Annotated in this window: 49 protein-coding genes and 1 tRNA gene (2 of these 50 only partly in view); 28 read left to right on the top strand and 22 right to left on the bottom strand. The window is 70.2% G+C overall.

Annotated features, from left to right (window positions below):
- Both INP57_RS24030 and INP57_RS24025 read right to left on the bottom strand, forming a co-directional pair.
- Positions 1 to 110, bottom strand: the start of a protein-coding gene (locus INP57_RS24030; protein WP_200072587.1) for a DUF1156 domain-containing protein. The gene continues 2,614 nt to the left of window position 1, outside the view; 110 of the gene's 2,724 nt are visible here — the first part of the coding sequence; its start codon is at positions 108 to 110; the stop codon falls past the left edge of the window.
- Positions 107 to 3,298 carry a helicase-related protein gene (locus INP57_RS24025; protein ID WP_200072586.1) on the bottom strand — a complete coding sequence of 1,064 codons (3,192 nt, stop codon included), beginning with the start codon at positions 3,296 to 3,298 and terminating at the stop codon, positions 107 to 109. The genes INP57_RS24030 and INP57_RS24025 overlap by 4 nt, the downstream gene beginning before the upstream one ends.
- 429 nt (positions 3,299 to 3,727) lie before the next feature.
- Here INP57_RS24025 and INP57_RS24020 point away from each other — a divergent pair, with 429 nt between their 5' ends.
- Both INP57_RS24020 and INP57_RS24015 read left to right on the top strand, forming a co-directional pair.
- Entirely contained in the window at positions 3,728 to 4,132 is a 405-nt protein-coding gene (locus INP57_RS24020) for a recombinase family protein (RefSeq protein ID WP_233628150.1), read from the top strand.
- 309 nt (positions 4,133 to 4,441) lie between these two features.
- Positions 4,442 to 4,963, top strand: coding sequence for a hypothetical protein (locus tag INP57_RS24015; RefSeq protein WP_200072584.1), 522 nt, complete (start codon positions 4,442 to 4,444; stop codon positions 4,961 to 4,963).
- A gap of 83 nt (positions 4,964 to 5,046) precedes the next feature.
- Here the strand turns inward: INP57_RS24015 and INP57_RS24010 are convergent, their stop codons facing one another.
- Entirely contained in the window at positions 5,047 to 5,346 is a 300-nt protein-coding gene (locus INP57_RS24010) for a YrhB domain-containing protein (RefSeq protein ID WP_200072583.1), read from the bottom strand.
- Between the two features lie 30 nt (positions 5,347 to 5,376).
- Positions 5,377 to 6,834, bottom strand: coding sequence for a toxin glutamine deamidase domain-containing protein (locus INP57_RS24005; RefSeq protein ID WP_200072582.1), 1,458 nt, complete (start codon positions 6,832 to 6,834; stop codon positions 5,377 to 5,379).
- Positions 6,835 to 7,340: 506 nt separating this feature from the next.
- Between INP57_RS24005 and INP57_RS24000 the strand changes: the two genes are divergently transcribed.
- The gene (locus INP57_RS24000; protein ID WP_200072581.1) at positions 7,341 to 8,471 is read left to right on the top strand and encodes a recombinase family protein; all 1,131 of its coding nucleotides are present in this window, start codon (positions 7,341 to 7,343) and stop codon (positions 8,469 to 8,471) included.
- 566 nt (positions 8,472 to 9,037) lie between these two features.
- Here INP57_RS24000 and INP57_RS23995 read toward each other — a convergent pair.
- Positions 9,038 to 11,020 (bottom strand): NACHT domain-containing protein, encoded by a 1,983-nt coding sequence (locus INP57_RS23995; protein WP_200072580.1) that lies wholly within the window; start codon positions 11,018 to 11,020, stop codon positions 9,038 to 9,040.
- 473 nt (positions 11,021 to 11,493) lie between these two features.
- On the opposite strand from INP57_RS23995, the gene INP57_RS30570 reads away from it, so the two are divergent.
- Entirely contained in the window at positions 11,494 to 11,847 is a 354-nt protein-coding gene (locus INP57_RS30570) for a very short patch repair endonuclease (protein ID WP_200072579.1), read from the top strand.
- Positions 11,848 to 12,092: 245 nt separating this feature from the next.
- Here the strand turns inward: INP57_RS30570 and INP57_RS23985 are convergent.
- Positions 12,093 to 12,178, bottom strand: a tRNA-Leu gene (locus INP57_RS23985).
- A gap of 120 nt (positions 12,179 to 12,298) precedes the next feature.
- Between INP57_RS23985 and INP57_RS23980 the strand changes: the two genes are divergently transcribed.
- From INP57_RS23980 to INP57_RS23965, 4 genes are all read left to right on the top strand, one after another.
- Positions 12,299 to 13,651, top strand: coding sequence for a M20/M25/M40 family metallo-hydrolase (locus INP57_RS23980; RefSeq protein WP_200072578.1), 1,353 nt, complete (start codon positions 12,299 to 12,301; stop codon positions 13,649 to 13,651).
- Positions 13,652 to 13,700: 49 nt separating this feature from the next.
- Entirely contained in the window at positions 13,701 to 14,711 is a 1,011-nt protein-coding gene (locus tag INP57_RS23975; RefSeq protein WP_200072577.1) for a tyrosine-type recombinase/integrase, read from the top strand.
- 157 nt (positions 14,712 to 14,868) lie between these two features.
- Complete coding sequence (locus INP57_RS23970; protein ID WP_200072576.1) at positions 14,869 to 15,048, top strand: hypothetical protein; 180 nt, start codon at positions 14,869 to 14,871, stop codon at positions 15,046 to 15,048.
- Positions 15,049 to 15,097: 49 nt separating this feature from the next.
- Positions 15,098 to 16,081, top strand: a complete 984-nt coding sequence (locus tag INP57_RS23965; RefSeq protein ID WP_200072575.1) for an MsnO8 family LLM class oxidoreductase — start codon at positions 15,098 to 15,100, stop codon at positions 16,079 to 16,081.
- Between the two features lie 10 nt (positions 16,082 to 16,091).
- Here the strand turns inward: INP57_RS23965 and INP57_RS23960 are convergent, their stop codons facing one another.
- From INP57_RS23960 to INP57_RS23950, 3 genes are all read right to left on the bottom strand, one after another.
- Positions 16,092 to 17,858 (bottom strand): AfsR/SARP family transcriptional regulator, encoded by a 1,767-nt coding sequence (locus INP57_RS23960; RefSeq protein WP_200072574.1) that lies wholly within the window; start codon positions 17,856 to 17,858, stop codon positions 16,092 to 16,094.
- A gap of 262 nt (positions 17,859 to 18,120) precedes the next feature.
- A complete protein-coding gene (locus tag INP57_RS23955; protein WP_307850250.1) occupies positions 18,121 to 19,284 on the bottom strand; it encodes a M20 family metallopeptidase in 1,164 nt (387 codons plus the stop codon).
- A gap of 115 nt (positions 19,285 to 19,399) precedes the next feature.
- The gene (locus INP57_RS23950; protein ID WP_200072573.1) at positions 19,400 to 20,854 is read right to left on the bottom strand and encodes a carotenoid oxygenase family protein; all 1,455 of its coding nucleotides are present in this window, start codon (positions 20,852 to 20,854) and stop codon (positions 19,400 to 19,402) included.
- Between the two features lie 70 nt (positions 20,855 to 20,924).
- Here INP57_RS23950 and INP57_RS23945 point away from each other — a divergent pair, with 70 nt between their 5' ends.
- From INP57_RS23945 to INP57_RS23930, 4 genes are all read left to right on the top strand, one after another.
- Entirely contained in the window at positions 20,925 to 21,602 is a 678-nt protein-coding gene (locus INP57_RS23945; protein ID WP_307850249.1) for a TetR-like C-terminal domain-containing protein, read from the top strand.
- Positions 21,603 to 21,808: 206 nt separating this feature from the next.
- Positions 21,809 to 22,024 (top strand): hypothetical protein, encoded by a 216-nt coding sequence (locus tag INP57_RS23940; protein ID WP_200072572.1) that lies wholly within the window; start codon positions 21,809 to 21,811, stop codon positions 22,022 to 22,024.
- 103 nt (positions 22,025 to 22,127) lie between these two features.
- A complete protein-coding gene (locus INP57_RS23935) occupies positions 22,128 to 22,832 on the top strand; it encodes a mycothiol-dependent nitroreductase Rv2466c family protein (protein WP_200072571.1) in 705 nt (234 codons plus the stop codon).
- Positions 22,833 to 22,898: 66 nt separating this feature from the next.
- Entirely contained in the window at positions 22,899 to 23,072 is a 174-nt protein-coding gene (locus tag INP57_RS23930) for a hypothetical protein (RefSeq protein WP_200072570.1), read from the top strand.
- Positions 23,073 to 23,101: 29 nt separating this feature from the next.
- On the opposite strand, the gene INP57_RS23925 is transcribed toward INP57_RS23930, so the two are convergent.
- The gene (locus INP57_RS23925) at positions 23,102 to 23,983 is read right to left on the bottom strand and encodes an NmrA family NAD(P)-binding protein (RefSeq protein ID WP_200072569.1); all 882 of its coding nucleotides are present in this window, start codon (positions 23,981 to 23,983) and stop codon (positions 23,102 to 23,104) included.
- Positions 23,984 to 24,320: 337 nt separating this feature from the next.
- Between INP57_RS23925 and INP57_RS23920 the strand changes: the two genes are divergently transcribed.
- The 5 genes from INP57_RS23920 to INP57_RS23900 all read left to right on the top strand — a co-directional run bounded on the left by INP57_RS23920 (position 24,321) and on the right by INP57_RS23900 (position 28,861).
- Positions 24,321 to 25,568, top strand: a complete 1,248-nt coding sequence (locus INP57_RS23920; protein ID WP_200072568.1) for an EAL domain-containing protein — start codon at positions 24,321 to 24,323, stop codon at positions 25,566 to 25,568.
- Positions 25,569 to 25,624: 56 nt separating this feature from the next.
- Entirely contained in the window at positions 25,625 to 26,989 is a 1,365-nt protein-coding gene (locus tag INP57_RS23915; RefSeq protein ID WP_200072567.1) for a type I glutamate--ammonia ligase, read from the top strand.
- A 6-nt stretch (positions 26,990 to 26,995) separates the two neighbouring features.
- Positions 26,996 to 28,123, top strand: a complete 1,128-nt coding sequence (locus tag INP57_RS23910) for an amidohydrolase family protein (protein WP_200072566.1) — start codon at positions 26,996 to 26,998, stop codon at positions 28,121 to 28,123.
- A 91-nt stretch (positions 28,124 to 28,214) separates the two neighbouring features.
- On the top strand, positions 28,215 to 28,418 hold the full coding sequence (locus tag INP57_RS23905; RefSeq protein WP_200072565.1) for a hypothetical protein: 204 nt from the start codon (positions 28,215 to 28,217) through the stop codon (positions 28,416 to 28,418).
- A gap of 176 nt (positions 28,419 to 28,594) precedes the next feature.
- A complete protein-coding gene (locus INP57_RS23900; RefSeq protein ID WP_200072564.1) occupies positions 28,595 to 28,861 on the top strand; it encodes a hypothetical protein in 267 nt (88 codons plus the stop codon).
- Positions 28,862 to 28,872: 11 nt separating this feature from the next.
- On the opposite strand, the gene INP57_RS23895 is transcribed toward INP57_RS23900, so the two are convergent.
- Positions 28,873 to 29,625, bottom strand: coding sequence for a LysR family substrate-binding domain-containing protein (locus tag INP57_RS23895; RefSeq protein ID WP_200072563.1), 753 nt, complete (start codon positions 29,623 to 29,625; stop codon positions 28,873 to 28,875).
- A gap of 73 nt (positions 29,626 to 29,698) precedes the next feature.
- Between INP57_RS23895 and INP57_RS23890 the strand changes: the two genes are divergently transcribed.
- Complete coding sequence (locus tag INP57_RS23890) at positions 29,699 to 30,100, top strand: DUF5997 family protein (protein WP_200072562.1); 402 nt, start codon at positions 29,699 to 29,701, stop codon at positions 30,098 to 30,100.
- A 96-nt stretch (positions 30,101 to 30,196) separates the two neighbouring features.
- On the opposite strand, the gene dctA is transcribed toward INP57_RS23890, so the two are convergent.
- Positions 30,197 to 31,651 (bottom strand): C4-dicarboxylate transporter DctA, encoded by a 1,455-nt coding sequence (dctA, locus tag INP57_RS23885; protein ID WP_200072561.1) that lies wholly within the window; start codon positions 31,649 to 31,651, stop codon positions 30,197 to 30,199.
- Positions 31,652 to 31,840: 189 nt separating this feature from the next.
- On the opposite strand from dctA, the gene INP57_RS23880 reads away from it, so the two are divergent.
- From INP57_RS23880 to INP57_RS23870, 3 genes are all read left to right on the top strand, one after another.
- Positions 31,841 to 32,764 (top strand): LysR family transcriptional regulator, encoded by a 924-nt coding sequence (locus INP57_RS23880; protein WP_200072560.1) that lies wholly within the window; start codon positions 31,841 to 31,843, stop codon positions 32,762 to 32,764.
- An 87-nt stretch (positions 32,765 to 32,851) separates the two neighbouring features.
- A complete protein-coding gene (locus INP57_RS23875) occupies positions 32,852 to 33,934 on the top strand; it encodes a tartrate dehydrogenase (protein WP_200072559.1) in 1,083 nt (360 codons plus the stop codon).
- A gap of 198 nt (positions 33,935 to 34,132) precedes the next feature.
- Positions 34,133 to 36,130 carry an OPT family oligopeptide transporter gene (locus INP57_RS23870; protein WP_307850248.1) on the top strand — a complete coding sequence of 666 codons (1,998 nt, stop codon included), beginning with the start codon at positions 34,133 to 34,135 and terminating at the stop codon, positions 36,128 to 36,130.
- Between the two features lie 128 nt (positions 36,131 to 36,258).
- Here INP57_RS23870 and INP57_RS23865 read toward each other — a convergent pair whose 3' ends face one another.
- Positions 36,259 to 36,570 (bottom strand): maleylpyruvate isomerase family mycothiol-dependent enzyme, encoded by a 312-nt coding sequence (locus tag INP57_RS23865; protein ID WP_200072557.1) that lies wholly within the window; start codon positions 36,568 to 36,570, stop codon positions 36,259 to 36,261.
- 157 nt (positions 36,571 to 36,727) lie between these two features.
- On the opposite strand from INP57_RS23865, the gene INP57_RS23860 reads away from it, so the two are divergent.
- Positions 36,728 to 37,201 (top strand): nitroreductase/quinone reductase family protein, encoded by a 474-nt coding sequence (locus INP57_RS23860; RefSeq protein ID WP_200072556.1) that lies wholly within the window; start codon positions 36,728 to 36,730, stop codon positions 37,199 to 37,201.
- Here the strand turns inward: INP57_RS23860 and INP57_RS23855 are convergent.
- The gene (locus INP57_RS23855) at positions 37,188 to 37,907 is read right to left on the bottom strand and encodes an SAM-dependent methyltransferase (RefSeq protein ID WP_200072555.1); all 720 of its coding nucleotides are present in this window, start codon (positions 37,905 to 37,907) and stop codon (positions 37,188 to 37,190) included. The two genes, INP57_RS23860 and INP57_RS23855, sit on opposite strands and share 14 nt — an antisense overlap.
- 124 nt (positions 37,908 to 38,031) lie before the next feature.
- Here INP57_RS23855 and INP57_RS23850 point away from each other — a divergent pair, with 124 nt between their 5' ends.
- Complete coding sequence (locus INP57_RS23850; protein WP_200072554.1) at positions 38,032 to 38,259, top strand: hypothetical protein; 228 nt, start codon at positions 38,032 to 38,034, stop codon at positions 38,257 to 38,259.
- 441 nt (positions 38,260 to 38,700) lie between these two features.
- Positions 38,701 to 39,372: a haloacid dehalogenase type II gene (locus INP57_RS23845; protein WP_200072553.1), complete on the top strand. Its 672-nt coding sequence runs from the start codon at positions 38,701 to 38,703 to the stop codon at positions 39,370 to 39,372.
- A 13-nt stretch (positions 39,373 to 39,385) separates the two neighbouring features.
- Here INP57_RS23845 and INP57_RS23840 read toward each other — a convergent pair whose 3' ends face one another.
- Entirely contained in the window at positions 39,386 to 39,673 is a 288-nt protein-coding gene (locus INP57_RS23840; protein WP_233628148.1) for a hypothetical protein, read from the bottom strand.
- Positions 39,674 to 39,939: 266 nt separating this feature from the next.
- Here INP57_RS23840 and INP57_RS29800 point away from each other — a divergent pair, with 266 nt between their 5' ends.
- On the top strand, positions 39,940 to 41,547 hold the full coding sequence (locus INP57_RS29800) for an LCP family glycopolymer transferase (RefSeq protein WP_307850247.1): 1,608 nt from the start codon (positions 39,940 to 39,942) through the stop codon (positions 41,545 to 41,547).
- Positions 41,548 to 41,653: 106 nt separating this feature from the next.
- Here the strand turns inward: INP57_RS29800 and INP57_RS23830 are convergent, their stop codons facing one another.
- On the bottom strand, positions 41,654 to 44,476 hold the full coding sequence (locus INP57_RS23830) for an aconitate hydratase (protein ID WP_200072552.1): 2,823 nt from the start codon (positions 44,474 to 44,476) through the stop codon (positions 41,654 to 41,656).
- 434 nt (positions 44,477 to 44,910) lie between these two features.
- On the opposite strand from INP57_RS23830, the gene INP57_RS23825 reads away from it, so the two are divergent.
- Complete coding sequence (locus INP57_RS23825; protein WP_200072551.1) at positions 44,911 to 45,852, top strand: MIP/aquaporin family protein; 942 nt, start codon at positions 44,911 to 44,913, stop codon at positions 45,850 to 45,852.
- A 60-nt stretch (positions 45,853 to 45,912) separates the two neighbouring features.
- Positions 45,913 to 46,860 (top strand): EamA family transporter, encoded by a 948-nt coding sequence (locus tag INP57_RS23820; protein WP_200072550.1) that lies wholly within the window; start codon positions 45,913 to 45,915, stop codon positions 46,858 to 46,860.
- Positions 46,861 to 47,418: 558 nt separating this feature from the next.
- Here INP57_RS23820 and INP57_RS23815 read toward each other — a convergent pair.
- Positions 47,419 to 51,912, bottom strand: a complete 4,494-nt coding sequence (locus INP57_RS23815) for a cation-translocating P-type ATPase (protein WP_200072549.1) — start codon at positions 51,910 to 51,912, stop codon at positions 47,419 to 47,421.
- A gap of 232 nt (positions 51,913 to 52,144) precedes the next feature.
- Complete coding sequence (locus tag INP57_RS23810; protein WP_200072548.1) at positions 52,145 to 52,396, bottom strand: hypothetical protein; 252 nt, start codon at positions 52,394 to 52,396, stop codon at positions 52,145 to 52,147.
- Between INP57_RS23810 and INP57_RS23805 the strand changes: the two genes are divergently transcribed.
- Positions 52,377 to 52,724: a hypothetical protein gene (locus tag INP57_RS23805; RefSeq protein WP_200072547.1), complete on the top strand. Its 348-nt coding sequence runs from the start codon at positions 52,377 to 52,379 to the stop codon at positions 52,722 to 52,724. The two genes, INP57_RS23810 and INP57_RS23805, sit on opposite strands and share 20 nt — an antisense overlap.
- 126 nt (positions 52,725 to 52,850) lie before the next feature.
- On the opposite strand, the gene INP57_RS23800 is transcribed toward INP57_RS23805, so the two are convergent.
- The 4 genes from INP57_RS23800 to INP57_RS23785 form a co-directional block, all read right to left on the bottom strand.
- Positions 52,851 to 53,546: a sirohydrochlorin chelatase gene (locus tag INP57_RS23800; protein WP_200072546.1), complete on the bottom strand. Its 696-nt coding sequence runs from the start codon at positions 53,544 to 53,546 to the stop codon at positions 52,851 to 52,853.
- 77 nt (positions 53,547 to 53,623) lie between these two features.
- Positions 53,624 to 53,947: a nitrite reductase small subunit NirD gene (gene nirD, locus INP57_RS23795; RefSeq protein WP_200072545.1), complete on the bottom strand. Its 324-nt coding sequence runs from the start codon at positions 53,945 to 53,947 to the stop codon at positions 53,624 to 53,626.
- Complete coding sequence (nirB, locus tag INP57_RS23790; protein ID WP_200072544.1) at positions 53,944 to 56,469, bottom strand: nitrite reductase large subunit NirB; 2,526 nt, start codon at positions 56,467 to 56,469, stop codon at positions 53,944 to 53,946. The genes nirD and nirB overlap by 4 nt, the downstream gene beginning before the upstream one ends.
- Positions 56,466 to 57,671, bottom strand: partial view of an FAD-dependent oxidoreductase gene (locus INP57_RS23785; RefSeq protein WP_200072543.1) — the 3' portion only. The gene runs 201 nt beyond the window's last position; 1,206 of the gene's 1,407 nt are visible here — the last part of the coding sequence; its start codon lies beyond the right edge, outside the window; its stop codon occupies positions 56,466 to 56,468. The genes nirB and INP57_RS23785 overlap by 4 nt, the downstream gene beginning before the upstream one ends.

Genomic DNA, 57,671 nt, shown 5'->3' with positions numbered 1-57,671 from the left:
GCAGCGAACCATGTAAACATGCTGCGTTCGGCGTTGCCGGACCCCCAACCGACGCGGCTATTCGCGCTCACGTCAGCGCAGGGAAACCAGCGTTCGATCATGCGGGTCACGTGGACTCCTGGGTAATGGCGGTGCGATAGCGGGTGAGGCTGCTTCCAGGTACGCGAAATACTGCCTCTCCCAGCATCTCGGCGGAGAAGAGATTGGCAGGGTCGCGGTAGGCGCTGAAGAGTTCGCCGGTGCCATTGTGGCACTGATCCACGACGTAGAGCCAGAAATCGCTGCGGTGCTGGGTGGCCATGAGGACTTCATTGCCGGTCATGCGGATTCCGTCGGAGGCGGCGGAGTTCCAAACTCCCTTGACTTCGACGAGCCGCTGGTCGCGTCCGCGGACGGCATGCAGGTCGTAGCCACGGTTGTCGGTGTGGACGTCGGCGACTTTCCAGCCGTCGGCGACGAGGATGCGCTCGACCAAACGCATCGCGATCGTCTCAGAGTCTTTCTCCTCCGGGGTCGCCGGAGTCGCGGCGGGGTGGACACGGAGCCGGGCTTTGAGCACGGGATCGCTGATGCCGACCCGGCTCAAGGATTCGAGGGCTTCGAGCCGACGGGCCGCTTGCCGCTCAAGATGGCGTCGCAATGCCAGTCGTTCGTCCTTGGGCTCGATGCCGACAGTCAAGTCGAGTGGGAGATTGTTGAGGTCGCGGCCTGCGCGAGCGAACCATTCGCTGCGGACTTTCTGCTGCTCCTGTTGAGTTTTCCCAGCCATGGCTTGGGCAGTCTGCGTGGCGATGTCATCGCGCGCCGGATGGGGGGCCGTGCCGGGTTTGTCGGCAGGAACGAGGTTGGCCAGGGACTCCCAGCGGACCGGGTATGCCTGGCCGGTGTCATCGACCCGGATTAGAGCCGCCCAGGCGGTGGTGCGTTTGCCGCCCGCTTCGCTGAGAACTGCTTCAAACGCGTAGAGGTCATATCCCGTAATGCTGGTGGGATCGTCGACTGCACCGCTTTGGAACACGTCCGGCCCGAGGGCCTCGTCAGCCATAGTGATCAGGTTCGTGAACGCCGGCTCGCCGGGCCCCAAGGAGAGCACCTTGGAGGTGTCGACGTGCCGCGCGGCTTCGACGAGCGCCTCCCCGCTGGTGGCGACCTGGACCTCGGTGGCGCCTCCCAGCCCGGTCGGTAGGGAGTCGGGAGCACGCAGGAGCAGGATTCCCTCGCCCATGGCGGTGGACCGCTTCTGCAACAGCCCCGCATGATCGAGGCGGGTGAGGTAGGAGTCGACGATGGCAGGGTTGATGCGCTCCAGGAGGTCCTGCTGGAGCAGAACAAGAGCGGCCATGGCATCAACCTGGGTGGCCAGCCCCTCTTCTTGGACACGGGCGGACCGGGCGGCCCGTTCCAGGTCCACCGCCTCCACCTTCCGCACCGCGTCGAGGGCGGCGGTCTTGCGCCCCTCATCGTCGCCGTAGAGGTCCGTGAGCCATTGATCGTACTGGATGCCGGTCATCTCCGCGACCGCCGACAGGCTGTCGAACATCTGCCCGCCGAGCTCGTTGGCCGCGGTGACAAAGCGCTCCAGCAGTGTATGGAGCGTTTCGCCCTCCCGGGTGTCAGTCGCGACCAGGTTGTATAGGAAGACCTCGCGAGTCTGACCGACGCGGTGAATACGGCCCATGCGTTGTTCCAGACGCACCAGGGACCACGGGATGTCGTAGTTGACCAGGACGTGCGCGGTCTGCAGGTCGATGCCCTCGTTCCCGGCGTCCGTGGTGACGATGATCTGGTACTCGCCCCGTATGAAGGCCGAGCGGGCCTCGTCGCGCTCGGCATGGCGCTGCCGGCCCGAGTACATCCGGGCGCTGTAGCCCTGGTCGGTGAGCCGTTGCACGAGCCACGCCGCCGAGTCAGTGTACTCGGTGAAGACCACCGCTTGTTCACGGTTGCCCGGGTGGATGCCATGGGTTGCAAGGCACTTCGCCGTAAGATCACGCCACTTCGACGGTTCGTACCCGGGATCACCCAAGATCGTGTCGATCTGCTCGAGCAGGTTCTTGATGGCGGTCTGCTCGGCGCGCGTGGCCCTCGAGCCGGCATGCACGATCTTGGCTTCGTCCCTGGCCTCCTCGTCCGCCTCGTCCTGCCGCTGTGCCTCCAAATCAGCCTCGGCCTCGGTTTTCTCACCCATGTGTTGACCGCGGCGTCGCAGGGTCTCGGCGAGGGAGAACAGGGATGAAGCGGCCCGCTTGCCGTAGACCATGCGGGCGAGCGGCTGTGCCGTGGTCTGGAAGAAGGTGTCGACCATCTCCAGCGCCTGCTGGTAGATGCCGTACTCCTTTGCTGAGAGCGGGATACGGAAGTTGCGGGCCTGACGTCCCTGGAAGAGCTTGGTGGACCCGTCGTAGTCCACCAAGTCTTCCTTCATCCGGCGAAGGAAGTGGATGGGACCGGGGCGCAGCGGCTGCAGGCTGCCGTCGTCCTTCGCCCCGGGGTCGGGGTAGATGTCCGGGTCGACCAGATGCAAGAGGTGCCGAAAGAGCCATTCAGAGCCACGGTGCGGGGTGGCGGTCATCAGCAGTGCCCGGGGTGTGTTCTTTGCGAGCAGCCGTCCGACCTGGTGATATGCTGCGGCCGTGGGCGTGAGCCGGTGAGCCTCGTCGAAGACGACGAGATCCCAGCCTGCTTTGTCCGGGCGGATGGCGTCCTGCACCGCGCCGTTCACCGCGGCCAGCTCCAGGGAAACGACCCACAAGTCGTGCCCCGTATCCAAGGCATGCTCGCGCACCGTGCCCGCAGTGATACGACGCAACCCGCCACCAAAGAACCGGTCGAAGTCGGCCTGCCACTTCGTGGCGAGATTGGCTGGCGCCACGACGATTGCGCGGCGGATCAGACCGAGCCGCTGCATTTCCCGCAGATACATCCCGGCCATGATTGTCTTACCTGTGCCCGGCTCATCCGCGAGCAGGAACCGAAGATAGGGCTGCGGAAGCATCGCCCCGTAGACCGCGTTCATCTGATGCGCGTACGGACGCAACGGCGACGAAGCCAGCAAGGTCGTGCGAGCGTTTGTCGCGGCCGCGGCCATCCAACGAGTCCACATGCCTGCCAGTACCCGCGCTGACGGCGCCCGCCCGTCCTGGACGAGCGTCCCAACCCCGGATGCCTGCTCGGCGGTCAGCTCCACCTTGTGGAAGGTCCCATTATCATCCGCGACGAACAGTGTCCAGCTGCCGTCAGCGGAAGCGCTGGCCATCTCGATCGTGACCCAGCCGGGAACACTGATCGGCAGCTTCACTCGCTGACCTGGCTCGAACGTCATTCCGGTCCCGTCACTCTCCGCTGCTCCGCCTCAGCCGTATCAAGCGGCATCCGCACACTTTACCGGCGCCTCCATCAGCCCCAGCCGCTGCGGGTGCATGCCGCTCCGTGAAGCTGAGCGGCAGGCGCCGGGTACAGTGCGGAGGCCGTGCCTGACGAGCGCGGGCGCTCGCTCCATGCCTCATCGGGCACGTAAGAACGACGGGTGTATCGGCGAAGACAGCGGCCTTCGACCAGAGGAGCCCCCTTCGAATGCTGAGGGCCCGGTAGTTTCCTGCTGGCTGCCCACGTCTACTCACGGGCTCCTCCCGTGGCCGCCCCCGTTGGTTGCGGCGACTTTGCCGGGTACGGCGTGCGGCGGCGATGTGTTGTGCAGACTTGGCACTCGGATAAGAAAGCGGGCGGCGTGCTGCGGGAGGTGGAGGCCGCGGGTGGTCCACTATGCGGCGGTTTTCGTATCCCACCACCGGCGGCCGTCTGGGGTGCGGAGCTGTCCGCGTTGAAGAACCCGGACCGCGGCTGGAACGCCGTAGTAGTCGGTGAGGGAACCCGCTGCTGGTTCGGCAACCAGTTCTCGTTGATCGCACCGAACGTCGTTCCCTGCCCGTCCGCGCGGCCGCCGGAGCAGAACCGGCACCGATTGGCGGACGGATGGCAAGGCAGCACGGTGCGCGCGCTCTTGGAGAACCCCCGCTACACGGGTTATGCGTTTTTCGGGCGCTGGACCCGGCAGGAGATGCTGATCGACCCCGACGACGTGGCGGCGGAAGTGCGATCCGCTTCCGCCGATCGAGTCTCGACCGCATCGTGAGATCGAGAGAACCCGCACATCCGGAAATCGTCCCGATCGAGGAGTTCACTGAAGCTCAACTGCTGCGCCGCTCCAAAGCCTCCGGCGGACTCAAGACCGCGCGGAAAGCCGAACGCAGCGGCCGAGCCACGAAGCGTACCTACCTGTTCCGTGGACGAATCCGGTGCGCCTGTGCGGGCACAAGATGGAGGCTAGCCCCCGCGCGCACGACATGTACTACCGGTGCCCTGCCCGCACCCTCCCGGGGCACGGGCGCTGGAATCTCATCCGCCCGCGGTCTACCTCCGGGAAGACCCGATCCGCAAAGCGGTGAACGACTGGCTCGGACGCCTGTTCGACCGGGAGAACGTCGATGGGACCGTGGCTGCCCTGGTCGCTTCGCAAGGTGAGTCCGGCGGTGGCCCGAGCGAGCAGGCCCGGTTGAAGCAGAAGCTCGCCGACGTCGAGTCGCGGCTGAGCAAGTTCCACGCCGCGATCGAAGCGGGAGTCGATCCGGCTGCGATGGTCGACGCGATCAACTCGGCCCAGAACGAGCGAGCAGCGCTCAGAGCCGAACTGGAGCACGCACCCACGCCCAGCACGCTCACCGACGCCGAGATCCACGCCATGATCGATTCGTTCGGCGACGTCGGCTCAGCGCTCTCGCAGGGGACGCCGCCGGAAGGCCTGGTCAGCCTCTACGCGGCCGTCGACCTGCACGTCCACTACCAGCACGAGGACCGCGCAGCGGACATAGAAATTCACCCGGCACGGAGCCGGGTGAATAGTCTGCGTGTCCGAGGACGGAGCTGCGCACTAACCACACGAATCGAGCTTCCGGAGGTCGGCTAAATGGAGGCGGTCCGCTCGGCTTGCCAAACCTGGATGTCACCAGGCAGCAGGCATGAATCGTCAGGGGCAGGGTGGGGTCGGAATTATGGCGCGCCGACCCAGTTCCATTCTCCGGACTCGACCATGGACAGGTACTTCGGGATCGGAAGCGCTGTAGGTGGCAGGTGTGCGGGAGTGCCGTCCTTGGGGACGATGATATTCCGCACCATTGGCAATTGGGTCGGATCATCCGTGTCGCTGTCGGCCAGGTCGAATGCCACGATCCATGCGTTGGGGACCTCGCCGATTCCTTCGATGACGATCGTGGACCCAACCGCATCGTCGCCGTAAACCTCCGCCAAAAATTGTTCAGCGGCGCGGTTGGCGTCGTCTTTCGAAACCATTCCAGCTGCACTCCTCAGCCTGTCGCGCACCTACCGGTACGGCATGTATCCAATGCGGTCGACATTTTGTTCCAGCTCCGCGAGATTACCCGTTTGGCCATCAAGGAACTCCACCCCGTGCGGGCCGTGATGGACGTTGAACACGTGGGCCGTGGGCTTTATGAACAAGTCCGGGTTGCCCGGACGATTGATGTAGACCACACCACGTGATCCTGCACCGCGGGCGTGCATGTCCTTGATGATGTCATCATAGCTGGACACGTCCTGGAACCTGGCATTGGGATTGCCCAGTGCGGCCGGATCCGGCCACCGCGGGTTGTGCAACGGTGCGGTCGAGACCTCGACCCCGTTCAACCGATGTTCAACGGTGGCCACGTTGTTCGAGCAGTTCTCCACGTAGCCAGGTGTGCTCGCATTGAACCGAGGGGCATTGATGGCCTTTTCGCCATTCATCCACGAGTGCTGATCACGGAGGAACCACCTCCTCATGGCCGGATTCGCCGAGCCTGCGTGGATCGCCGGTTCGGAAATGTGTGACGTGGGGCGTGCAAGAAAACGCCAGTCCTTGGCCATGCTGAAGGCAGCTTTGCCGAGTTTCGCCAACTTGCCTATGGGAATGACCGTCAACGCGGTGTCGACCAAAATTGAGGTGAGGCTGCCTTCGCCGGTGGCGGCGTAGATGCCGGCGTCGATGGCCAGCGCCGCGCCGCCGGTGATCCCGGCGGCCACTAGGAACGCTCCTCCGACGGCATTGCCGATCACCGGGATGGCCTGCAAGGCAAGGCCAACGACCGCGAGTCCCGCGGAGACGATCTTCAGGGCCTCGGAGATGTTTTTGAGAGCATCTTTGTTCTCCCGGATGAAATCCCGTCCCTGGCCGATCAGATCCAACGTGCCCGGGGGTTCCTGGAACCGCATTCCTTTGGCCGCTTCGATGCGGTTCGCGCATTCCTGCGCGGCGGCGCTCATCTCGGTACGCAGCCCATTGGCCTTGTTCACGCAGTCCTGCCACGCCGCACGGGCGGCGGATACGGCCGCCGACGCGGCGTCCGCGCCGGAGCTGTGGGGAGCTGCGGACGACGGGACCTGTCCGGCCGGGGCATGGGCCAGGTGTGCCTGGTTGGCGTCGTGCGCGCGCTGCAGGCGACCTTCGCTGGCCTTGACCTGATCCCAAAGTTCCGGCGCCCGCTGCGCCAGCGGGCGCATCGTGCTCTGCAGATCCGAAAGCCGCGAGGAAAAGGCGGTCAACGCTTGGCCGACCTGGCTGAAGGCAGTGCCGGTGGTCCGCAAATGCGGAGGCAGGTCCGAGCTGAGCTTCTCCCGGAACTGATCACCCTCCGGACCGACGAACTGACCGGTATCCATCCCGGTGATCCGGTCAGCGGCATGGGAGGCGTTCTGACCGAAACGCTCGTAGCGCTGGGCCGACGCGGCGATCGCCTCCGGAGATCCACCCAGCGAGAACAAGTGAGCCGGAAAATCGGACATCAAGACCTACCCCCACAGCACCGAACGAGCTGCGACGTGCCGACACCTCGTCACGGGCGGTACCGCGGCCAGCAGCGCTCGTGTGCGGCAACCACCCATGATCACAACAGATCATCATGAGTCTACGACACCGGCCGGATGCCCCTATACGGAACGAAAAATGCGGCCCCGGGGCAGACCACCGCACCTCGGTGGGGCGGGACCGCGGCTTGACGGACTTACCCGCGAGCCGTCCTATTCGACGACCGGACGATGGTGATCATCTTGACGGTGCCGACCAGTACGCCGAGGAATCCGACCTTGCGGGCGACGTAATCGGCGCGGCAGAGAAGGCGTCTGTCATGCGAAGACCGAGGCTTCCCGCAATCGGCCGTGGTGTGTTGCTCCGTTCCGGTGGTCCGTCCGCCGAGCGCGTCGATGCCTGACCAAGGTTGCGTCTCGTTGGCTGGATGTATGTCGAGCGGAGCGGAGCGTGAGCATGTCGAGTCGAGAGGACGGGAGGCGGGATGTCTTGGCGGGCTGGGTCGGTGCCCGCCCATGCACGCGTCGACGTGGCGGTGATCGGCGGTAATGGTCGGGTGGTGGCGGAGTACTTCGATGCTGGAATTTCCCGTCGTCGTGGTTGGTGGCAGCGTCCGCGGGCGACTGCGTTGCTGGCGGCGTTGCCGGATTCGGGGCGGAATTTCGATGCGGTGGTGATCGGTGAGTACGAGCGGGCGTTCTCTGGGGATCAGATGACTCGGTTGCTACCGGTGTTCGAGCGGCATGGTGTGGCGGAGAGGTTACCGGAGACAGAGGGCCCAGTTGATCTCGGAGACCCTGCGCATCGGGCGTTGTTGTTGATGTTGGGTAGTCAGTCGCAGCGCGAGGTTCTACGTGCTCGTCACCGGACTCTTGCGGCGATGCGTGCGCAGGCCGCTGGGCAGGGGCGGTATTTGGGTGGACGACCGCCTTATGGCTATCGGCTGGTGGAAGCGGGTGCGCATCCGAACCGTGTGCACGCGGGGTGGGGTCGTCGGTTGAGGCGGTTGGAGCCTGATCCGGCAACATCACCGTATGTGGTGCGGATGTTCTTCGAACGCCTGGCAGGTTCCAGTGTCGCGAGCATTGCCCGCGGGCTCAACGAGGAAGGGGTTCCATGCCCGGCTGAGGTCGATGCGGAACGCAATGCACACCGGGGTCGGCGATGGTGGACGTTGCGGACGGTGGCCTGCATCCTGGCCAACCCGCGGTACACGGGTCGGCAGGTGTGGAACAGGTACGGGACTGATCATGACCACTCCCGGCCGGTGCGCCGCCCGAACCCTGCGGCTGAGTGGACGATCTCCACACGGGTGACCCACCCTGCTTTGGTCACGGAGGCCGATTTCGTTGCCGCGCAATCGATCCGCGCGCCGCGCAAGGCGGGTGACGGCACGGTGCGGACGTATGCGTTGGCTGGCCTGGTGCGCTGTGGTGTGTGCGGGAGGCGGATGGACTCGCACTGGATAAACCGCCGGCCTGGTTACCGGTGTCGGCATGGGCACACCAGCAGTCGTCCGCGAACAGCCGACCAACCCAGGAGCCTTTACGTCCGTGAGGACCGCTTGCTGGATTGGCTCACCGCTCAATCAGCGCGCGCTCGGTTGAAGCGGTGATCCTTATGCGTGAAGCAGGTGAGACGATCACCTGCAGCGCCGCGACCTGGCAGCTCTGCGAGCCGCCGATCCTGGCAGCACACAGACGAATTACCCCATGAACCACACGGGTTCATGGGGTAATGACGTGTCCGAGGGGCGAGTTGCGCACTAGCCACACGGCTTCTTCTTCCCGAAACAGCCTGAAGCAGAGGGCTGTTTGCTGTCCTGTGCGTCCCATCGGGAATTCGTCCAGGACACCGTGTTGGGACAGGTCGGGTTGCTGGGTTACCTGCGAAGACGTGGAGTTCCCCAGGGGAGGGCGGCTGTTATGGGGCGTCCCGACATGTCCCTGAAACGGCTTTTGACGACGTGGTGACCGGACGAGCACTCACCAGTGACCGAGTATTTTGGCGGCGTCCCGCCACAACCTCTTCAGATGCGATGGGTCTGGCCGCTACCGGCGGGTTGGGGTGGCCCGCGGGGCATCCGGCCCGTGGGACCCGGCCCGTATCGCGGGGGAGGCAGGGGCGTTACCTGGGGAGCGCGAGGTCGAAGACCTTGCCGGGGGTCGTCCGTGGCCTTGTTTACCGGTAGAACAGCAGGTTGTCGTGCAGACGTGCGTGGCGGAACTGGTGGACCGCACCTGCCTGTCTGAGCAGTTCCCGTTCCTGGGCATCGGTGAGGTAGTGCATGAGTCGTGCGGGTAGGCGCCCGCGGAAAGCGAGCCATGACCTCGCGACGACGAAATGCCACCAAGCTGAATCGAGGACGAAAACGGTACCGAACAGAATTCCGATAGATGCCGGGATGACCCCAGCAGGAAGGGCCGTAAATGCGTCGGTTGTCGTGAGCTTGAAGGCCAGGACAGGCGACAGAGGCAGGAACGCGGCCATGGCGAAGGAGGGGAGCATCAGCAGGTTCGCCGTCCGGTCGCTGCGCAGGGTCCGGCTCGGGCTGGAGGTCCCGACAGGGTCAATATGCACGTGCAGGTTCTGGGAAGCGATTCCCCAGAACATCCTCAGAATTCCGAAGAGCCGCGGCCCCCAGAACAAGGCAGCTAGCCCGAAGGCTGCGAAGGCTCCAGGCAGCAGCACTAGGGTGAGAACGAGGAAGAAGAAGCTGAACAGGATCAAGCGCAGCCCATACTTGATCACCTCGAACGGTTTGGCCGACGACGCCAGCATGGTCTGAATTGGCGGCTTGGGTTTCCGGGCCCGGTACGCGGCCCGAATCCCGATCACGAGGCTCAACAGCGAGAAGAGGACGGCGTACTGGGCGTAGATATCCGTGGGGCTCGGAACGTGGACGGCCAGGAGAATCCACGGGCAAACGAGGAACACGGCGCTCGTGAGCCAGGCGGCCAAGGCGTACACGATACTCGGTGTCGTGTATTTGATGTCCCACCACGCGATGTCGCGGGTGCCCAGGCGATACGTGTGTTGTGCAAGGAACACCGCCCATCTCGTCGCCTTGTGCAACTCGTAGCGGGCGCCTGGCTGCCGTCGCCTCCCCGGCGCCGGTGGTGCGGGAGAGTTCTGGTAGACCGCCGGAATGAGGGCGTTGAGCAGGTAGTTCTCGATCGCCTCGCGATTCGGGAAGCGGGAGCGGTCGAGCAGTTCCGCGGGTGCGGCGTGCGAGCGGGTGTAGACGGTGCGCGCCAGGGAGATGATCAGCGGACTCGTCAACGCCTGTGCCACCGGAGTTTCCGCCCGGTCCGCGAGCTGCTCGAAAACTGGGGCCCACTGGGCAGTGCGGTGGGGCGGCGTTGCTCGGTGCAGGTGGTCGATGACTGCTTGGCGCGGGACCGGCTGAGCCTGCACCACCGCAGCGGTGCGCAAGACGTCGCCGTACTGCACGGCTTGGGCGTAGTTGTCCGTGCGGCACGTCAGGACCAACGGGTCGTCGATGGTCAGAGACTGGTTCAATGCCGTGAGCGCGGAGCCCTGCCACCGCAGTGGAGCCTCGTCGAGGCCGTCGAGTACGGGCATGATGCGGCGCTCAGTGAGCAGTTGTTCGGCCACGGCCCTTCCGTACCGGCGGATCCCGGGATAGTCCTCCTGGAGACGGCGGGCGAGCCATGCCAGCAAGTGTTCCTGATGCGGGTCCCAGGAAGCTATCGACATCGGAACCGGCACCGGTTCGTCGGCGCGCAAGTCGTTTAGCAAACCGAGAATCAGTAGCAGTGTCAGCGCGGTCTTGCCGGAACCGCCTTCGCCCAGGACGACGAGGCGACGACGGGACAAGGTGCGGAAGGACGCGGCCAAGCGGCTCGGAGCGCTGTGGTCGCCGGAGAAACCGCCGGCGATGTCGTCGCCGTGGTCCGCCAGCGACCAGTGAGCGGCCGCCCATGGAACCCGCAGCGGGTGGTTGTCGAGAAGCCCACGCCGCAGCGCTTCGTCCCGCCATTGCGAGTGGACCGCGGCGGCGAGCTCCAGCTGGACCGTCCGGAGCGGCGTCGGCTGATGGTGGTGGAAATGCACGCCACCGTGGAGATGGCCGGCTTGGACCACGGTGGTGGCGTTCGCGGTCAGAGAGTTCCGCACTTCGCCGTCGTCTCGCCTGGGCATCGTCCGTCCGAGCCGTGTCGTTCCTGGAACCGAGCAGGATCCACCGTAAAGGATCACATCCGTCGATGGGTGGTTTTCGGGTCGATTCCGCCGTGGGCACCCGCGTTGACGGCGTGCCGGAGGCGCGAGTGGTGACCGTGACGGAACTCCTCGTGCGTGAAGGTGTCCGGTCAACCTCACCCGAGCTCATCTGCCACACCTCGTCCTCTCGGACAGCACCTTCCCCGCCTTGGACGCCGCTGACTTCTTCTGCGCGTCGTGTGAGCATTCCTGGAGCGTCAATGGGATCTCAGTGCGCCCATCGGCGAGGTCCAGTTCGCTGATGATTCGGGCTCCGCGGAGTCGCACACCACGCGGGTCTGGCTCCTCGGTGCCATTGCCTCGCAGCAGGTCTCGGATGGCCACGGCACGGACATCGCGGGCTTGTTCTGTCGAGAGGTTCAGCAGCAACGAAGAACGGCGGAGAGGGACAGATGCGTTCGACCGGGCGTCGGGACACCCAGCCCGAGCTCCGCCTGCGCCGTGCGCTGCACCGGCGTGGGCTGCGGTTCTTGGTCGATGCGTTTCCGCCCGGTACCAAGCGGCGTCGGCGGGTTGATGTCCTGCTCCGCGGAGCGAGGATCGCGGTGTTCGTCGACGGCTGCTTCTGGCACTCGTGCCCGGAGCACGGCCAGTTGCCGAAGACGAACCGCGGTTGGTGGCAACGCAAGCTGGAGGGCGTGGTGCGGAGTGATCGGGACACCGACGCCGAGCTGACTTCTGCCGGCCGGCTGGTGGTCAGGGTGCGGGAGCACGAGGATCCCGAGCTCGCCGGATCGCTCAGCTGACCCGCGACAGAGGCTGCTGACGATGGTCAGCGAATCCCGATTGGGCCCGCCTTCCAAGCGGCGTCGGTTTGTTGGCGCGGGCCGGAGGTGGCCCGGCCTTCGGCCAGCGTGTGGTTAGTGCCCAACTCGGAGGGCGCATTAAACCCCCACACGGAAATCCGCAGGTCACGGCTTCACGGATGCAACGGCCATTACGGGGACATGAATGAACCCCAGGTCAAAGGCTTGACCTGGGGCTGATGTTGTGTCCGAGGGGGGACTTGAACCCCCACGCCCATTAGTAGGGCACTAGCACCTCAAGCTAGCGCGTCTGCCATTCCGCCACTCGGACGCCTCAGCGCCGCCTGTGTTGCCCGGCGGCCTCTGCTGTGTTGTGCCCATAGATTAGCTGATCGTTTTCAGGGCTCGGAACCCACCCCCCATCGCCGCGACGGGATGGTAGAAAAGCCTGGTGAGTGAGCAGATCGAGAGCGCATCCGGTGGGGCGGACGCCGGGCTGCGGCTGGCCGAGGACGAGGTCGTCGGGCTGGCGAGTGAGCTGATCCGGATCGACACGACGAACACCGGTGACCCGGCGACCCTGGCCGGGGAGCGGGCGGGTGCGGAGTACGTCGCCGAGAAGCTCGCCGAGGTCGGGTACGAGACCACCTACGTCGAGTCCGGGGATCATCCTGGCCGGGGCAACGTGGTCGCGCGGTTGCCCGGTGCCGATTCGCAGCGGGGCGGGCTGCTGGTGCACGGGCACTTGGACGTGGTGCCTGCGGATCCCACCGAGTGGTCGGTGCACCCGCTGTCGGGGGCCGTGCAGGACGGTTACCTGTGGGGGCGCGGGGCGGTCGACATGAAGGACATGCTCGCGATGAGCCTCGCGGTGGCGCGGCGGTTCAAGCGGGACGGGATCACGCCGCCGCGGGACATCGTGTTCGCGTTCCTGGCCGACGAGGAAGCGGGCGGGTTGCAGGGCGCGCAGTGGCTGGCCGATCACCGGCCGGAGTTGTTCGAGGGCTGCACCGAGGCGATCAGCGAGGTCGGCGGGTATTCCGTCACCTTCGACGACGGGGTGCGCGCCTATCTCGTGCAGACCGCGGAGAAGGGCATCCGCTGGCTGAAGCTGCGGGCGCGGGCGCGTGCCGGGCACGGGTCGATGGTGCACGACGACAACGCGGTGACCCAGCTCGCCGAGGCCGTGGCCAAGCTCGGCAGGCACCGGTTTCCGCTGGTGCTCAACGATTCCGTGCGGGAGTTCCTGGCGGGGGTCAGCGAGCTGACCGGCTGGGACTTCCCGGCCGACGACCTCGATGGCGCGGTCGCCAAGCTCGGCGGGCTTTCGCGCATCGTGGGCGCGACGCTGCGCGACACCGCGAACCCGACGATGCTCACCGCCGGCTACAAGCACAACGTGATCCCGTCGGTGGCCGAGGCTGCGGTGGACTGCCGGATCCTGCCGGGTCGTGAGGAGGCGTTCGACCGGGAGCTCGCGGACCTGCTGGGGCCGGACGTGGAGCGGGAGTGGGTCGGGCTGCCGCCGGTGGAAACCCGCTTCGAGGGCCGCTTGGTGGACAACATGCAGGCTTCGCTGCTGGCCGAGGACCCGGCCGCGAAGACGCTGCCGTACATGATGTCCGGCGGCACGGACGCGAAGTCGTTCAGCAGGCTCGGCATGAACTGCTACGGGTTCGCCCCGCTGCGACTGCCCGCGGACCTGGACTTCTCGGCGCTGTTCCACGGCGTGGACGAGCGGGTGCCGGTGGATGCGCTGCGCTTCGGGGTCCGGGTGCTGGACCGGTTCCTGCGCACTGCCTGAGCGCGTTGTCGGTGCCTTCTGGTTCCATCGGCGTGGAGATGATCACCCGATGGTCGAGGAGGTGCCTGCGGTGCGGGAGGCCGGTGGTTCGGTGGCGTACTGGACCGAGGTGTACTTGGAGCACCTGCAGGCCCGGAAGCTGGCCGCGAACTCGCTGCGCGCCTACCGCCGCGACCTCGGCTCGGTCGGTGCCGAGCTGGCGGAGCTCAGCGGGCTGGCAGTCGATGCGTTGCCGGTCGCCGAGGTCACCGCCACGGTGCTGCGTTCGGCGTTCGCGCGGCACGCCGCGGCCCGGTCGGCGTCCTCGGTGACTCGCGCGTGGTCCACTTGGAACGGCCTGTTCGGGTTCCTCGTCGTCGAAGGCGCCGTGGGCGGCAACCCGATGCAGGTGGTTCCGAAGCCCCGCACCGCGCCGGCGACCCCGAAACCGCTGCAGGGCGAGGAAACTCCGGAACGGCTGTTGCGCTTGGTCTCCGAGGGCGCGCGCCGGGCGCGCAACCCTTGGCCGGAACGGGACCTCGCGGTGCTGGCGGTGCTGCTGTGCACCGGAGTGCGCTCGGCCGAGCTGCTGGAGCTGACCGTCTCGGCGCTGGCCGGACGGCCCGGTGACCGCCGGTTGCACGTGCAGGGCAAGGGCGGCAAGAACCGCTCCATCCCGATCGAGGGCGCACTGGACGAGGTCGTCGGCGACTACCTGCGGACCCGCCGGACCCGGTTCGGCGAACGCCTCCCGGGCGGCGCGGCGCTGTTCGTGGACCACCGCGGTGAGCCGTTGCGCCGCGGCGGGCTGCAGTACCTGGTCCGGCAATCGATGCGCGCGGCAGGCATCTCCGATCGGGTGCAGCCCGGTGCGATGGTGCACGCGCTGCGGCACACCTTCGCGACCCGGCTGGCCGAGGACGGGGCGAACGCCGCCGAGATCGCGAAGCTGCTCGGGCACGCCTCCATCAATTCCAGCCAGACCTACATCGACGTGACCGCCCGGGAGCAGCGGCTGTCGGTTCGCGCGAACCGCACGCACCAGGTGCTGGGGGAGCTGTCCCGGCAGGACGGGCGGTGACGGACCAGCGCGTGATCTTGGGGGACGGTCCGGGAAGGACACTCGGCCGATGCCGTTCCGCCCGGGCGGTCCGGTGACGTAGGTTGGCGTGCGATCGTCGCGTGTCCACAGTGGCACGACGAGCGGGCTCGCCGAACCGGTGTGGGAGGTGCGGACCTTGGACCGGAAGACGCTGATCGTGCTGGCCGTCGTCGCCGTGGCCCTGTTCTTGGTGATCCGCGATCCGGTCGGGGCCGCCGCGAACGTCCAGCGCGGATTCGGGCTCCTGGTCCAGGCGATCCAGGGGCTGTGGGCCGCGTTGAACGAATTCCTGGCCGCGGTTTCGCGGGGCGGCTGAGCGGCCACCGCCGGGAATCCGGGCCGCGTGCACCGGCGTTGGTGCCGGTGTGACCAACCCGCTGCGCTTCTCGGTCCTGGACCGCTCGCTGGTGCGGAGCGGCCGTAGCCCGTCGGAGTCGTTGCCGCGCACCGTCCGGTTCGCCGCGGAAGCCGAAGCGCTCGGCTACCACCGGTTCTGGGTTGCCGAGCACCACGGCGTGCCCGGGGCGGCCGGATCGGCGCCGACCGTGCTGGCCGCGGCCGTCGCCGCGGCGACCTCCCGAATCCGGGTCGGCACCGGCGGGGTGATGCTGCCGAACCACCGGCCGCTGGTGGTGGCCGAGCAGTTCGGCGTGCTCGAATCGCTGCATCCGGGCCGGATCGACATGGGGCTGGGCCGGTCGCTCGGGTTCACCGCGTCGGTTCGCCGCGCGCTGGGCTCCGGCCGGGAGTCCGCGGAGCGCTTCGGTGCGCAGCTGGCCGAACTGCTCGACTACTTCGCGGGCGAGTCGGATCCGCGCGCGATTCCGTCCGCGGGGCTGCGCATCCCGGTGTTCGTGCTGGCCACCGGTTCGGGCGTGGAGCACGCGGCGGAGGCGGGGCTGCCGCTGGTGATCGCCGCCGTGCGGGGTGACGAGGCGCTGCTGCGGTCGGTCGAGCGCTACCGCGAGCTGTTCCGGCCGTCGCTGTGGTCATCGCAGCCGCACGTGGTGCTCTCCCGTTCGGTCGCGGTCGCCGAAACCACCGGACGAGCCCGCGAGCTGCTGGTACCGGAAGCGTTCTCGACCGCGTACTCGCGGGTCCACGGCGTCTTCCCGCCGCTGGAAACGGTCGGCGAGATCCGCGCCCGGCGGTTCGGGCGCCGGGAGCAGGAGCAGTTCGAGCGGGCGATGGTGGGCCACGTGTACGGCACCGAGGACGAGGTAGCCGAGCAGTTGCAGTCCCTTGTGGACGACACCGAGGCCGACGAGGTGCTGGTCACCACCAGCGGTCCGGACGAGGACGCGCTGCTCGATTCCTACCGGAGGCTGGCTCGGCTGATTCCCGGCTGAGCGGGACCGGTCACCGTCGCCAGATCTCGATGGGCGGGCCGCACGTGATGTCGACGAGTTGCTCGTGCGTTCCGTCCGCGTTGGATGCGCAAGCCCTTACGCGGATCGAGGTGGTCTCGGCGGGGAAGATGAGCCCGTCCGTGTCCGCGCCCCGGTTGCCGCTGATGGGCTCGGCGCTGCCCTTGGAATTGCCGTTGTAGGTGTCCCAGGATTCGGCCGAGCCGTCGGGCCGGTGCGCCTCGACGTAGAGCCTCGCGCCCAGGTAGTTGGCCTTGTCGTCCACGACTTCGCCGGTGAGCTGGATTTCGCCGTGCGCTGCTCGGCTGATCTTTCCGGTGGCCGAGGCGCCTTCGACGCTGGCCCCGGTCGTCCAGCTGCTCTCCGGCCCGCGCTCGGCGAACAGCAGCAGGCTCCCGATGAGCAATCCGCTCGCGATCGCGCCGACCGAGCTCAGCGCCATCCCGTGCCGCGCAGGCGCCCGCCCTTCACGAGCCAGCTCGGCAACGGTGGAGTGCACGAACAGCGCGGACGCGAACAGCGGCACGCCCCACATGGCGGGGACGCCGAGGTAGTTGACGGTGACCTCGGCGAGCAGCCCGCCGACCGCCAGCAGCGGGAGCATCGTCGCGGCGTTCGCGAGCCGGATCCGCACCAGCGGGATCCCGCGGCGGCGGCGCTCGGCCAGTGCGATGCCTGCCGCGGCGAGCAGGACCGCGGCCATCAGCGACAGGCTCAGGTAGAAGACGGGGTGCGAGTCGAAGACGCCGCCGAAGATCGCCAAGATGGTGGCCAGCAGCCAGGCGGCGCTCAGCGGGCCCAAGAGCCGCTGGCGGCGCGATTCCGGGGGCTGCCGGGGCGGTTTCACCGGCTGCGGGTGCTGCTGCTGGGCGAGATCCGCGGAGCTGCCCTCCGCCGGTTGCGGCGTCGGCTCGAAAACGGTCACCGCCGAGCCGCTCGAACCGGGGTCCGGGGACGGGGCCGTGCGGCTGTCGGCCACCTTGGCCCGCGGAGTCCTCGCCGGTTCCAGCGCGGGATCCGCGGTGAGCACCGACTGGTGCAGTTCTTGCAGGTCCTGACCGGGGTCGACGCCGAGTTCGGCGTCCAGCATTTCGCGCGTCCGGCGGTAGGCCTCCAGCGCGTCGGCTTGCCGCCCGCTGCGGTACAACGCGATCATCAGCTGGGCGCAGAACCGTTCCCGGGTGGGATGTTCGGCGGTCAGCGCCTTGAGCTCCGGGACGATCTCGTCGTCGCCGCCGAGTTGCAGTTCGAGGTCGATGCGTCGCTGCACCGCCTGCAGCCGCCGTTCGCTCAGCGCCAGGGCGACGTCCCGATGCAGCGCATCTGAGTCCACATTGGACAGAACTGGGCCGCGCCACAGCGCGACGGCCTGCCGCAGCACCTGGGCTTCCTCCGTCGGGCCCGCCGCGGCGAGCCGGCCTGCCTGGGCCAGCAGGTCCTCGAACCGCAGCAGGTCGAGCTCGGCGGGCTCGACCCGGATGCGGTAGCCCTCCGGGTGCGTCTCGACGACCACGCCTTCGCCGTCATCGGCACCGAGGGTCCGCCGCAACCGCATGACGTAGGCGCGCAGCGTGTTGCGCGCACCGCGGGGAGGCGCTTCGCCCCATAACCGGTCGGTCAGCTCGTCCAGCGGCACGACCTGGTTCGCCCGCAGCAGCAGCGCCGCCAGCAGCACTCGCTGCTGTCCGGAACGCACCGGTATCTCGACCCCGGCACTGCGAACTTCCAGCGGACCCAGGACGAAGAATTCGAGTTCCAAAACCGCACATCCTCAACCGCAAGCCCCGGGCCGCCGCGAGCTCCGGCCTCCTCACCTCGCAGGACACCTTGGCAGAACGCCGCAGTCACCGTCGAGTCACCCAGCAGTCACCGCGGGTTGCCAGTGTTCATCTCACCGCGAGCTCAGCGCTTCGCGGTGCGCGGTCCACTGGGGGAATCTCCGGCATCGTCCACGTGCCGGGGTTGGACCGGGACCGGCGTGCACGTGCAGGGGGAGCGCGATGGCGCTGCGTGCACGCCGGTCAGAACACTCGTCGTTCGTGCAGCCGGCCGATCAGGTGCGCGAGCAGCGCGATCTGCGCCGGCGACTCGCCCGGCAGCACGTGCTCGTCGCGGGAGTGCGGGCCCGCGCCGACCGCGCCGAGCCCGTCGAGCACCGGGAAGTCCAGCGCGGACACGAAGTTCGCATCGCTCACGCCGCCCACCGAGGTGCCTTCCAGCGTGCGGCCGAGATCGTCCGCAGTGGCGCGGGCCAGCTCGAACAACCGCTCCGAGGCCGGGTTGGGGTTCATCGGTGGCCTGTTCCAGCCGCCCTGCAATTCGACCCCGATCCGCTCGTCGGACACCGCGAGCGCGGCGAGCCCTGCGTCGATCCGCGGCATTTCGGCCGGGTCCTGCACCCGGACGTCGATCTCGCAGCTCGCCCGCCCGGCCACCACGTTGCGGCCGGTTCCGCCGGTGATCGTTCCGACGTTGATAGTGGTTCCCCGGCCGGGCTCGGCGAGCGCGGTGACGGCCGGGATCAGTTCGGCGAGCGCGTGCACGGCGCTGGCCCCGGCGTCCGGATCCAGGCCCGCGTGCGACTCCACGCCGCGCACCACCAGGTCGAACAGGCCGAGCCCCTTGCGGCGCACCTTCACCTTGCCCGCGCGGCTGGGTTCGAGCACCAGCGTCGCGTCGGATGCGCGGCACGCCCGCTCGATGAACTCGCGGGAGGCATGGCTGCCGATCTCCTCATCACCCGTGCAGAGCAACCGCACCGAGGGGTGCGGGATGTCCAGTTCGCGCAGCAACCGCAGCGCCCAGACGCCGTGCACGATGCCGAGCTTCATGTCCAGGCAGCCGGGAGCGGTGATCCGGTCGTCCTCGATGGTGAAGGGCCACTCGGCGAGCGTGCCCACCGGCCAGACCGTGTCGTAGTGGCACAGCAGCAGCACGGTGCCACCGGTGGTGCCGGGGAAGGTGGTGTCCAGGATGTCGCCGTAGGAGCCGCCGTCGTGGCGTTGCCGGGAACCCGGCTCACCGAGGCGTTCGGCGAGCCAGCTTTCGAGGTCCGCGAGCCCCGCGTCCAGCGCCTGCTTGTCGTGGCTCGGCGTTTCGGTTTCGACCAACCGGCGCAGGTCGGCCAGCACATCGGGGAGCGCGGTCTCCGCGCGTTCCGCCAACGCCGCTGCGTCGCTGTCCACTCGCCACCTCCGAGGTCGCACTGCACCAGAACACCCGGGCCCAGCGGCACGGTGCCCATGAACTCCGGTGTCCAGCTGACCAGATCGGCCGATCGCCCGGCGCAGCGGGCGACGATCACGCGCCAGTGGGCACCCAGTTGCCGTGGAACCCGTTCGGAACCCGGACGGGCAGGTGCACGGCGGCAACGGTCTCCAAGCTCGCCGCGTCGAGGATCATCAGGTCGCTGCGGGCCGCAGCTCTGTCGTAGGCGAAGCCCATGAGCACGCCGTCGTCCTCAGCTGCGTCCGGGGAGCTGGGCTCGAAGACGAACTCACCGACTTCGACGCCCGCCCCGAACCGCCGTTCGGTGGTCCGGCCCTGCTGCAGGTCGTGCTTGAGCAGTGCACCGCCCTGCTCCAGGCCCCGGCCGACCTCCGGTGCGTAGCCGTACCGGTGCGCCCGTCCGACGCGGCGCTCGTCGACCCGCGGGAACTCCTGCGCCCGATCGTCGAGCCGTTCCTCGCGCACCCGGCCCGCGGCGAGGTCGACGGTCCAGCGGTCCAGCGTGGGGGTTCCCTCGTTCGGGCCGTGCAGGTCGGTGTCGAACATCTTCGGGTGGCGCACCACGTCGAGCACGACGGTCGCGCCGTCGTCGTAGGCGTTCATCGGGTGGAAGACGTAGCAGGGCTCGACCTCGAACCAGCGCACGTCGGCGTTGCCGCCATCGCGCGGCATGACCCCGATCCGTGCCGGGTAGCGGCGGTTCCAGCGGTACGGGAGACCGGTGTTGGCGCCGAACCGGCCTGCTGCCATCGCCGCGATCGGGTCGGGCACCCGGACTCTGCCGATCACCGCCGAGAGGACCAGTTTCGCCGGGGTGCGCAACAGCGGTGGCACGGTGGCCCGCGCGACCCGCTCCACGTCGAAGGTGACCGGCAGGTCGTAGAACACCACGTGGTCCCGGGTCAGCGAGAAGTCGTGCATCATCGGCGAACCGGTCACCTCGATGTCCACCGCGCGCCTGCACCGGCCGTCGGTGCCGATCACGGAGTACTGCACGGTGTTGCCGCGGCCGAAGAAGTACGAGACGGCGTGCAGCTCCCCGGTGTCCGGATCCCGCTTGGGGTGCGCGGTGTAGCCGCCGGGCAGGGTGCCGTCGAAGTCGCACGGACCGACGGTGTCCAGCGTGTCGGTGAGCTCGTAGTTGGCCACGCCGCCCTCGATCAGCGCCAGGGTGCGGCCTGCGTGGCCGATCACGTTGGTGTTGGCACCGAGGCTGGGGAGTCCGGCTCGGCGGCTCCGGCCGTTGCGGCGGGGTTCTCCGAGCGCTGCCGCCACGTCGGGAGAGCGGACCCAGCGGTTGCGGTACCACTCCGCGCGGCCTTCCCGGAGCCGGATTCCGTGCACCATCCCGTCGCCCATGAACCAGTGGTACGCGGCCGGATCGACTTCCCGCATCGGATTGGGGCCGTTGCGCAGATACCGCCCGTCGAGGTGTTGCGGGATCGAGCCGGTGACGGCCGGCTCGGTCAGCGTCCGCTCGTCCTCGACCGGAGCGAAGCTGCCGTTGAGGTAGTCGTTGCTGCTCATGGCGCATCCCCCTGCTGGCTATAACGCGGTTATAGGATTAATGTAACGACGTTATGGGAGGTTGCCAAGGGTGAGCACGACAGGTTCGGCCGGAATGCGTGATCGGCTCGTGCAGGCCGCGGTGGCGCTGCTGGCCGCGGAGGGCCCGGCGGCGTTGCAGGCCCGCCGGTTGGCGCGCGAGGTCGGCGCGTCGACGATGGCGGTCTACCACTACTTCGGCGGCATGCCTCAGCTGCTCAGCACGGTGATCGAGGAAGGGTTCCGGCGGCTGGATGCGCGGCTTGCGGAGGTCGCCGCCACCGACGATCCGGTAGTGGACCTCGGCAGGCTGGCGCTGGCCTACCGCGACGTGGCTCGCGAGAACCCGCACCTCTACGACGTGATGTTCGGGCTGTCGGCCCCCGGCGGTCATCGGCCGGAAGAACACGAGCAGCCGGGGGCGGACGAGCCGAGCGTGTCGCAGCGCGCCTACGGGCACCTCGTCGCCGCGACGGAACGGACGGTCCGCAGCGGCCGCATCCGGGAAGCCGAACCCGCCCACGTCGCCGCGCAGCTCTGGAGTCTGCTGCACGGTTACGTCACGCTCGAGCTGTCCGGGCACTTCGATCAGTTCGACGGACCGGAGCAGGTGTTCATGCCGATGGCGTTCAACCTGCTCGTCGGACTCGGCGACGATCCGGAACGGGCCGCGCGTTCGGGGCGGCGGGCGTTGGCCGCGGCCGGGGTCCGCGCGAATTCCGTCCACTGAGGATGATCGACCGGCGGCCGATCCCGGCGGATGGATCGCCGGGAATGCACGGGCGCGGTGCGGTGTTGCCCCGCGGCCGGCGGCACTGGCGAGCAGATCATCGGCTCGCTCCAGCGGTTTTGCGAAGCTTCAGCCGTGACCTGGGTGGTGCAGCAGTGAGCGGCCGGTGTTGCGAATTGATTCCCGCCTGAAAGTGCGAGCGCGAAATGCTCTTCCAGTGGCTTGTGCCCGCGCTGGCGCTGGCCATGTGCTTGCTGATCTCGTGGCTGGCGTCGCGCTCGAACCGGACGATGCGCGAGTCCGAACGCGTCCTCGATGATCGCGGTCGGGGCGACCCGGTTTCCGATGAAGACGTGCGAGAACCGCGCGCGGCCGAGCAGCCCGCGCGGGAGGGCGAGCCGGAACGACAACCGGTCGCTTGACCCGAACCGCGGGCCGCGACGGCGAAATTCGCTCGTAGCGGCCGGGTTCTGGTTGCCGCAGCGGTGCGTGTGCACGGCCCGGGGCAGTGGGTAGCCGGTCGGTGTGAGTGCAGATCTCGAGTTCTTCTTCGACCCGCTTTGCCCGTTCTGCTGGGTGACCTCGCGCTGGGTGGTGGAGGTGCAGCGGCAGCGGACGCTCGCAGTGCGCTGGCGTCCGCTGTCGCTGGCGATCCTCAACGAGGACATCAGCTACGAACAGCGCAAGCAGGCCTCACCCGCGTACCCGGACAGCCACGTGCGCGGACTGGAAATGCTGCGGGTGGTGCACGCCGCCCGCGAGCGCGCGGGCCCGGAACGCGTCGGTGATCTCTACACCGCGCTCGGCGAACTGGTTTGGGATTCCGAGGCACCGCAGGGCGACGACTTCGACGCGGTCATGCAGGAGATGGCCCGCCACCGCGATCTGCGCCCGGCGCTCGAACGGGCCGGACTGCCCGCGGACCTCGCCGAGGCGGCCGACGACGCGGGCCGCGACGCGGACCTGCGGGCCGAGACGTTCGAAGGCGTGGACCGTTGCGGGGGCGGAGTGGGCACTCCGATCTTGTCCTTCGCGCCGCCCGACGGCCCGGCGCTGTTCGGGCCGGTCGTCGACTCGCCGCCCGCAGGGACGGATGCGCTGCGCCTGTGGGCTGCGGTGGAAACGCTCGCCACCTGGCCCGGTTTCGCCGAGCTCAAGCGGAACCTGCGCAGCTTCCCGGACACCACGTTGACCGCGAAGCTCGCCCGGACCGGCACCCAGGTGCGGTGAGCCGCGCGGTTTTCGGGTCGCCGAGCGGGGGCATCCGCCGAGTGAGCCGACTCGGGGAGGCACGTCATGACACGGATGAACCAGCCACCGCGAGAGCACAACTCGGACCCGGCCGAAGGGATCCGGCAACCGGAGGTGCTCGCCACACCGGACTCGGATACCGGCGACAAGCAACCGGCTCGCCCGGCCGTTGATCCGGACCGGCGCCCGCACGCGGACACCGCAGCCGAAGGCGAGTAGCCCGCCGATCACGACCGGGGTCCTGCGGATCAGCGCGCCGTCTTCGGCGCGGGCCACCACCCCGCTTCGCGGATGGGCGTGGCAGGCGAGCCGGTGATGCGGGGCACGACGTCGGTCACCTTGTCCAGCTCGCCCCCGGCGATGGCCTGGTACCAGGAGATCCACGCCTCGATCTGGGTGCCGCTGATGCCCAGCCGCCACCGCCGCGCGAACGCCTCCGGCAAGGTCTCCGGCTCGTACCGGTAGGGCTTGCCGGTGGCCTCGGCGATCTGCGGGACGGCTTCGGCGAGGGTGAGCGACTCGGGGCCGGTGACCTCCAGGACGGCGCCGTCGTGCTCGGTGCTCTCGTCGGTGGCCACGCCGGTGATCGTCGCGGCGATGTCGTCGTGGGTGGTGAACGCGACCCTGCCGTCGCCGCCGGGACCGCGGATCGTGAACTCCTCGTCGGCCAGCGCGGCAGGGGTGGAGGCGTAGAAACCGGCGCGGAAGACGGTGTGCCGGACTCCCGCACCCGCCAGGTACTGCTCGGTCAGCCAGTGGTCGCGGGCGTTGCGGTAGGTCGCCGTTGCCGCCGCTCCGATCAGCGACACGTACAGCACCCGGCCGACGCCGACGTCCATCCCGGCCTGCACGGCGGAGGCGTGTTCCTCCAGCCGCTTGCCGGTCGGGTGCGAGGAGATCAGCACGAGCGTGGAGGCGCCGTCGAGCGCGCTGCGCATGGCCGCGGCGTCGTCGTAGGCGGCCGGACCGCGCTTCTCGGCGAAGGGCAGCTCGGGCAGCCGGGACGGATCGCGCCCGATCAGCAGCTGCGGCACCCCGCCGTCGGCGAGCCGTGCGGCGATCCGGCTGCCGAGCGCGCCTGTCGCGCCGGTGACCGCCACGGTGCCGCGGTCCTTCGCTGCGATGGCCAAACCTTGCCTCCAAGCTGCGATGATCGGGAATGCCGCCGCCGACTATAGGAGACGGCGGCGTGCTCGCTGCGTGCACGCGGCGCGGTGGCAAGCCGGACGGCTCGTCGACGCTGGCCAGAGCGTGCGAATCCGCGGAGTGGAAACGATCCTGGTAAGCCGCGGGCGTCGTGCCGGTGCACGTTTGCCGTGCAACGGTCGGCCTTCATACTGCGCCGGTAGCATCGGCGGTGAGCGTTGCGCGTCCGCCGAAAGCGGTACGTGTGTCACCTGCACCTACAGCGACATGGCGACTACGGCACCGGTGCGGTGCCTGCATCGGTCGAACCGGGAGCCTCACGTGAACCAGCAGCCGCCAGCATTCACCGCGGAGTCGGCCGAGCTGTTCCACAGCCTGCCGGTGGCGCTGGCCGCGCTGGATGCGCGGGGGACTGTGCTGGAGGCCAACGCCGCGCTGTGCGCGATCCTGGGCTATACCCGCGCCGAGATCACCGAGCTGACCTGGGCCGACCTGCACGCGCCGCAGGATCCGGACGGTTCCTTCGCCGACTGCGGCGGCCGGGCGGGCCACCTGCACCGCCTGATCGGCAAGCACGGGGAACAAGTGGTCTGCGACATCAGTTCGGCCGCCTCTCCGCAGCAGAACGGCGAGCGGGTGTGGCTGACGACGTTCGTCGATGTCGGTGAGCGGCAGCAGCGGACCGGGCAGTTCGAGCCCGCGGCGCCGCACGCCTCGTTGGAGCAGCAGCTCCGGGAGGCGATCGCGCACGACCAGCTCACCGTGCACTACCAGCCCGTCGTGGACCGGGCGGGGTACGTCAGCAGTGCAGAAGCGCTGGTGCGGTGGCCGCACCCGCAGCACGGGCTGCTGTTTCCCAGCAGCATCATGCCCGCCGCACGGCACGCCGGTCTGCTGCCCGAACTCGACGAATGGGTGCTGCGCGCCGCGCTGCAGCAGGCCACGGCCTGGCCTGCGTGCGGGGACCGCCCGGTGGGGATCGCGATCAACCTGGGCAGCCAGCTGCTGCACGACCCGGCGTTCGACGAGCTGCTCGCCGAGATCGTCGCCGCTTGCGGCCTGCCGTGGGACCGCCTGATCCTGGAGATCACCGAGACCGATCTGCTCGACCTCGCCCCGGCCACCCATGGCGCCATCACCGGCCTGGTCGAACGCGGGGTGCGGTTCGCGGTGGACGACTTCGGCACCGGCTACTCCTCGCTGGAGCGGCTCAAGGACCTGCCCGTGCAGGCCATCAAGCTCGACCGCAAGTTCGTCTCCGGCGTCGAGGACGATCCGGTGGACACCGCGATCGCCGGTGCCGCGCTGAGCATCGCCCGCGCCCGCGGCAGCGTCTGCGTCGCCGAAGGGGTGGAAACCGCAGGGCAGCTGCACCGGCTCGCCGGTTTCGGTTACGACAAGTTCCAGGGGTTCCTGTTCTCGCCTGCGGTGCCCGCGCCCGAGTTCCGCGCCCTGATCGGTCGTCCGCTCCCGTCCGGTACGGGCGAGCGGTCGGTCGCCGCTGGATTGGTCAACACCGGCTCCCGCGCGGCTCGTGACTCGCCGCGGCCGACCGGGCACGCCGGGTAAGATCGGCCGCGTCCGGGGCCGGTTCAACGGCCCGCCAGTCGCAGGAGGCCGTGCGGATGACAGCCGATCGCATTCCCGCCGCCGAACCGCCCGGCCTCGGCGGCTTGCTCGCGCGGCTGCGCGCGTCCGGGGTCTCGATGGTCGAACTGTCCTTCGCGGACAACGCCGGAGTGGTCCGGTCGAAGGCGGTTCCGCTGGAGCGGCTCGGCACCGCGTCCCACTACGGGATCGGTGTCTCGCCGTGCTTCGAGACGTTCTGCTTCGACGACGAGATGGTCTACGGCCGTCACCTCGGCGGCCCGGACGGCGACCTGCGGCTGATCCCCGATCTCGGGCGACTGGTGCCGCTGGCCGCGCAGCCCGGCTGGGCATGGGCGCCGGTCGACAAGTTCGTGCAGGAAGGCGGGCGCTTCACCGCCTGCCAGCGGGCGTTCGCCCGGAACCAGGCGGCGGCGCTGCAGAGCTCGGGGCTGTCGGTGCGTGCCGCGGTCGAACACGAGTGGGCGCTTGGTGCGGGCGGAACCGAGGAATTCGTCCCCGCCGTCGTCGGTCCCGCGTACGGCCAGACGCGCCTCGAAGGTGCCGCGGAGTACGCGCGGGAGCTGGTGCACACCCTGCACGCCCAAGGATTGCCGGTAGAGCAGTTCCATCCGGAATACACCTCGGGACAGGTGGAGCTGTCGGTGTCCGCGGCCGATCCGGTGGCCGCGGCCGACGACGCGATCTTGGTGCGGCACACCGCCCGGCAAGTGGCGCGCCGCCACGGCTGGCGGGCGAGCTTCGCGCCGTGCGTGGTGCCGGGGATGCCGGGTTCCGGCGCGCACGTGCAACTGTCCGTCCACGACGACGCGGGCAACCTGTTCACCGGCGGCGACGGGCCGCACGGCCTGCGCCGGGAAGCCGAGGCCTTCCTGGCCGGTGTGCTGGTGGAACTGCCTGCGCTGCTGGCGGTCGGGGCCGGGAACCCGGCGAGCTTCCTGCGGATGGTGCCGTCCCGCTGGGCCGGGGTCTGGCAGGCGTGGGGCCGGGAGGCCAGGGAATCCGCGATCCGCCTCGTCCCCGGTGTGCGCGGAACCGCCGAGTGGGCGGCGAACGCGGAGGTGAAGTGCTTCGACGCCACCGCGAACCCCTACCTGGTGATGGGCAGCGTGCTCGCCGCCGGAGCGGCGGGTGTTCGCCGCGGGTTGCGGCTGCCCGCGGAGACCACCGGTGACCCGGCACTGCTCGAAACGCAAGACGTGCCGCGGCTGCCTGCCACCGGGGCGGACGCGGCCGAGGCGCTGGCGAACTCCGCCGTGCTGGCCGAAGCCATGGGCGAGGTGCTGCACGATGCGGTGGTGACGGTGCGCCGAGCCGAAGCGCGCCGCTTCGGTTCGGCAAGCGCGGACGAGCTGGTGGCCGCCACCCGGTCCCGCTGGTAGGTCGCCGTGCTCACCGACGGGCTCCCGCTGCTCGACCAGCACTGCCACGGCGTGCGCGACGCCGACCTGGACCGGGCCGGCTTCGAACTGCTGCTGACGGAGGCCGACCGGGTGGTGCCGGGCCGCAGCCCGTTCGAGTCGATGCTCGGTGTCACGCTGCGCAGGCTGTGCGCGCCGGTGCTGGACCTGCCGCGGCACGCGCCCGCCGAGGACTACCTGGCCCGGCGGGCCGCGCTGGGCTGGCGCGAGGTCAGCCGTCGCCTGCTGCGCGCCTCGGGAACCACGACCTGGCTGGTCGACACCGGGTTGAACACGCCACCGTTGACCGGCGTCGCCGAGCTCGCCGATCTCGGTGGCGGGCACGCGCGGGAGGTCGTGCGCCTGGAAGCCGTCGCCGAACAGGTCGCGGAACGCGGGGTGCCGGCCGCATGCCTGGCGGCCGAGGTGGAGCGGGAGATCCGCTCGCAGGCGGCGAACGCGATCGGGCTCAAAAGCGTCGTGGCCTACCGCTGCGGCTTGCGGATGCCGGATCGACGCCCGGGCTCCGGGCAGGTGGATTCGCGGGCCGCGGCGTGGTTGTCCGGACCGGACCGCAGGCTGCGGGATCCGGTGCTGCTGGCTTGGCTGGTGCACCTGGGCGCCTCGATCGGGGCCGAGCTGGGTTTGCCGTTGCAGCTGCACACCGGGTTCGGCGACCCGGACTTGCGGTTGCACGAGGCGGATCCGCTGCTGCTGACCGACTTCATTCGATCCACAGTGGATACTGGTCCGACGCTGGTGCTGCTGCACTGCTGGCCGTTTCACCGCAACGCCGCATACCTGGCGCACGCTTACCCGCACGTGCTGGTCGATCTCGGACTGACGATCCCGCACGTGGGTGCGCAGGCCGCCGCGGTGCTGGCCGAAACGCTGGAAATCGCGCCGTGGCCCGCCGTCTGCTTCTCATCGGACGGGTTCGGACTGCCCGAGCTGCACCACCTCGGCGCGCTGCTGTGGCGCGAGCGGTTCGGGCGCCTGATCGACCGGTGGCTCGGCGAGGACGTGCTGGCCGCAACCGACGCGGAACGGCTCGTCCGCGGGATCGCCGGCGGCAACGCTGCCCGCGCCTACGGGCTCGGCGGGGAATGGCCGTGAGTTCGTCCACTGTGTCCTGAGAGTTCCGATCCGCATCGGTGACCACTACGGCAACGAGCTGGTCACCTTCCTGCACCGGCCCCGGCTCGACGTGGCCGACCCGGCCGAGCTGATCGCCGCGACCGAGGGCGTGACCGCGTCGTTCGTCCGCGAGTGGGTGCGCCGCACGATCGTCACCCAGCTGTCGGAAGGGGTGGCCGAGCCGGTCCTCGACGAAGCCCGCTTGCGCGCCACGCTCGAGGAGCTGACCCGGCAGGGCCACCGACTCACCGGCCGCCTCCTCGGCGGCACCTGATTCGTCCCTTTAGGACGGAGCGGCTGCTCGGCGGTTTCCCCGCGAGTCGCGGGCGATCCGGGTGACGCCGCCGAGGACGAGCCGGGCGATCAGCGGGTTCGGAACCGGCGCCGAGATCGGGGGACCACGCCGATCGTGCCATGGTCGGCGGCCTCCGGGTTGTTCATTCTGCTCGCATGCGTCGCGTCGTTGCTGTTCACCCGGCCCTGGCCCGCCTGCGGGCGCTGACCGGGCGGCTGGTCGCCAACCTGCGCGAGTTCGGCGCCGTCCAAGCCGAGCTGCACGAGCGGCGGATGCTGGCCGAACAACCGTGGCGGGAGGAGCTGCTGCACTGGTGCCACGACGGCCGTCAGTGGCGGTTGCACGGCGACCGCATACCGGTGACCGCTGTGCGCTCCAGCAGCCGCAGCGGCTGGTGCCCGGTCCGGCATCGCGCCGGGTAGCGCGAGCCGAGTCAGCGGCGGCGAGGTTTGCCGCGCTTGCCGTTCGGCGCGCGAGGACCCGGCCGGGGCTTCGCGGCCGACTTGCGGGCTGCCGGATTGCGGACTGCGGGCTTCTTGCCGTCGCGCTCGGTCTTCTTGCGCTTGGCCGGTGCCTGCTCGTGCTGGCGACCGCGGGTGCTGTTGACCGTGCGGCCGCGGACGATGCCGATGAACTGCTCCATCAGGTCGGTCGTCTCGTCCTCCAGCCAGGACAGCGCCACACCGGACTGCGGAACCTCGGCCAGCGGCCGATAGGTGAGGTCTTTGCGGTGGTGCAGCCGGGCGAGCGACTGCGGCACGACCAGCAGCCCGACACCGGCCGCCACCAGCTGGATCGCGTCCGCGGTCGTGGCCGGGCGCTCGATCGCGGGCCGTCCGGGTGGTTGCTCCCAATCGAGTGTGTCGTCGTGGGGATGCAGCAGGATCTCGTCCGCCAGGTCCGCAGGACCGACCTCGTCGGCCGCGGTCACCACGTGGTCCTTGGGTGTGACCACCACGGTCGTCTCGGTGTAGAGCGGGATCGCGTGCAGGCCGGTCTTGTCGATCGGCAGCCGCAGCAGGACCGCGTCGGCTTCGCGTTCGCGCACCATGCCGTCGGCGCCGGCAGCGGGTACCTGGACGAGGTGCAGCGGCACCCCGGGCACCCGTTCCTGCCACTTGCGCACCCACTTGTCGGGCGTCACGCCCGGAACGTAGGCGAGCGTGAAAGACGCGTCGGCTGCCACACCGCCAGGCTACCGGCCGCCGTCTTCCGGGCGTCGGTGCCGGGGCCGGTCGCCCGGCCGATACCCTGGGGTCATGACGTCGCGCAAGACCAGCCAGACGATGAAGCCCGCCACCGCCGCGAAGAAGCTCAGCGTCTACCTCGAAGCCACGCCCGCGGAGTTCCAGGAGGGCGTGGTCTCGCGCGACGAGCTCAACGCGCTGCAGGCCGACCCGCCCGAGTGGTTGCAGGAACTGCGCCGCGACGGCCCGCACCCGCGGCAGGTCGTGGCGGCGCGGCTGGGCGTTTCGATCGGTGCTCTCGCGCGGGGCGGGATCACCGAGCCGCTGACCACCGAGCAGATCAAGGCGTTGAAGGCGGAAATGCCGGAGTGGCTCGAGCACGAGCGCGCCAACCAGGCCGAGGTCCGCAAGGAAGCCGCCCGCCAGAAGGAGAAGGCCGCCCAGCAGGCGAATCCCGCGCAGCGTCGGCGCTAGCAGTCCTGAGCCGAGCTGATCCCGCGTTGCCGGGCGAAGCGCACTCGCCGCTCGCGGACCACATCGGACGGTCTTGATCAGCAAGCCGCGCGGGCATCAGCGCGCCGCTGCACCGGGGAGTTCCGCCTCCGATTCGCGCGGCGCACCGGGTGCCGGGGCCGCGACCGGCTCCGCGGTGTCCTCGGCGGCCATCGCGTCGGCGCGCTCGGCGGAATTGCGGTCGGCCAGCACGCGTCGCGCGCGATCCAGGTCGAGGTTGCCGTCCCATTTCGCGATGGCCAGCGTCGCGACGGCGTTGCCGTAGAAGTTCACCAGCGCGCGGCACTCGGACATGAACTTGTCGATGCCGAAGATCAGCATGATGCCCGCGGCGGGCACCGTGCCGATGGTGGACAGCGTCGCGGTCAGCGCGATGAAGCCGCCTCCGGCGACGCCCGCGGCGCCTTTGGAGGTCAACAGCATGATCGCGAGCAGGCCGAGCTGCTGGCCGATGCTCAGCGGGGTGTCGGTGGCCTGGGCGATGTAGAGCGTGGCCAGCGACAGGTAGATCGCCGCACCGTCCAGGTTGAAGCTGTACCCGGTGGGCACCACCAGGCCCACGGTCGCGCGTTCGGCGCCCATGAACGTCATCTTGCGCATCAGGCCCGGCAGCGCGGGCTCGGCGGTCGAGGTCCCGAGCACCAGGAAGAACTCGTCCTTGAGGTAGCGCAGCAGCGCGAAGATGTTCAGCCGGACGTAGGCGGCGAGGAACCCGCCGAGCACGACGAGCACGAACACGATCGAAGTTGCGTAGAACAACGCGATCAACGAGCCGAGACTGCTCAAAGTGGACAGTCCGAACGCGCCGACGGCGTAGGCCATCGCGCCGAAAGCGCCCAGCGGCGCGGCTTTCATCACGAAGCTCAGCACCTTGAACACGACCTCGGTGAGCCGGTTGACCCCGGCCACGATCGGCTCGCCGACCGCGCCGACCGCCTTGATCGCGATGCCGAACAGCACCGCCAGGAAGATGATCTGCAGGATGTCGCCCTCGACGAACGCGCCGAAGAAGCTCTCCGGCACGAGCTGGGTGAACACGTCCCACCAGTGCCGGCCTTCGCCCTGCTCGACGTACTGCTGCGCGGTCCCGGACGCCTGGATCTTGGCGGGATCGGCGTGCACGCCTTCGCCGAGGCGCGCGATGTTGATGGCCACCAGGCCGATCAGCAGCGCGACGATGGTGCCCACCTGGAAGTAGGTGAGCGCTTTCAGGCCGGTCATGCCCACCTTGCGCAGATCGGCGACGTTGGCGATGCCGCCGATGATCGTCAGGAACACGATCGGCCCGATGAGCATCTTCATCGCCGCGATGAAGGTGGTGCCGATCGGCTGCATGGCCGAACCGATGTCGGGCCACTGCCAACCGACCAGGACGCCGATGACGATCGCGGCGAGCACCTGCACGTACAGCTGGCGGTACCAGCGCCTCGGCCTTGGCCGGTGCTGGTCCGTCCGGTGCTGGTCCGGCCGCTGTCGGGCGGGGTCCGGTTCGGCCGGTGCGGTATGCGCCATTGCATTCTCCTGCACGTCGAGGGATCGCGGGTGGCGCGGCGGTTGGCGGCGGGACGACCCCGGGGAAACGTGCGATCACGGTGCAGCCGGGGACCGCGGCGCGTCCAAGAGTAAGTTGCTAACCGACTCATAGGCTCCGCCGATGAAAGCCACCGACGAACGCACTGCCAGGGAAAACGGAGGTCGTGCATGGACACCCGGCAGCTGGAGTACTTCCTCGCGGTCGTCGACCACGGCGGATTCGGACGCGCCGCCGAGGCGCTGCACCTGGCGCAACCCTCGCTGTCGCAGGCGATAGCGGGCCTGGAGCGCGAACTCGGCGTGCCGCTGTTCCACCGGGTGGGCCGCGGAGTGGTGATCAGCGACGCCGGGACGGAACTGGTCGGCCCGGCCCGTCAGGTGCTGCGCGACCTGCGCACCGCCCGCTCCGCGGTGGACTCGGTGTGCGGCCTGCTGCGCGGCAGGGTGGAGCTGGCCACCATGCCGTCGCCCGGTGTGGAACCGCTGGGCACGCTGACCCGGTCGTTCTCCCGCGAGCATCCCGGTGTGACCGTCGGCGCCGAGGCCGCGTTCACCCCGGACGAGGTGGTGGCGCAGATCCGCAACGGCGTCTGCGAACTCGGCCTGATCGGCGCGCCCGAGGTGCCGCGGCCGCCCGGGGTGCAGGTGCACGAGCTGGAATCGCAGGAATTCTTCCTCGTCGGTGCCGGTGACGTCGAATTCCCCGAAGGCGACCCGGTTTCGCCGTCCGCGCTGGCCGGCGCGCGCATGATCGTGTCCCCGCCGGGAAGTCTCATGCGGCGGATCGTCGACGACGTGCTCGCCGCGGGCGTGGACCTGCGGATCGCCGCGGAGGTCGCGCACCGCACATCGGTCCTGCCGCTGGTGCTGCAAGGCGTCGGCCTGGCCGTGCTGCCCGCTGGGTGGGTACCGCTGGCGCGGCGTGCGGGCGCGCGGATCGCCCGCATCGAGCACTCCGCCCAGCTGCACATCGCACTGGTCAGCCGTACGGCTGCGCTGACGCCGACCGCGAGCGCTTTCCTCGCGGTGGCGCGCGGTCATCGCCCGGCGGATTACCTGGCTCAGATCGCCTCGGATAGCCGCTGCCTATGAATCGGATCGCGAACGCGTGTTGGACGCTGCTCGGCTGAGCGGGCTTGACTCGGTGCACCACGAAAACCGGACCCGGGAGCCGCACCGATGTCATCCACCCGCACGTTCCGCATCGCCGCGATCCCCGCCGACGGGGTGGGAGCCGAGGTCGTGGCGGCCGGGCGCACCGTTCTCGACGCGATGGCGCAGGATTCCGGCGGCGCGTTTGCCTTCGATTGGACCGAGTTCGACTGGGGCTGCGAGTACTACACCAGGACCGGCCGGATGATGGCCGAGGACGGTCTGGAGCAGCTGGCCGGCTTTGACGCGATCTACTTCGGCGCGGTCGGCTGGCCGTCGGTGCCGGATCACACCAGTCTGTGGGGGTTGCGGCTGAACATCTGCCAGAACTTCGACCAGTGGGCGAACATCCGTCCGGTCCGGTTCCACCGCGGCATCACGTCGCCGCTGCGCAAGGCCGATGAGTCCGAGTTGGACTGGGTCGTGGTGCGGGAGAACAGCGAGGGCGAGTACGCCGGGCTGGGCGGGCGCAACCTGTCCGGCCGGGGGGCGGGCAACGAGGTTGCGTTGCAGACCGCGTTGTTCACCGAGCGCGGGTGCGAGCGGATCATCCGGTTCGCCTTCGACCTCGCGCGGACCCGTACTCGCAAGAAGGTCTCTTCGGTGACCAAGAGCAATGCCCAGCAGTACGGCATGGTGCTGTGGGACGAGATCTTTGAACGGGTCGCGGGCGATTATCCCGATGTGGAGACCGAGAGCGTGCTGGTCGATGCGATGGCGGCGAAGTTCGTGCTGAATCCGGAAGAACTCTCCGTCGTGGTCGCGTCGAATCTCAACGCGGACATCCTGTCCGACCTCGGTTCGGCGTTGGCGGGCAGTCTCGGTCTGGCCGCGAGCGCGAACCTCAACCCGGACCGCCGGTTCCCGTCGATGTTCGAGCCGGTGCACGGTTCCGCGCCGGACATCGCCGGGCAGGGGCTGGCGAACCCGGCAGGTGCCATCGGCAGCGCCGCGCTCATGCTGGAGCACTTCGGGCTCGCCGCCGAGGCGGCGCGGCTGAACGCGGCGATCGAGGCGACCGCGGCCGCAGGCGTGCGCACGCCCGACGTCGGCGGCACCGCCAAGACCGGCGACGTCACCGGAGCGATCCTGGAACACCTCCGCCGCTGACGGCTGGTTCGAGAAGCCCCCGGCGATTCGGCCGCTTCGTCCGCAATGCCCATATTATGGGAAATCCGCGGGTAACGGATCGGTGCAAACTCGGTGTGGACCACGCCGCCCGTAGATAGGTTCAGCTCCCGTACAACATCCGAGAGCGGACCGAATGGCGGCAGCATGAAGCCGACGAGTACGGATCACGAACCTTACGTGCCCGCGAGCTCGAGCCCGCGGGAGATCACCGCCAAGGCCGTCGTGCTCGGCATCGTGCTGGCGGCGGTCCTCGCCGGGGCCAACGCCTACCTCGGGCTCAAGGTCGGGCTGACCGTGTCCGCCTCGATCCCGGCGGCGGTGATCTCGATGGCGGTGCTGCGGATGCTGCGCGGCGCCACCGTGGTGGAGAACAACATCGTGCAGACCGCGGCATCGGCCGGTGAGGCGCTGGCCGCGGGAGTGATCTTCACGCTGCCCGCGCTGGTGCTGCTGGGCTACTGGAACGGGTTCCCGTTCCTGCCGGTGGCCACGATCGCGTTGTGCGGCGGCGTGCTCGGCGTGCTGTTCACCGTGCCGCTGCGGCGCGCGCTCATCGTCGAGAAACCGTTGCGGTTCCCCGAAGGCGTGGCCACCGCCGAAGTGCTCAAAGCGGGGCAGCGCGGTGGGCGCAGCGCCCGCTACATCACGATCGCCGGTCTCGCGGGCGCGTTGCTGAAGTTCGCGCAGACCGGGCTGGGCATCGCGTCCGGCACCGTCACCGGGGCGGTGAAAGCCGGTGGCGTGGTCATCGGCCTCGGCAGCGAGCTCGGCGTCGCGTTGCTGGGCGTCGGCTACATCGTGGGCCTGAACATCGCCGTTCTCGTCTTCGCGGGCGGTGCGCTGGCCTGGTTCGCGGGAATCCCGCTGTACATGGCGCTGGCGGATCCCGTTGCGCTGCAAGGGATCGTCGGCGACGCCACCGGTTTCGACGCGGCGGAGGCCGTGTGGGACGAGCAGATCCGGTACCTCGGCGTCGGCGCGATGGCCGTGGGCGGGGTGTGGGCGCTGCTGTCGGTCGTGCGGCCGATGGTGACCAGCATCCGCTCGTCGATCAGCGCGGTCCGCGCCGCGCGCAGCGGCGAAGGCGCCGATGTGCCGCGCACCGAACGCGACATCCCGGCGAACTGGCTCGGCTACGGCACGCTCGTGATGGCGGCGCCGGTGCTGCTGGTGTTCCTGTTCGTGGTGGACCGTTCGCGGCTGGAGATCGGCAGCGGCGTGTTCGCCGGGACGCTCGCCTTCGGCCTGGTTTTCGCGCTGCTGGCCGGGTTCGTGTTCTCGTCGGTTTCCGGGTACATGACCGGGCTGGTCGGTTCGTCGAACAATCCGGTGTCCGGCGTGACCGTGCTGACGCTGCTGACGAGTTCGCTGGTGCTGCTGGGCATCCTCGGCACCCAGATCGATTTCGGCGCCGACGAGGCCAAGGCGACCATAGGCGCGGCCACGGCGGTGCTGATCTCCGGCGTGGTCAGCTGCGCGGCGGCGATCGCCGGGGACAACCTGCACGACCTCAAGACCGGGCGGTTGCTCGGCGCGACGCCGTTCAAGCAGCAGATCATGCTGATCGTGGGCGTCGTGGTCTCCGCGCTGTGCATCGCGCCGATCCTGTCGGTGCTCTACGCGGCCTACGGGATGGGCAACTCGTTCCCGCGATCCGGCATGGACCCGTCGCAAGCGTTGCAGGCGCCGCAGGCGGCGCTGATGAGTTCCATCGGCGAGGGCGTTTTCGGCGGCGGGCTGCCCTGGGCGATGATCGCCGGGGGCGGCGTGCTGGCCGTGCTGCTGATCGTGGCCGACCAGGTTCTCCAGCGCCGCGAGGCGTCGTTCCGGATGCCCGTGCTCGCCGTCGCCGTCGGGTTGTACCTGCCGCTGGAGCTGTCGGTGCCGATCTTCGTGGGCGGCGTGATCGCCCATCTCGTCGCTCGCCGCAAGCGTGGCGCGGACAACGGTCCGGGAGTCCTGTTCGCCTCCGGGCTCATCACCGGTGAGGCGCTGGTGGGCATCGTGCTCGCCATTCCGTTCGCCATCGCGCAGAGTTCGGACGTGTTCGCGATCGCGCCGTCGGCGCTCGGGATGTCCGAGGGTGCGTTCACCGTTCTCACGAACACGTTGGGGATCGCGGCGTTCCTGTTCTTCGTGGTGTGGCTGTACCGCACCGCGCGCAAGGAGGAATAGCCCGCGGGCCCGGCAGAAACCGCTGTCCATTGAGGACTCGTAGCCCGTGTGCCGGGCTCAGCCCGGCAGAGGCGAGACAGGACCAGGCCGCGGGTCCCGGAAGACGTGGAAGGTGTCGATCACGACGTCTACGGCCTGCGCATCCTGATCGCCGATGACGCCCTCACCCCTGCAGGAACCGCGCGCTGGGCACGGTGAGCTTGGTCGTCGCTGAGCAGGTCGGCTGCCGCAGGGTCCAGGGCACCAGGCGCAACGGTCGCCTCACCGCGCAGGATGCCGGTGAACAAGCGGTGCCCGAGGACCATGTGGTTGACCAAGTCGCGGACCTCCCACTCCGGGCAGGGCGTGGGGTTGTTCCACTCGCCCGGTCCGACGCCGTCGATCAGGTCGGCGACGGTGCCGAGGACGGCTCTGAGGTCTTCGACGGGCACCGCTGTCATCAGAGTCCCTCCACAAGGGCCGGTGAGTTGGCCGAACGGTACCGGAACGTCCGCGTGCGTCGGGCGCAGCCGCCGCGCGATCACGGTCCGAATCGGATCGCCCACCGTCGGCACTACCCGGCGCAGTTCGCATTCGGGACATGGGACAGTGGTCGGCATGAAGCCGATGTCCAAAGTGGCCCGGAAGCTCGGCAGGCAACCGTGGTTCGCCGCGCTGGGGAAGAAGCTGGTGCCGCTCGACCTCGCGATGCAGCAGCGCACCGGCGGGCGGGTCAGCCTGGCGAAGCTGGCGGGGCAGTCGTCGCTGGTGCTGAGCACCACCGGCCGCCGCAGCGGGAAGGTCCGGCAGGTGCCGCTGCAGTACGTGCCGCACGGCGAGGAGTTCGTGCTGATCGGCTCGAACTGGGGCGGCGAGAAGCACCCCGGCTGGTCGGCGAACCTGCTGGCGAATCCGGAGGCGAGCGTGCGCGTGGACACGCGGGAAATCCCGGTGCGCGCCAGGCTGATCACCGGCGCGGAGCGCGAGCGCCTGTGGCGCGACGTGATCACCGCGGCCTGGCCGGCCTACGACGACTACGCGGCTCGCGCGCCGCACCGCGAGCTGCGGGTGTTCGTGCTCAGCCCGCGCTGACCTTCTTGGCGCCGAGCACGATCGTCCAGCCCAGCTCGCCGCGGTGGCTCAGGTAGTCGTTGCGGAATCGCCGCGAATCGGCCAGCACCGAATCCCGCTCCGGATGCTCCGGGTTGCGCTTCGCCCAGTCGAGCACGTTCTTCCAGTGCTGCGACTCGTAGCGGTCCCAATCGTCGGTGCTGGCCGAGACGAGCCCGGTGACCTCGAAGTCGAGTTCCTCGGCGATGTGCACCAGCTCGGACAGCGAGGGCAACTCGTCGCCGGCGGAGTCGTCCAGCGAATGCAGCTCGCCGATCGCGAGCCTGCCGCCATCGGCCAGCGCGCCCGCCAGCCACTCCAGCGCCTGCCGGTAGCCGCCGAACGCGAAGCTCGCGCCGAGGCAGCTGCCGACCGTGCTGGCGCCCGGCTCCGGCTCGAACTCCGCGGCAGGGCCGAGCACGGTGCGCAGCCGCTGGCGCACCCCGGCGGCCGCCGCGCGCTGTTCGGCGGCCGCGGTGAAATCCGCGTTGATCTCCAGGCCGACGACGTCGGCTCCGAGCTTGGCCAGCTCCACCGCCCAGAAACCGCGCCCGGATCCGACGTCCAGCACCCGGTCGCCCGCGCCGATCTCCAAGTGCTCGGCGACTTCGCCGAGCTTCGCCGGGCTGGTGGGGTTCTGCACCTCGTGCCCGGACTCGGCGATGGCGACGTATTCGGTCTCGTTCATCGGCGATCACTGTAACGGACCGCGCACACCGGTTTTGCGCGATGCCGACCGGATGGCGCCTGGGCGCGGTCGCGCAGCCGCGGAAAAGTTGCGGGCAGCTGTGGTGGACTCGACAGGAGGCCAGATGACCCCTGCGCGCGCACGTCGAAGCGGTGCCGCGAGGAGGTTCCCGCGGACCGGCCGGTTCCGGCCCCCGCCGCGGATGGGCGAATGCCCGCAAGGGGGCGAGCACGTGCTGATGCCGAAGCAAGGCGGCGGGATGGTGTGCATCAAGTGCAACGAAGAATGGGGCTGCGACGGCGAATGGGGCTGCGACGGCGAACACGACACCGGCAGGCACGATCCGCCGTGACGGCTTCCGGCGGGAAACGGACCGCACTGCTCGTTTTTCGCGGACCGATGAGTCGTTCACTCGAATTCCGGGAACCTGATCGGGTTACGAATTCCGCCAAGTGGCGCGAAATCGGCTCGCAACGGCCCACCCCGGTGCGAGCGGGGCGCGGCAGGCCGCCCGAGCACGACCCGCGGCTGACCGCGCTGATGCCCGGGTGCCCGGTACTCGGAAATCCCCGGCGCGTACGTGCTCTCGACGCTCGACGAGCCCGAAGCGGTAGCGGGCGAGATGACCGAGTTCCTCAGCTCCACACCGGCGGGCACCGCGACCTGATTCCCGAGTCCGCCCGGATTCTGCGAGGCTGCGCGAGGCAACGACGATCCTGCGCCGCCGTAACGACCCTGCGCCGTGCCGACGCGGTAACGGCTCTGGCGGCGATGACATGAAAGGATCCGGGACGTGGCGGACCTGGACTGGGCGGTGTTCGACCTCAACGGCACGCTGCTCGACCCGGCGGCGCTCAGCGCCGCGCTGCCCGCGCCGTGCAACGGCGAACAGGTGGGCCTGGACCTGCTCGACGAGACCGTGCAGCGGGCGATGGTCGACACGCTCGTCGGCCAGTACCTGCCGTTCGCGGACTACCTGCGGTCCGCCGTGACGCGGCGGTTGCAGCTGGCCGGGCTCACCGCCGAATCCGGCGTCGTGCAGGCAGCGGTCGAAACCGCAGGCCGGATGCCGCCCTACCCGGAAGTGCCGGACGCGCTGGCGCTGCTGCGCGAGGCCGGGCTGCGGATCGCCACGGTCACCAACAGCACCACCGCGACCGCCGAAGCCGCGCTGGAAGCCGCCGGGCTGCGCGAGCGCTTCGACGTGGTCACCGGAAGCGACCGGCCGCGTGCCTACAAACCCGCGCCGGAGGTCTACCGAAGCGGTCTGGAAAGGATCGGGACCGATGCGTCCCGTGCGGTGATGATCGCCTCGCACGGTTGGGACCTGCACGGTGCGAAAGCCTCCGGCATGGCCACCGCATGGGTTGCACGCAAGGAGCGGCTGTTCCTCGGCTCGTTGAGCGAACCGGACTTCACCGGCTCCGACGTGCTCGACGCCTGCCGCGCCATCACCCGCGCCTGAACGCGCGAGGCGGTCACTCGCCCGTACCCGCCGGGCACGGCGCTTCGGGCATTCCCACCAGGCAGCGCAGGCACGGCATCCCCCAAGGCCGGTCGGCGACCTCGGCGACGTCGGCCGGGATCACCTGGCCGCACGCGGTCGTCCAATATGCGGCGTCGTCGGTGCCGGGCTCGGTCAGCGCCAGGTGAGCTTGCCTGCGCGATTCACCGACCACTCCGGGCTGGTAGCGGACCGCGATCGGCCGCCCCTCCCGCGCGGGCAGCTCTCCGCCGGAGTGAGCATCCTCCGAATCGTCGGACATGGTTCACCTCCGGGGGCTGCGACGCGGCCGGTGACCGCGAGTGACGTGAAATCCGTGATTCCGCTACCGAGCAGGGTAACGACCGCCGCCACTCGCCCGCGGGTGGTCGGGCCGATCGGCGACTTCCACCGCCGAGCGTGACCGCACGCCGCCGATCGTCCCGAATTCGACCCGATGACCGGCATCGCGGACGCCGGCGGCACACGGCTGAACGGAGCAGTCGCGGCTAGTCTCACCAGCGGTCACCGGGGTCTAGGGGGTGAATCGTGGCGGAGGATCCGCGCGATTACGACGCACCGCAGCTGCCGCGCCGATCACGTGCCGTGATCGCCGGTCGGGTTGGTTTCGCGTTGCTGTCGGTGCTGGTGCTGGCGGTCACCGGGTACGGATGGGCGAACTACGGCGAACTGCGCTGGGCGCTGAGCACCAGTTCCGCCACCGACGGCGCGGCCGCCGACGGGGCCACCGACATCCTGCTGGTCGGGCTGGACAGCCGCACCGACTCGCAGGGCAGGCCGCTGCCGGACGACGTGCTGCGGCGGCTGCGCGCGGGCGACAACCCGGCGAACCTCACCGACACGCTGATGCTGGTGCACATCCCGTCGAACGGCGCGGGTGCCACCGCCATGTCGCTGCCGCGCGACACCTACACCAGCATCCCCGGCCACGGCGAGCACAAGATCAATTCGGCGTACGGGCGCGGCAAGAGCCAGGCCGCGGAGGCGCTCACCGGTGTCGCCGATCCCGCTGAGCGGGAGCGGCGGGCCGCCGACGCAGGCCGCAGGACCCTCACCGACACCGTGCAGCAGTTGACCGGCGTGCAGGTCGACCACTACGCCGAAGTGAACCTGCTCGGCTTCGCCCAGCTCACCGAGGCGATCGGCGGCGTGCCGGTGTGCCTGCGCGAGGCCGTGCACGACCCGTACTCCGGTGCCGACTTCCGCGCCGGGCACCAGCTGATCTCGGGTGCGCAGGCGCTGTCGTTCGTGCGGCAGCGGCACGGACTGCCTCGTGGCGACCTGGACCGGATGGTGCGCCAGCAGGCGTTCCTCGCCGGGTTCGTGCGCACCGCGACCTCCGGTGGGTTGCTGGCCCAGCCCGCCAAGCTCGGCGGGCTGATCGACTCGGCGCGGCGTTCGATCGTGCTGGACCGGGACTGGGACCTGCTCGCGTTCGCGCAGCGGATGCAAGGGCTCGCGGCCGGGGACGTGGCGTTCTCCACGATCCCGATCCAGGACGCCGCCTACGACACCCCGGACGGGGAGGCGGTGCGGGTGGATCCGCTGGAGGTGAGCCGCGCCGTGCACCACGCGGCGCACGGCAGGCCGGCGCCCGCGCAGGAAACAGGGGAGTCCGGCCAGGAAACGGGAGAGACGGCGCAGGAAACGGGAGAGGCCCCCACCGGCGCCGCCGAGACCACCGGCGAAGGCGCGAGTACTCCCGAAACCGGCGAGGGCAGTGCGCCCACGACCGGTGAGACCGGCGGTCGCGAGACGCAAACCGGCGAGCAGGGCACCGCCGAAACCGGAACCGGATCGCCCAGCACTGGCGCACCGGGCACCGCCGAAACCGGATCGGCCGAGACCGGAACCGGCGAAACCACCGGACGCGCCCCCGCGACCAGCGAGCACCCGGTGAGCACGGCGACCGGCCGGACGACGCCCCGGACGACGTCGGAGTACTCAGCCGAACCGGAGACGAGCGACTCGCAGCAGTCCACCGGCGAAACCTCCGCGCCGCAGCCGCAGACCGAAGCGACGAGCGCCGGGACCGAGCCGACGAGCCCCGATCCGACCAGCCCCGATCCGACCGGCCCAGCACAGCCGGTCCCGCCCGATGCCCTCAACGCGGGCGGCCTCACCTGCGTGAACTGACCGCCCCGACGCACGAAGCCGGACCGCGGCACGGCGCAAGACGGCCCCGGCGCGCTTGTGGCGCACCGGGGCCGTCGTACGTTACCTGCCGGATCGGCAGGTGCCTTCAGGAGCGGATCATGTTCCGCAGCACGTACTGCAGGATGCCGCCGTTGCGGTAGTAGTCCGCCTCACCGGGGGTGTCGATGCGCACCGGCGCCTCGAACTCCACGGTGGACCCGTCGGCCTTGGTGGCCACGACGTGCACCGCGGCAGGAGTCTCGCCCTCGTTGAGCTTGGTGATGCCGGAGAGGTCGAAGGTCTCGGTGCCGTCCAGGCCCAGCGACTTCGCCGTGGAACCGGCCGGGAACTGCAGCGGGATGACGCCCATGCCGATCAGGTTCGAGCGGTGGATCCGCTCGAAGGACTCGGCGATGACCGCCTGCACGCCCAGCAGCCGGGTGCCCTTGGCGGCCCAGTCGCGGGAGGAACCGGAGCCGTACTCCTTGCCGCCCAGCACGACCAGCGGCGTGCCCTCCGCGGCGTAGTTCTGCGCGGCGTCGTAGATGAACGCCTGCGGCCCGCCGTCCTGCGTGAAGTCGCGGGTGTAGCCGCCCTGCACGTCGTCCAGCAGCAGGTTGCGCAGCCGGATGTTGGCGAAGGTCCCGCGGATCATCACCTCGTGGTTGCCGCGGCGCGAGCCGTAGGAGTTGAAGTCCTTGCGGTCGATGCCGTGCTCGCTGAGGTACTTGCCCGCGGGCGAGTCCGGCTTGATCGCACCGGCCGGGGAGATGTGGTCGGTGGTGACCGAGTCGCCCAGCAGCGCCAGCACGCGCGCACCGGAGATGTCCGAGACCGGCTCCGGCTCCATGCCCATGCCCTCGAAGTACGGGGGCTTGCGCACGTAGGTGGATTCGGTGTCCCACTCGAAGGTCTCGCCCTCGGGCGTGGGCAGCGAGCGCCAGCGCTCGTCCCCGGCGAACACGTCGGAGTAGTCCTTGGTGAACATCTCCTGGGTGATCGCGGAGTCCATGACCTCCTGGATCTCCTTGGGCGAGGGCCAGATGTCGCGCAGGAACACCGGCTTGCCCGCGGTGTCGTGGCCCAGCGGGTCGGTCTCGAAGTCGAAGTCCATCGAGCCCGCCAGCGCGTAGGCGATCACCAGCGGCGGCGAGGCCAGGTAGTTCATCTTGACGTCGGGGTTGATCCGGCCCTCGAAGTTGCGGTTGCCGGACAGCACCGAGGTGACCGCGAGGTCGTTCTGCTGGATCGCCGCGGAGATCTCCTCCGGCAGCGGCCCGGAGTTGCCGATGCAGGTGGTGCAGCCGTAGCCGACCAGGTGGTAGCCCAGCTTCTCCAAGTACGGCCAGAGCCCGGCCTTCTCGTAGTAGTCGGTGACGACCTGCGAGCCCGGGGCCATCGAGGTCTTCACCCACGGCTTGCGGGTCAGGCCCTTGTCCACGGCGTTGCGCGCCAGCAGCGCGGCACCCAGCATCACCGACGGGTTCGAGGTGTTCGTGCAGGAGGTGATCGAGGCGATCACCACGGCACCGTGGTCGAGCTCGAATTCGCCCAGCTCGTCCGAGGACACCTTGATCGGGTTGGTGGAGCGGCCGGAGGCGCCGTCGGCGGCCGAGGCCAGCTTCGGCTTGTCGCCTTCGCCGCGGTGGGTCACCGAGACGGGGTCGCTGGCCGGGAAGGACTCCTCGCCGGCCTCGTCCAGCGCGGCGTCATCGGCGTTCTGGACCTGCACGTAGTCGGTCAGCGACTTGCGGAACGACGGCTTGGCGTCGGAGACCTCGATGCGGTCCTGCGGGCGCTTCGGGCCGGCGATCGAGGGCACGACCGACGAGAGGTCCAGCTCCAGCAGCTCGGAGTACTGCGGCTCGTGGTCCGGGTCGTGCCAGAGTCCCTGCTCCTTGGCGTAGGACTCGACCAGGTCGACCTGCTCGGCGGGGCGGCCGGTGAGCTTGAGGTAGCGGATCGTCTCCTCGTCGATCGGGAAGATCGCCGCGGTGGAGCCGAACTCCGGGCTCATGTTGCCGATGGTGGCGCGGTTGGCCAGCGGCACCGAGGCCACGCCGGAGCCGTAGAACTCGACGAACTTGCCCACCACGCCGTGTTCGCGCAGCATCTGCGTGATCGTGAGCACCACGTCGGTGGCGGTCGCACCCGGCGGGATCTCGCCGGTGAGCTTGAAGCCCACCACCTTCGGGATGAGCATCGACACCGGCTGGCCCAGCATCGCGGCCTCGGCCTCGATGCCGCCGACGCCCCAGCCCAGCACGCCCAGGCCGTTGACCATCGTGGTGTGCGAGTCGGTGCCCACGCAGGTGTCCGGGTAGGCCTGGCCGTTGCGGCTCATGATCGAGCGGGCCAAGTGCTCGATGTTCACCTGGTGCACGATGCCGGTGCCGGGCGGGACGACCTTGAACTCGTCGAAGGCGCCCTGGCCCCAGCGCAGGAACTGGTAGCGCTCCTTGTTGCGGCCGTACTCGAACTCGACGTTGCGCTCGAAGGCGTCCGGCTTGCCGAACACGTCGATGATCACCGAGTGGTCGATGACCAGCTCCGCGGGCGCCAGCGGGTTCACCTTCGAGGTGTCGCCGCCCAGCTCGGAGACCGCTTCGCGCATGGTGGCGAGGTCGACCACGCAGGGCACGCCGGTGAAGTCCTGCATGATCACCCGCGCGGGGGTGAACTGGATCTCGGTCGAAGGCTCGGCCTCGGGATCCCAGTCCGCGAGCGCGCGCACGTGCTCGGCGGTGATGTTCGCACCGTCCTCGGTGCGCAGCAGGTTCTCCAGCAGGATCTTGAGGCTGTAGGGCAGCCGTTGCGCACCGGCGACCGCGCTGAGCCGGAACACCTCGTAAGAGGCGTCACCGACGTTCAGCGTGCCGCGGGCGCCGAAGCTGTCCTTGCTCGCAGGTGCAGTCACGTTCAACTCCATGTCGCGACGGGCGCAAGTCAGTTCGGGAACGACCGGGAGTCTCGCGCACGTCGGCCGAGCGTGCGCGCAGCCCCTCGGGTCGCGTGCCAGTAACAGTACGCTTGTCCTGTAAATGGCTTCAAGACCGGGTCGCGGAAGATCGCGGCGATGTGCCGGGTGCGCAAATACCCGCCGTTTTCGCAGGTGTGACCTGCGGCACCGGGAGCAGCGGGCGGGTGCACCGGAGCCCGCGCGCCGGGACCACCGCGGGAGGACGCGGTCCTGATCGCACAACTGCTTCCGAAGCTCGATCACGGCGAATTCCCGCGGCGCCCGTTCGCGGAACCCGGCGGAGGAATCCGCAGCGACCTACAATCCCGGCGGGACCAGCGGCCGAAAAGATCTGCCCGACCTGCGGATGCCGACGAACTCCGCGCCCGGGCTAGGGGGACGGAATGGCTGAGCGGGCGGACGACTCGGTATCCGAAAGCGGTTCGGAAAGCGGCCGATCGGCGCGCGGCGGTTCGGAAAACCGGCGCCGCGGATACGGTTCCGGGCTCAGCGGCGAATTGCTCGCCGAGTTCCTCGGGACTTTCGTGCTGATCCTGCTGGGGTGCGGCGCGGTGGCGGTGGCCGTTGCCGGGCTGCCCGGCTCCGGCAGGCAAGCGGACGCCTTCGGCGCCGCGAACTGGCTGATCGTCGCGTGGGGCTGGGGTTTCGGCGTGGTCTTCGGCGTCTACGTCGCCGGGGGCGTCAGCGGCGCGCACATCAACCCGGCCGTCACCCTGGCCTTCGCCGCACGGCGCGGCTTCCCCTGGCGCAAGGTGGTTCCGTACTGGGTCGCGCAGCTGGTCGGAGCTTTCCTCGCCGCCGCGCTCGTCTACGCCTCCTACAGCTGGGCCATCGACGCGTTCAACGCCAAGGAGGGCCTGCCGCGCGAGCAGTCACTGGACACGTTCGCCATTTTCGCGACTTTCCCCGCCGAGTACTTCGGTTCCTCGTGGTGGGGGCCGCTGCTGGACCAGATCATCGGCACGGCGATTCTGGTGGGACTGATCTTCGCGCTCATCGACAAGCGCAACTCCGCGCCGCTGGGGAACATGGGGCCATTCCTGATCGGCATGGTCGTCACCGTCATCGGAATGTCGTTCGGCGTGAACGCCGGCTACGCGATCAACCCCGCCCGCGATTTCGGCCCGCGGTTGTGGACGTTCCTGACCGGCTGGGGTGATCTCGCGCTGCCCGGCAGCTACGAGTCGTTCTCCTGGTACTTCTGGATTCCGATCGCCGGGCCGCTGATCGGCGGCGTCGCCGGGGCGCTGATCTACGACTTCTGCATCGGCCGCGTGCTCGACGCCCGCGAGACCGCGCCCGAACCCGGCCGGGCAGGCGACTGAGGCGGCAGCGAACGCGGAAAACCCCGAAACGGTCCCGGGACCGCGTGTTTGGATGCTCGGATGCGCAGCTTCACCCAGCACGCCGGTTCCGCCGGGCTGCTCGCCGCGGTCGCGTCCGCGTTCTGCTTCGGCGGTTCGGGACCGTTCGCGAAACCGCTGATCACCGCGGGTTTCACCCCGCTGCAAGTGGCCTGGATCCGGCTCGCGGGCGGAGCGCTGCTGATGCTGCCGTTCGCGTTCCGGCACGTGTCCGCGCTGCGGCGCGCACCGTGGCTGCTGCTCGGGTACGGCCTGTTCGCCATCGCCGGGGTGCAGACGAGCTACTTCGCGGCCATCGCCTCGATCCCGGTCGCGGTGGCGCTGCTGGTCGAGTTCCTCGGGCCGGTGCTGGTGCTCGGCTGGATCCGGTTCGTGCGGCGGCGCCCGGTGACCCGGCGGGCCGCGGGCGGTATCGGGCTCGCGCTGGCTGGGCTGGCGTGCGTGGTCGAGATCGGCGCGGGGATGCGGTTCGACGCGCTCGGACTGCTGCTCGCGCTCGCGGCCGCAGGCTGCCAGGCGGCTTATTTCCTGTTGTCGGACTCCTCGGCCGAGATCGACCCGCGGGCACTTGCCTCCTACGGGCTGCTGATCGGCGCGGCGGTGGTCACCGTGCTGGCGCGGCCGTGGGAGATGGATTGGGCGGTGCTGGCCGGGTCGGTCGAACTGGCCGGTGCCGCGCTGCCCGCCGCCTTGGCGGCGGCCTGGATGGTCCTGGTGAGCACCGTGCTGGCGTACCTCACCGGCATCGTCGCGGTGCGGAGGTTGTCCCCGCCGGTGGCAGGCGCCGTGGCGTTCCTGGAACCGGTGGTCGCCACGCTGCTCGCGTGGCTGCTGCTCGGGGAGCGGCTCGGGCCGTGGCAGCTGGCCGGGGGAGCGTTGATCCTGGCCGGCGCGTACGTGGCGCAACGTGCGGCGCCGGCGGAGGCGGAAACCCCGCTGGTGCCCGAGAGCGGTTCATCTGCCCGCTGACGCGCCGGTTTCAGCGCCCGCAGCGGGCTCGGTGCTGATCAGCCGTGACCGGTCGGTGCGGCCGCGCTCAGGCCGCCGCGCGGGAGCGGGCCACGCGCGTGAAGGCGTTCTTGGCCAAGTGGACGATGAGACCTTCCAGGAGGGCCACGGCCACCCCGGTCAGCAGGTTCGCCAGGAAGTTCATGGTCAGCGTGCTTTCTGCCGTGTCCAGCTCGTACGCCCCGACGGTGCCGTTCCGGAGTGAGGACGAGGTGGGTGCCGGGTGACGAGCGGGTAAAACGACCGGGAATATTGTCGTTACCGCAGCTCAGCACGCCCTCACGTGGGTGAAGGTGCGGCCGCAGAGCCCCGCGGCCCTGGCGTTCCGATGACGCCCGCCCGCGCAACGGTTGCACCGAGGTGAAGAACCCCTTCAACCAACCTAGCCGGGCGAAGAGGTCCTTCACTCGCAAGCGGCGCTGCACGATGCTCTTGCACCGAGTGCGCGCACCACATCCGGGGTGATCACGAACCACCACCGGCGTGGTGATCACTGGTCCGGGCGGGCCGTCGGCGCGCTCACACCCTCGCCGGTTCGCTCGGCTCCACCACGCCTTCCACGACGCGCGGAGACTCGTCCGGGGAGCCCGGTTGCACCACGGGCTCCGACGGCGCACCGGGCAGCGCCGGTGCCTGCGAGGCGCCGTCTGCACCGTCGTCCCCGGGCCAGTGCTGCCAAGCCACCACCCCTGCGGTGCTCGCCATCGCCGCCCCGAGCGCGATCAGCCACTGGTGCGGCAGCAGCGGCCTGCTGCCGAAGAACTGGCTCACCCCCGGCACCTGCACGACCCCGAGCAGGATCAGCAGCGAAACCGCGCCGGAGGCCAGCACCAGCGGTGTGCGGCCGCGCACCGCCAGTGTCTGCGCCAGCTGCGCGGACACCAGCGCCACCAGCCCCGTCGTCTGCGCCTGCCCAGGTGTGGAGACCGGGCGGGCCAGCGCCCACGCCAAGCCGGCCGCGGTCGCCGTACCCACCGCCCGCACGTACACGTCGCGGGTCAACGCCTTGCCCAGGGAAGCCTCCGGTCCCTCGGCGAGCAGCTTCTCCGGCGTCGCGTGCGGCGGCGGGCGCACCGCGATGGCGATCGCGGGCAACACGTCGGTGAGCATGTTGACCACCAGCAGCTGCCGCGCGTTGAGCGCGGCACCGGAGCCGAGGAAACCCGATCCCACCGCGTACCCGATCTCGCCGAGGTTGCCGCCGAGCAGCATCGACAGCGCGTCGTGCACCGAGGCCCACATGCCCCGGCCTTCCACGATGCCGTCGGTGATCGTCTCGATCCGGTCGTCGGCCACCACCAGGTCCGCGGACTCCCGCGCCGCCGGGGTGGCCCGCGAGCCCAGCGCGATGCCGACGTGCGCGAGCTTGATCGCGGGCACGTCGTTGGCCCCGTCCCCGGTCATCGCCACGGTGCGCCCGTCGGCGCGCAGCAGCCGCACGATCCGCGCCTTCTGCGCCGGGCTGACCCGCGCGAACACCGAGACCTGCGGCAGCGCGGCCGCGAGCTGCTCGTCGTCGAGCTCGTCGAGCTGCCCGCCGCCGAGCACCCAGCGCTCGCCCAGCATCCCGAGCTCGGCGGCGATCGCCTCCGCGGTGCTCGGGTGATCGCCGGTGATCATGATGACGCCGACGCCCGCCCGTTGCAGCCTGCCGACCGCCTCGGCCGCGGTCGGGTGCACCGGGTCGGCGAGTCCCAGCAGTCCGACCAGTTCCAGATCGTCCACATCGGAATCGTCCAATTCGGACCCGGATTCGTCCTGTTCGGACTTCTCGGCGACCGCGAGCAGCCGGTATCCGCGCAGCGCCAGGCGTTCGATCTCGTCCTCGACTTCGGCGCGTGCGGCCACGTCGAACGGCCGGTCCCCGTCCGCGCAGCGCCAGCGCGTGCAGCGCTCGAGCACGACTTCGGGCGCGCCCTTGACGTGCAGCGCGGTGCCGTCCCGGCCGCGCGTGCGGGTGGCGTGGTAGCTGCGGGCGGGCTCGAACGGAAGGTCCGCGAGCACGTCGCGCCCGTTCGGATCGATGCCTGCGTTGACCGCACCCTCCAGCACCGCTCGGTCGGTGGGGTGCGGCAGCGGCTGGTCCGGATCCGGCGCCGGGTTGGCCCGCACCGCGATCTCGACTACGCGGCGCCGGGTTCCGTCCAGCGCGTCCGGAGCGCTGCTGTGCCTGCCGTCCGAGACCTGGCCGAGGCTGATCCGGCCCTGGGTGAGCGTGCCGGTCTTGTCGAAGCACAGCGCGTCCACCCGCCCGAGCGCTTCGATCGTGGCGGGGCTGCGCACCAGCACCCCGCGCTGGGACAACCGGCGTGCAGCGGCGAGTTCGGCGAGCGTGGCCACGAACGGCAAGCCTTCCGGCACCGCGGCCACGGCCAGGCCGACGGCGCGGCCGATGGTCTGCGCGAGCGGGATTCCGCGCAGCAGGTCGGCCACCAGCAGCACGCCGCCCGCGCCGATCGACAGCGGCAGGATCTGCTGCGTCAGCTCGGCCAGCCGTGCCTCCACGCCGCCTGCGCTGCCGACCTCGCCGCCGTTCTCGTGCGTCGTGCGGCCGATCTCGGTGGTGGTCCCGGTCGCGACCACGACCGCGGTGGCGGTACCGGTGGCCACGGTGGTGCCCTGGTAGACCATGCTGGTGCGATCGCCGAGCGCGGCCGCCGTGGTCGCCTCCGGTGTCTTGACCACCAGGTTGGACTCGCCGGTGAGGCTGGATTCGTCGATCTCCAGGAACTCCGCGGACAGCACCCGGCAGTCGGCGGGCACGCCGTCGCCGGATTGCAGCTCGACCACGTCGCCGGGCACCAGCTGGTCGGCGGGCACGGTGGTCGTCTCGCCGTCGCGGTACACCCGCGCGGGCAGCTGCCCGGCGTCGAGCAGCCGCGCCAGCTCGCGGTCGGTGGCCACCCGCTGCACGCCGTCCACGAGCGCGCTGACGCCGAGCACGCCGGCGATCAGCACCGCGTCGATCACCGATCCGAGCCCGGCGGAGACCACCGCGCCGGCGAACAGCACCGGCGTCATCGGGTTCACCAGCCCTTCCAGCGTCGCCGAGAGCACGCCGGTGTCTTCCGGGCCCGCCTCGCGCGGCTGGCCGCGGCGCAACCGGCGGGCCGCGACGGAGCTGAGCCCGTCGACCGAACTCGACAGCATCCCCAGCACCGCCTTGCCCGGCAGCGCGTGCCACGGGGTGCGCTGCCGTGGCGCCGGCGGTGGCCGGTTGCCCGCCTGCAACCCGGCGAGCGTGCCGGTGCCCAGCGCGAAAATCGTGGCTGCCTGCACCGGCATGGACGCGCGCGCCGGGGCGCCCAGCGACGGGCCGAGCGCGCCGAACAGCACGCCCAGGCAGGATCCGCCGACGGACAACGCGGCTGCGTGCTTGCTGGCGGTGCGCGCCTCGGTGACCGCCGAGAGCAGCGCGTGCGCCTCCGCCCGGTTCGGGCACAGCGCGTCCGCGCCCCACGGCGCGGGCCGTTCGGATTCGGGGACACCGATGCCGACGTCGGCGGCGGCGAGCGCGGTGTGCCCGCGGGCGGACAGCAGCGCCACCACGTGCCCGTCCTGCTGCAACCTGCGCACCGACTCTGCGAGCCGGTTGCCGCCGTGCGCGGCGTCGTCGACGGCGAGCCGGTGGTCGAGGCGGCTGCCGATGCCCGCCAGCACCACCGAACCCGCGCAACGCCCCGCTTCCACGAGCGCTTCTGCCAGCGGATCCAGTTCGGTGATGACCACGACGACCGCTACCGGCTCCGATTCGTGGCTCAGCATCAACAAGTTCGCTCCGCGCTCGCGGTGTTCGCGCACCGCGTCCCGCAACCGGTCCGGCAGCGAAGGCCGACCGAGCGGGGCGCAGGACCATGCGCCGCGGGTGTGCCGCGCCTTGGGCTGCTCCGGGTCGACGAGTTCACCGGCGCGGGCGAACAGCCGCGTCTGGTCGGCGTCGGTGTCCAGCGGCAGTACCTCTTCGACCACGTGCCGTCCGGTCAGCAGCGCGGGCGCGTCGAGCACGACGGTGTCCACCCGGTCCATCCGGCGCAGCGCCCGCGGCTCCAGCACGACCGTGCCGCGTTCGGAGATGGCGGTGGTGAGCTGCGCTGCGAACGCCTCCCGGCCGGTTCTGGCCGGTCGCGGCACTCCGGCGAGCATCGTCGCCTGCGCGCGCTGGTCGTTGCGGGTGGCGGCCAGCACCGTGCCGTAGCCGCCGAGGGCGAAGGTGCCGGAGAGGTTCGAGACGTGCTCCACCGGACCGTTCGGCAGTTCGGCCGGGCGCGGTTCGAGTTCCAGCGCCTCCGCCTCGTGCACGCCCGGGAGACCGGCATTGGCCTCTTCCCAACGGCGCCACGCCTGACCGCGCGCGATCGTCTCCCGCGAGGTGCAGAACCGGCCGGCCAGGTCGGTGAACACCGACAGCGGATTCTGCGACAGCCCTTGGGTGAGCGCGCCGCCGACGGTGAGCGCGGTTTCGGTGGCGTCCCGGCCGAGCGCGCGCTCGGCCCCGTTGTGCAACCACGGAACCGAGTCGACCAGCGAGACCGCGGTCGGCACCAGCGGTGACGCGGGCCGCAGCGGCAGCATGCCGGCGACCGCCGAATAGCCCAGCCCGAGCACGCTCATGCCCAGTGCGCCCACGTCGCGAACCAGCGCTCCCGCGTCGCCGGGGTGCGCCATGCCGCCGGGGGCGCGCCCGAGCTCGGTGAGGTCGTGCTCGTCCTCGACCTGCGAGACCACTTCGCCGAGGTCGGCGGGATCGATCTCCGGCTCGTGCTGCACGACCACGCGGCCGAGCACGGCGTTCACCTCGACCCCGCGCACTCCGTCCAAATCGGACAGACGGTTGCGCAGCTCGCGGTTGGCCTGCTCGGTTCCTGGCCGGTGCAGCCCGCGCACCTCGAGGTGCGTGCGGTCGGCACCGGAGTACGTTCGCTGGCTCGCCGGAGCGGTACCGAGGGTGCGCACCGCGTCGACCACCTGCCCGGTGGTTTCGGCGGCCAGCGACAGCAGCTTGCCGAACGGCATCGATTGCCTTCCTGGAATGTCGGGAATGAGCGCGCGGCGGCGAAGAATCGCGCGTGAACGTGCGGGCCGCGGAAGGGGTCGCCGGGCTCGTGCTCGCCGTGTGCGGCGCGGGGTCAGCCGGGGTCGGGTGGCGCCACCCGCGCGAAGCGGCCGAGCAGGGGGATTCGTCCGGCGGGATCGCCGGGGCGGGGCGGCCGTCCTGCCGCCCGCGCCTCGGCCGGAATGCGTCCGGTCAGGACCGCTGGGCGCTGCCCTGACCGCCTTGGCCGCTGGTGACGACCGCGGTGCCGACGCCGATGGCCAGCGCGACGGGCCATTCGAGCAGGCTCAGCGCGGTTCCTGCGGCCAGGCCGCCGTAGAACAGCGCCTGCTTCGGCGTGGGCAGTTGCGAACGGACGGTCTCGGCAGCGGAGGCGAAGTCCTCGCGGCCCGGCAGCTGCACGTCCGGCCGGTGGAACTCCGCGGTGACGAAGGGCAGGTTCACGGTCGCGCCGTGCGACTGCGCCGAGCTCGACGCGCCACCGGATCCGCTGCGCGCGGACGTCGAGGTCTGGGTGCCGGTGCGTCCGCTGCCGGACTGGCTGCGCGCCGACGGCGACGAGGTCTGGGTGCGGGAGCGCCCGCTGCCGGTGGTTTGCCCGCGGGTTCGCGTGCTGGAAGCGCTGGAGCTTGACGTTCGTGAAGCGCCCGAACTCGACGTGCCGGTGCGCCGCCCCTGCGTCCCGCTACGGGACGTGCTCCGGCTCGGTGCCGAACGCCCTCCGGAACTGGCTGCGGTGGTCATGAGCCCTCCAGAACGAAGATGTCGTTGAGAAACGTCCAGCGTACGGGAGGTTGAACAAGGAATGAATCGAACAAGGAGTGAAAAGCACGATCGTGTTCTGCCCGGCCGCGCGTTGCTGCGCACGGTCACGGCGACGGCGTGCGCGCCGCGGTCGTCAGGCGGCGAAGGAATCCCGGCACGCCGCGCTATGCCGCCGCACGACGAGGTCGATGACGCGCGGGTGCGCACCGATGGGTTCGGCAACCGCGTGCACCGGTAGTTCGTTGAGCTTGCGGTGGAACAGTCCGGGCGCCAGCAGGTACGGCGCGATGAAACCCGCGCGTCCGTCCGCGCACAGGTCCGCGGTCAGCGGCGCGGCTGTCGTGACGAAACTCGGGTGCAGCCACTGCCCGCACAGCCGCCCGAGCAGGTTCGCCGCGGTACGCACGTCGGCGAGCGCACCTTCGTCGGAGGAGCCCGCGGCGGACAACAGCACCTGTTCGCCCGGGCGCCAACCGGCTCCGAGGAGCCGGTCGAGCATCGCCTCCGCGAGTTCCGGACTCGGACCCAGCGACGCGGTCACCGCGACATCGCTGGTGCGGCCGACCTCGGCGATCTGCGCGGGCAGATCCGTGCGCACGTGGTAGCCGGACGCCAGGAACGCGGGCAGCACCACCACGGGGCCGTGCAGCGCACCCAGCGCCTCGGCCACGGTGGGGCCGATGACGTCGACGTAGGCGACGTGCACCGGAACGCTCGCGCGGTCGGCGACCGCCGCCGCGATGCGTTCGACGACGACGGGACCGGCGGGGTCGCGGGTTCCGTGCGCGACGAGCAGCAGGGGAGGTGTGGCTTTCATGCTTGCGCGCATCCGTGCGCGTCCTTCATCGGTGCCGGCAACCGGCGGGAACCGATGCCGGTCGTAGTCCGGTGCGTTCGTCCGCGCAGTCACGGGACTGCGATCTCCACCATCTCGTCGCGCAGCCGCACCCGGTAGGTCGGCAGCTTCGCCGCGGGCTCGTCCAGGCATTCGCCGGTGCGCAGCGAGTAGACCTGCTTGAGCAACGGCGAGGCCACCGTCGGTTCGCCGCCGCGGTCACCGACGATGCCGCGGCTGATCACACCCGCTCCGCAGAGCGGATCGACGCCGCCGACCGCGAACAGCTCGTCGTCGGTGGTGCGGAACACCGCGACCGGATAGCCGCCGAGCAGCGCGGGAACACCGCAGGCGGGCGGCACCGCGCTCAACGGGCAGATGGATTGCCAGCTCATGCGGAGACCTCCTCGGACCCGGCGCGCGCGGACGGCATCGGCAGCGCCACCGGACCGGGCCGGACCCGGCCGCGTTCCTCGGTGAAGCTGATCGTCGGATCCGGCGTTCCGGGGGCGTTGACGAACGAGACGAAGCGGGACAACTTCGCCGGGTCTTGCAGCACCCCGGCCCATTCGTCGGTGTAGCCGGCGACGTGCTCGGCCATCGCGGCCTCCAGTTCCGCGGCGATGCCCAGGGAGTCGCCGACCACCACCGCGCGGAGGTGCTCGATCCCGCCGTCCATGGCCTCGATCCACGCGGCGGTGCGCTGCAACCGGTCGGCGGTGCGCACGTAGAACATCAGGAACCGGTCGACGAACCGCACCAGCGTCTCGTCGTCGAGGTCGGCGGCCAGCAGTCCGGCGTGCCGCGGGGCGAACCCGCCGTTGCCGCCGACGTAGAGGTTCCAGCCGGTTTCGGTGGCGATGACGCCGAAGTCCTTCGAACGCGCCTCCGCGCACTCCCGCGCGCAGCCGGACACCCCGGCCTTGACCTTGTGCGGCGAGCGCAGCCCGCGGTAGCGCAGCTCCATCCGGATCGCCATCGCCACCGAGTCCTGCACCCCGTAGCGGCACCAGTCGTCGCCGACGCAGGACTTCACCGTGCGCAGCGCCTTGCCGTAGGCGTGCCCGGACTCGAAACCGGCCTCGACCAGCCGCCGCCAGATCTGCGGCAGCTGCTCCACCCGCGCGCCCAACAGGTCGATCCGCTGCCCACCGGTGATCTTGGTGTAGAGCCCGAACGCGCGGGCCACCTCGCCGAGCACGATCAGCTTCTCCGGCGTGATCTCCCCGCCGGGCACCCGCGGAACCACCGAGTAGCTGCCGTTGCGCTGCATGTTCGCCAAGAACCGGTCGTTGGTGTCCTGCAGCCCGGCCTGCTCGCCGTCGAGGATGTGCCCGTTGCCGAGGCTGGCCAGGATCGAGGCCACCGCGGGTTTGCAGATGTCGCAGCCGTGCCCGGTGCCGTGCTTGCCGATCAGCTCGGAGAACGTGCCGATGCCGGTGGCGCGGACGATCTCGAACAGTTCGGCGCGGGATCGCCCGAAGTGCTCGCACAGCGCATCGGAGGTCGCCACGCCGCATTCGGCGAGCAGGTTCTTCAGCATCGGCACGCAGGAGCCGCAGCTGGTGCCCGCCTTGGTGCAGCCCTTGACGCCCGCCACATCGGTCAGCGACTCGCCGGTGATGGCGCCGGTGATGTCCGCTTTGGACACGTTGTTGCAGGAGCAGACGAGCGCATCGCCGGGCAGCGCTGCGGCGTCCGCACCCGAGCCCGCGGGCAGCAGCAGTTGCTCCGGCGGAGCCGGTAGTTCCCGCCCGATCAGCGGACGCAGCGCCGCGTACGCGCTCGCATCGCCCACCAGCACCCCGCCGAGCAGCGTCGAGGCGTCGTCGCTGAGCACCAGCTTCGCGTAGGTGCCCGCGGCGTTGTTGGCGTAGACGACCTCCAGCGCGCCCGCGTTGCTCCCGTGCGCGTCGCCGAAGCTGGCCACGTCGACGCCGAGCAGTTTGAGCTTCGTCGACATGTCGGCGCCGGGGAACGGGTCGTCGCCCAGCTCCAGCAGCTGGGCCACGACGACCTCGGCCATGCTGTAGCCGGGCGCGACCAGGCCGTAGCAACGGCCTTCGACCGCCGCGCACTCGCCGACCGCCCAGATGCGCTCGTCGCTGGTGCGGCAGCGGTCGTCGACGAGCACGCCGCCGCGATGGGCGCGGTGCAGCCCGGCCGGCTCGGCGAGTTCGTCGCGCGGGCGGATCCCGGCGGAGAACACGACCAGGTCCGTCTCCACCGAGGTCCCGTCGGACAGCGTCACCCCGGCTACCCGGCCGTCCGGCCCGGCGTCGATGGACTGCGTGGCGACGTCGCAGTGCAACTCGAGCCCGAGGTCCCCGACGAGCTTGGCGAGCACCTGTCCGCCGCCTTCGTCGACCTGCATCGGCATCAGCCGCGGCGCCATCTCCACCACGTGCGGGCGCATGCCCAGCAGCCGCAAGGCGTTGGCCGCTTCCAGCCCGAGCAGACCGCCGCCGATGACCACGCCGGGCCGGTCGGGGACCGCTTCGTCCCGGATGGCGTCCAGATCGTCGAGCGTGCGGTACACGTGGCAGCCGGCCAGCTGGTGCCCGGGCACCGGCGGCACGAACGGGCGCGAGCCGGTGGCCAGCACCAGCGCGTCGTAGCCGAGCTGTGCACCGCCGGTGGTGGTCACCGTCCGCTCCGCGCGGTCGATGCGCGCGGCGCCGCAGTCCAGTCGCAGCTCGACGGCCGGATCGGTGCGGAAGTCCGGCCCGGCCAGGCTCAGGTCCGCGGCGCTCTTGCCGTCCAAGTAGGACGACAGCGCCACCCGGTCATAAGCGGCGTGCGGCTCCTCGGCCAGCACCACCACCCGCCAGGTACCCGCCGCATCGCGGGCGCGCAGGTCTTGCACGAGGCGGTGGCCGACCATTCCGTGGCCGATCACGACAAGGGTCCGGGTCATGCCGCTCCCTCCTGTTCGGTCGAGGTCTCCAGCAAGGCGCCGCAGAGCCGGCGCACCTCGTCGCCGCAGCCGCCGCAGCCGGTGGTCGCCCTGGTCGCCCGCGCGAGCGCGCCGGCGTCGCGAGCACCGTCGTGGAAGGCCCGCACGAGGCGGTTCTTGGTGACGTTGTTGCAGCGGCAGAGCACCGCGTCGTCGGCGAGTTCGGCGGGTGCGGACCGCTCGGGCGCGCCGCCGCCCAGCAGCAGTCCCAGCCGGTCCGCGGGCACGGGCAGGTCGCGCTCGTGCAGCTGGCCGATCGCGGCACCGGCCTGCGGGAACCCGATCAGCACGGCACCGGCGACCCGGTCCCGGCGCAGCGCGAGCTTCGCGTACCGGCCGCGCGCCGGATCGGCCACGGTCACCAGCTCCACATCGGTCCGCGAACCGTCCAAACTGGACGCCGCGCCGATGGCGGACAGGTCGATGCCGCGAGCCTTCAGCCGGGTCACGCTGCCTGCGGGCGCATAACGCGCGTGCCCGCCGGTGAGCACCTGCGCGAGCACGTCCGCCTGCTCCCAAGCGGGCGCGATCAGCCCCGGCACCAGCCCGTCGTGCTCGGCGCAGTCGCCGATCGCGTGCACGTGCGGGTCGGTGGTGCGCATCCGGTCGTCCACGAGCACGCCGCGCCCGACCGCGAGCCCGGCCGTGCCCGCCGTGTCCGTCTCCGGCTGCACCCCGGTGCACAGCACGAGCGCGTCGGCCCGCAGCACCCGGCCGTCGTCGAGCACGAGTTCGCCGGGCCGGTAGGTCACCGCGCGACGGCCCAGCTCGGTGGCCACGCCCATACCTCGCAGGTGCTCCGCGAGCAGTTCGCCACCGGCGGCATCGAGCTGGCGGTCCATCGGATGCGGCTGCGGGTGCACGAGCGTGACGTCGATGCCGCGGCCTTGGAGCCCGCGCGCGGTCTCGACTCCGAGCACTCCGCCGCCGAGCACGACCGCACGCCGCGCGTCACGGGCTATCCGTTCGCAATCGGCCAGCGTGCGCAGCGTCGTCACGCCGTCCGCGAGTCCGCCGTTCCCGCTCCGCACCCCGGGAATTCCCGGCACGGTCGCCCGCGCTCCGGTGGCCAGCACGAGCTCGTCGTAGCGGTGCACCACGCCGGTGGTGGTGCGCACGAGCTGCCGCGCCGGATCGATGGCGGTGGCGGTCACGCCGAGCCG

Origin of the sequence: Saccharopolyspora galaxeae (assembly GCF_016526145.1) — a bacterium.
Taxonomy (GTDB): Bacteria; Actinomycetota; Actinomycetes; order Mycobacteriales; family Pseudonocardiaceae; genus Saccharopolyspora_C; species Saccharopolyspora_C galaxeae.
This window is presented reverse-complemented; position numbering and strand designations above follow the sequence as displayed.

What these genes read in the sequence shown, in the direction of transcription:
- INP57_RS24010 (WP_200072583.1), bottom strand. Translation starts at nt 5,346, where the DNA reads ATGGTTTCGAAAGACGACGCCAACCGCGCCGCTGAACAATTTTTGGCG.
- INP57_RS24005 (WP_200072582.1), bottom strand. Translation starts at nt 6,834, where the DNA reads ATGTCCGATTTTCCGGCTCACTTGTTCTCGCTGGGTGGATCTCCGGAG.
- INP57_RS24000 (WP_200072581.1), top strand. Translation starts at nt 7,341, where the DNA reads ATGTCTTGGCGGGCTGGGTCGGTGCCCGCCCATGCACGCGTCGACGTG.
- INP57_RS23995 (WP_200072580.1), bottom strand. Translation starts at nt 11,020, where the DNA reads ATGCCCAGGCGAGACGACGGCGAAGTGCGGAACTCTCTGACCGCGAAC.
- INP57_RS30570 (WP_200072579.1), top strand. Translation starts at nt 11,494, where the DNA reads ATGCGTTCGACCGGGCGTCGGGACACCCAGCCCGAGCTCCGCCTGCGC.
- INP57_RS23975 (WP_200072577.1), top strand. Translation starts at nt 13,701, where the DNA reads ATGGTCGAGGAGGTGCCTGCGGTGCGGGAGGCCGGTGGTTCGGTGGCG.
- INP57_RS23950 (WP_200072573.1), bottom strand. Translation starts at nt 20,854, where the DNA reads ATGAGCAGCAACGACTACCTCAACGGCAGCTTCGCTCCGGTCGAGGAC.
- INP57_RS23940 (WP_200072572.1), top strand. Translation starts at nt 21,809, where the DNA reads ATGCTCTTCCAGTGGCTTGTGCCCGCGCTGGCGCTGGCCATGTGCTTG.
- INP57_RS23930 (WP_200072570.1), top strand. Translation starts at nt 22,899, where the DNA reads ATGACACGGATGAACCAGCCACCGCGAGAGCACAACTCGGACCCGGCC.
- INP57_RS23915 (WP_200072567.1), top strand. Translation starts at nt 25,625, where the DNA reads ATGACAGCCGATCGCATTCCCGCCGCCGAACCGCCCGGCCTCGGCGGC.
- INP57_RS23900 (WP_200072564.1), top strand. Translation starts at nt 28,595, where the DNA reads ATGCGTCGCGTCGTTGCTGTTCACCCGGCCCTGGCCCGCCTGCGGGCG.
- INP57_RS23890 (WP_200072562.1), top strand. Translation starts at nt 29,699, where the DNA reads ATGACGTCGCGCAAGACCAGCCAGACGATGAAGCCCGCCACCGCCGCG.
- dctA (WP_200072561.1), bottom strand. Translation starts at nt 31,651, where the DNA reads ATGGCGCATACCGCACCGGCCGAACCGGACCCCGCCCGACAGCGGCCG.
- INP57_RS23880 (WP_200072560.1), top strand. Translation starts at nt 31,841, where the DNA reads ATGGACACCCGGCAGCTGGAGTACTTCCTCGCGGTCGTCGACCACGGC.
- INP57_RS23875 (WP_200072559.1), top strand. Translation starts at nt 32,852, where the DNA reads ATGTCATCCACCCGCACGTTCCGCATCGCCGCGATCCCCGCCGACGGG.
- INP57_RS23865 (WP_200072557.1), bottom strand. Translation starts at nt 36,570, where the DNA reads ATGACAGCGGTGCCCGTCGAAGACCTCAGAGCCGTCCTCGGCACCGTC.
- INP57_RS23860 (WP_200072556.1), top strand. Translation starts at nt 36,728, where the DNA reads ATGAAGCCGATGTCCAAAGTGGCCCGGAAGCTCGGCAGGCAACCGTGG.
- INP57_RS23855 (WP_200072555.1), bottom strand. Translation starts at nt 37,907, where the DNA reads ATGAACGAGACCGAATACGTCGCCATCGCCGAGTCCGGGCACGAGGTG.
- INP57_RS23850 (WP_200072554.1), top strand. Translation starts at nt 38,032, where the DNA reads ATGACCCCTGCGCGCGCACGTCGAAGCGGTGCCGCGAGGAGGTTCCCG.
- INP57_RS23840 (WP_233628148.1), bottom strand. Translation starts at nt 39,673, where the DNA reads ATGTCCGACGATTCGGAGGATGCTCACTCCGGCGGAGAGCTGCCCGCG.
- INP57_RS23830 (WP_200072552.1), bottom strand. Translation starts at nt 44,476, where the DNA reads ATGGAGTTGAACGTGACTGCACCTGCGAGCAAGGACAGCTTCGGCGCC.
- INP57_RS23825 (WP_200072551.1), top strand. Translation starts at nt 44,911, where the DNA reads ATGGCTGAGCGGGCGGACGACTCGGTATCCGAAAGCGGTTCGGAAAGC.
- INP57_RS23820 (WP_200072550.1), top strand. Translation starts at nt 45,913, where the DNA reads ATGCGCAGCTTCACCCAGCACGCCGGTTCCGCCGGGCTGCTCGCCGCG.
- INP57_RS23815 (WP_200072549.1), bottom strand. Translation starts at nt 51,912, where the DNA reads ATGCCGTTCGGCAAGCTGCTGTCGCTGGCCGCCGAAACCACCGGGCAG.
- INP57_RS23800 (WP_200072546.1), bottom strand. Translation starts at nt 53,546, where the DNA reads ATGCGCGCAAGCATGAAAGCCACACCTCCCCTGCTGCTCGTCGCGCAC.
- nirD (WP_200072545.1), bottom strand. Translation starts at nt 53,947, where the DNA reads ATGAGCTGGCAATCCATCTGCCCGTTGAGCGCGGTGCCGCCCGCCTGC.
- nirB (WP_200072544.1), bottom strand. Translation starts at nt 56,469, where the DNA reads ATGACCCGGACCCTTGTCGTGATCGGCCACGGAATGGTCGGCCACCGC.